At 37.4% G+C, this 57,671-nt stretch carries 52 protein-coding genes (1 of these 52 running past the window's edge); 42 read left to right on the forward strand and 10 right to left on the reverse strand.

Features of this window, described 5'->3' with window-relative positions; all coding sequences use genetic code 11:
* Positions 1 to 38: 38 nt before the first annotated feature.
* A complete protein-coding gene (locus tag IGL17_RS06045; protein ID WP_002385941.1) occupies positions 39 to 821 on the forward strand; it encodes a hypothetical protein in 783 nt (260 codons plus the stop codon).
* 72 nt (positions 822 to 893) lie between these two features.
* On the opposite strand, the gene IGL17_RS06050 is transcribed toward IGL17_RS06045, so the two are convergent.
* Positions 894 to 2,045 carry a hydroxymethylglutaryl-CoA synthase gene (locus IGL17_RS06050; RefSeq protein WP_002357756.1) on the reverse strand — a complete coding sequence of 384 codons (1,152 nt, stop codon included), beginning with the start codon at positions 2,043 to 2,045 and terminating at the stop codon, positions 894 to 896.
* Positions 2,046 to 2,230: 185 nt separating this feature from the next.
* On the opposite strand from IGL17_RS06050, the gene IGL17_RS06055 reads away from it, so the two are divergent.
* Positions 2,231 to 4,642 (forward strand): hydroxymethylglutaryl-CoA reductase, degradative, encoded by a 2,412-nt coding sequence (locus IGL17_RS06055; RefSeq protein WP_016617927.1) that lies wholly within the window; start codon positions 2,231 to 2,233, stop codon positions 4,640 to 4,642.
* Positions 4,643 to 4,661: 19 nt separating this feature from the next.
* Here IGL17_RS06055 and IGL17_RS06060 read toward each other — a convergent pair whose 3' ends face one another.
* The 5 genes from IGL17_RS06060 to IGL17_RS06080 form a co-directional block, all read right to left on the reverse strand.
* Complete coding sequence (locus IGL17_RS06060; RefSeq protein WP_002357754.1) at positions 4,662 to 5,714, reverse strand: AI-2E family transporter; 1,053 nt, start codon at positions 5,712 to 5,714, stop codon at positions 4,662 to 4,664.
* Between the two features lie 16 nt (positions 5,715 to 5,730).
* Positions 5,731 to 6,936 (reverse strand): YdcF family protein, encoded by a 1,206-nt coding sequence (locus IGL17_RS06065; protein ID WP_016615776.1) that lies wholly within the window; start codon positions 6,934 to 6,936, stop codon positions 5,731 to 5,733.
* A gap of 156 nt (positions 6,937 to 7,092) precedes the next feature.
* Positions 7,093 to 7,293 (reverse strand): cold-shock protein, encoded by a 201-nt coding sequence (locus tag IGL17_RS06070; protein WP_002357750.1) that lies wholly within the window; start codon positions 7,291 to 7,293, stop codon positions 7,093 to 7,095.
* A 297-nt stretch (positions 7,294 to 7,590) separates the two neighbouring features.
* Positions 7,591 to 8,712 carry a baeRF6 domain-containing protein gene (locus tag IGL17_RS06075; RefSeq protein ID WP_002357749.1) on the reverse strand — a complete coding sequence of 374 codons (1,122 nt, stop codon included), beginning with the start codon at positions 8,710 to 8,712 and terminating at the stop codon, positions 7,591 to 7,593.
* A 335-nt stretch (positions 8,713 to 9,047) separates the two neighbouring features.
* Positions 9,048 to 9,398: a helix-turn-helix domain-containing protein gene (locus tag IGL17_RS06080; RefSeq protein WP_002357747.1), complete on the reverse strand. Its 351-nt coding sequence runs from the start codon at positions 9,396 to 9,398 to the stop codon at positions 9,048 to 9,050.
* Between the two features lie 191 nt (positions 9,399 to 9,589).
* Between IGL17_RS06080 and IGL17_RS06085 the strand changes: the two genes are divergently transcribed.
* The 5 genes from IGL17_RS06085 to IGL17_RS06105 all read left to right on the forward strand — a co-directional run bounded on the left by IGL17_RS06085 (position 9,590) and on the right by IGL17_RS06105 (position 14,650).
* Positions 9,590 to 11,023 (forward strand): MFS transporter, encoded by a 1,434-nt coding sequence (locus tag IGL17_RS06085; protein ID WP_002357746.1) that lies wholly within the window; start codon positions 9,590 to 9,592, stop codon positions 11,021 to 11,023.
* 204 nt (positions 11,024 to 11,227) lie between these two features.
* Positions 11,228 to 11,902, forward strand: coding sequence for a metal-dependent hydrolase (locus IGL17_RS06090; protein WP_002366611.1), 675 nt, complete (start codon positions 11,228 to 11,230; stop codon positions 11,900 to 11,902).
* Positions 11,903 to 11,911: 9 nt separating this feature from the next.
* On the forward strand, positions 11,912 to 13,231 hold the full coding sequence (locus IGL17_RS06095) for a DRTGG domain-containing protein (protein ID WP_002357743.1): 1,320 nt from the start codon (positions 11,912 to 11,914) through the stop codon (positions 13,229 to 13,231).
* A 13-nt stretch (positions 13,232 to 13,244) separates the two neighbouring features.
* Positions 13,245 to 14,198, forward strand: coding sequence for a DHH family phosphoesterase (locus IGL17_RS06100; protein ID WP_002357742.1), 954 nt, complete (start codon positions 13,245 to 13,247; stop codon positions 14,196 to 14,198).
* Positions 14,199 to 14,311: 113 nt separating this feature from the next.
* Positions 14,312 to 14,650 carry a zinc ribbon domain-containing protein YjdM gene (locus tag IGL17_RS06105; protein ID WP_002357741.1) on the forward strand — a complete coding sequence of 113 codons (339 nt, stop codon included), beginning with the start codon at positions 14,312 to 14,314 and terminating at the stop codon, positions 14,648 to 14,650.
* A gap of 60 nt (positions 14,651 to 14,710) precedes the next feature.
* Here IGL17_RS06105 and IGL17_RS06110 read toward each other — a convergent pair whose 3' ends face one another.
* Positions 14,711 to 15,109, reverse strand: coding sequence for a hypothetical protein (locus IGL17_RS06110; RefSeq protein WP_002382283.1), 399 nt, complete (start codon positions 15,107 to 15,109; stop codon positions 14,711 to 14,713).
* Between the two features lie 55 nt (positions 15,110 to 15,164).
* Between IGL17_RS06110 and IGL17_RS06115 the strand changes: the two genes are divergently transcribed.
* From IGL17_RS06115 to IGL17_RS06275, 33 genes are all read left to right on the forward strand, one after another.
* Positions 15,165 to 16,346: a VanZ family protein gene (locus IGL17_RS06115; protein WP_002377637.1), complete on the forward strand. Its 1,182-nt coding sequence runs from the start codon at positions 15,165 to 15,167 to the stop codon at positions 16,344 to 16,346.
* 53 nt (positions 16,347 to 16,399) lie between these two features.
* Positions 16,400 to 17,758, forward strand: coding sequence for a DEAD/DEAH box helicase (locus tag IGL17_RS06120; protein WP_002385937.1), 1,359 nt, complete (start codon positions 16,400 to 16,402; stop codon positions 17,756 to 17,758).
* Positions 17,759 to 18,306: 548 nt separating this feature from the next.
* Positions 18,307 to 18,990, forward strand: a complete 684-nt coding sequence (locus IGL17_RS06125; protein ID WP_025193350.1) for a helix-turn-helix domain-containing protein — start codon at positions 18,307 to 18,309, stop codon at positions 18,988 to 18,990.
* Between the two features lie 345 nt (positions 18,991 to 19,335).
* Positions 19,336 to 21,978, forward strand: coding sequence for an alanine--tRNA ligase (gene alaS, locus IGL17_RS06130; RefSeq protein WP_002366615.1), 2,643 nt, complete (start codon positions 19,336 to 19,338; stop codon positions 21,976 to 21,978).
* A 202-nt stretch (positions 21,979 to 22,180) separates the two neighbouring features.
* The gene (locus IGL17_RS06135; protein ID WP_002357733.1) at positions 22,181 to 22,897 is read left to right on the forward strand and encodes a tRNA (adenine(22)-N(1))-methyltransferase; all 717 of its coding nucleotides are present in this window, start codon (positions 22,181 to 22,183) and stop codon (positions 22,895 to 22,897) included.
* Positions 22,881 to 23,999 carry a Nif3-like dinuclear metal center hexameric protein gene (locus IGL17_RS06140; protein WP_002357732.1) on the forward strand — a complete coding sequence of 373 codons (1,119 nt, stop codon included), beginning with the start codon at positions 22,881 to 22,883 and terminating at the stop codon, positions 23,997 to 23,999. The genes IGL17_RS06135 and IGL17_RS06140 overlap by 17 nt, the downstream gene beginning before the upstream one ends.
* A 29-nt stretch (positions 24,000 to 24,028) precedes the next feature.
* Positions 24,029 to 25,258 (forward strand): peptidase T, encoded by a 1,230-nt coding sequence (pepT, locus tag IGL17_RS06145; protein ID WP_002384579.1) that lies wholly within the window; start codon positions 24,029 to 24,031, stop codon positions 25,256 to 25,258.
* 145 nt (positions 25,259 to 25,403) lie between these two features.
* Positions 25,404 to 25,670 (forward strand): DUF1294 domain-containing protein, encoded by a 267-nt coding sequence (locus tag IGL17_RS06150; protein ID WP_016617931.1) that lies wholly within the window; start codon positions 25,404 to 25,406, stop codon positions 25,668 to 25,670.
* A 19-nt stretch (positions 25,671 to 25,689) separates the two neighbouring features.
* Entirely contained in the window at positions 25,690 to 26,718 is a 1,029-nt protein-coding gene (locus IGL17_RS06155) for a lysylphosphatidylglycerol synthase transmembrane domain-containing protein (protein ID WP_002360426.1), read from the forward strand.
* Between the two features lie 140 nt (positions 26,719 to 26,858).
* Entirely contained in the window at positions 26,859 to 27,434 is a 576-nt protein-coding gene (gene mobA / locus IGL17_RS06160; protein ID WP_002361748.1) for a molybdenum cofactor guanylyltransferase, read from the forward strand.
* A gap of 15 nt (positions 27,435 to 27,449) precedes the next feature.
* Complete coding sequence (locus IGL17_RS06165; RefSeq protein ID WP_002361749.1) at positions 27,450 to 28,274, forward strand: formate/nitrite transporter family protein; 825 nt, start codon at positions 27,450 to 27,452, stop codon at positions 28,272 to 28,274.
* Positions 28,264 to 28,845 (forward strand): hypothetical protein, encoded by a 582-nt coding sequence (locus IGL17_RS06170; RefSeq protein ID WP_438760061.1) that lies wholly within the window; start codon positions 28,264 to 28,266, stop codon positions 28,843 to 28,845. The genes IGL17_RS06165 and IGL17_RS06170 overlap by 11 nt, the downstream gene beginning before the upstream one ends.
* Positions 28,833 to 29,321, forward strand: coding sequence for an NADH-quinone oxidoreductase subunit NuoE family protein (locus IGL17_RS06175; protein WP_016617932.1), 489 nt, complete (start codon positions 28,833 to 28,835; stop codon positions 29,319 to 29,321). Before IGL17_RS06170 ends, IGL17_RS06175 begins: the two co-directional genes overlap by 13 nt.
* An 11-nt stretch (positions 29,322 to 29,332) precedes the next feature.
* A complete protein-coding gene (locus tag IGL17_RS06180; RefSeq protein WP_016617933.1) occupies positions 29,333 to 30,631 on the forward strand; it encodes a complex I 51 kDa subunit family protein in 1,299 nt (432 codons plus the stop codon).
* 2 nt (positions 30,632 to 30,633) lie between these two features.
* Positions 30,634 to 33,354, forward strand: coding sequence for a formate dehydrogenase subunit alpha (gene fdhF, locus IGL17_RS06185; protein ID WP_010775813.1), 2,721 nt, complete (start codon positions 30,634 to 30,636; stop codon positions 33,352 to 33,354).
* A 17-nt stretch (positions 33,355 to 33,371) separates the two neighbouring features.
* Positions 33,372 to 34,574: a molybdopterin molybdotransferase MoeA gene (locus IGL17_RS06190; RefSeq protein ID WP_002366622.1), complete on the forward strand. Its 1,203-nt coding sequence runs from the start codon at positions 33,372 to 33,374 to the stop codon at positions 34,572 to 34,574.
* A gap of 262 nt (positions 34,575 to 34,836) precedes the next feature.
* Positions 34,837 to 35,346 carry a cyclic pyranopterin monophosphate synthase MoaC gene (moaC, locus tag IGL17_RS06195; RefSeq protein WP_002366623.1) on the forward strand — a complete coding sequence of 170 codons (510 nt, stop codon included), beginning with the start codon at positions 34,837 to 34,839 and terminating at the stop codon, positions 35,344 to 35,346.
* Positions 35,343 to 36,317 carry a GTP 3',8-cyclase MoaA gene (moaA, locus tag IGL17_RS06200; RefSeq protein ID WP_002365606.1) on the forward strand — a complete coding sequence of 325 codons (975 nt, stop codon included), beginning with the start codon at positions 35,343 to 35,345 and terminating at the stop codon, positions 36,315 to 36,317. The genes moaC and moaA overlap by 4 nt, the downstream gene beginning before the upstream one ends.
* Positions 36,318 to 36,319: 2 nt before the next feature.
* A complete protein-coding gene (locus IGL17_RS06205; protein ID WP_002357714.1) occupies positions 36,320 to 36,754 on the forward strand; it encodes an MOSC domain-containing protein in 435 nt (144 codons plus the stop codon).
* Positions 36,747 to 37,229, forward strand: coding sequence for a MogA/MoaB family molybdenum cofactor biosynthesis protein (locus tag IGL17_RS06210; RefSeq protein WP_016617934.1), 483 nt, complete (start codon positions 36,747 to 36,749; stop codon positions 37,227 to 37,229). The genes IGL17_RS06205 and IGL17_RS06210 overlap by 8 nt, the downstream gene beginning before the upstream one ends.
* Positions 37,230 to 37,232: 3 nt before the next feature.
* Entirely contained in the window at positions 37,233 to 38,204 is a 972-nt protein-coding gene (locus IGL17_RS06215) for a molybdopterin-binding protein (protein ID WP_016617935.1), read from the forward strand.
* Between the two features lie 18 nt (positions 38,205 to 38,222).
* Positions 38,223 to 39,023 carry a molybdate ABC transporter substrate-binding protein gene (gene modA, locus IGL17_RS06220; protein WP_002357711.1) on the forward strand — a complete coding sequence of 267 codons (801 nt, stop codon included), beginning with the start codon at positions 38,223 to 38,225 and terminating at the stop codon, positions 39,021 to 39,023.
* 8 nt (positions 39,024 to 39,031) lie between these two features.
* Positions 39,032 to 39,703 (forward strand): molybdate ABC transporter permease subunit, encoded by a 672-nt coding sequence (gene modB / locus IGL17_RS06225; RefSeq protein WP_002360415.1) that lies wholly within the window; start codon positions 39,032 to 39,034, stop codon positions 39,701 to 39,703.
* Positions 39,700 to 40,704: an ATP-binding cassette domain-containing protein gene (locus tag IGL17_RS06230; RefSeq protein ID WP_010828773.1), complete on the forward strand. Its 1,005-nt coding sequence runs from the start codon at positions 39,700 to 39,702 to the stop codon at positions 40,702 to 40,704. Before modB ends, IGL17_RS06230 begins: the two co-directional genes overlap by 4 nt.
* A 121-nt stretch (positions 40,705 to 40,825) precedes the next feature.
* A complete protein-coding gene (locus tag IGL17_RS06235; RefSeq protein WP_016617936.1) occupies positions 40,826 to 42,928 on the forward strand; it encodes a heavy metal translocating P-type ATPase in 2,103 nt (700 codons plus the stop codon).
* Between the two features lie 268 nt (positions 42,929 to 43,196).
* Positions 43,197 to 43,640: a cell division protein ZapA gene (zapA, locus tag IGL17_RS06240; protein ID WP_002357706.1), complete on the forward strand. Its 444-nt coding sequence runs from the start codon at positions 43,197 to 43,199 to the stop codon at positions 43,638 to 43,640.
* Between the two features lie 19 nt (positions 43,641 to 43,659).
* Positions 43,660 to 44,208, forward strand: coding sequence for a CvpA family protein (locus IGL17_RS06245; protein ID WP_002357705.1), 549 nt, complete (start codon positions 43,660 to 43,662; stop codon positions 44,206 to 44,208).
* A gap of 110 nt (positions 44,209 to 44,318) precedes the next feature.
* Positions 44,319 to 46,685, forward strand: a complete 2,367-nt coding sequence (locus IGL17_RS06250) for an endonuclease MutS2 (RefSeq protein ID WP_016617937.1) — start codon at positions 44,319 to 44,321, stop codon at positions 46,683 to 46,685.
* Between the two features lie 97 nt (positions 46,686 to 46,782).
* The gene (gene trxA / locus IGL17_RS06255) at positions 46,783 to 47,097 is read left to right on the forward strand and encodes a thioredoxin (protein WP_002357703.1); all 315 of its coding nucleotides are present in this window, start codon (positions 46,783 to 46,785) and stop codon (positions 47,095 to 47,097) included.
* Between the two features lie 164 nt (positions 47,098 to 47,261).
* Positions 47,262 to 49,058, forward strand: coding sequence for an excinuclease ABC subunit UvrC (uvrC, locus tag IGL17_RS06260; protein WP_016617938.1), 1,797 nt, complete (start codon positions 47,262 to 47,264; stop codon positions 49,056 to 49,058).
* A gap of 151 nt (positions 49,059 to 49,209) precedes the next feature.
* Positions 49,210 to 49,467 carry a DUF3884 family protein gene (locus IGL17_RS06265; RefSeq protein ID WP_010713433.1) on the forward strand — a complete coding sequence of 86 codons (258 nt, stop codon included), beginning with the start codon at positions 49,210 to 49,212 and terminating at the stop codon, positions 49,465 to 49,467.
* Between the two features lie 104 nt (positions 49,468 to 49,571).
* Positions 49,572 to 50,471 (forward strand): ABC transporter ATP-binding protein, encoded by a 900-nt coding sequence (locus tag IGL17_RS06270; RefSeq protein WP_002357699.1) that lies wholly within the window; start codon positions 49,572 to 49,574, stop codon positions 50,469 to 50,471.
* Complete coding sequence (locus tag IGL17_RS06275; protein ID WP_002374927.1) at positions 50,464 to 51,726, forward strand: ABC transporter permease; 1,263 nt, start codon at positions 50,464 to 50,466, stop codon at positions 51,724 to 51,726. The genes IGL17_RS06270 and IGL17_RS06275 overlap by 8 nt, the downstream gene beginning before the upstream one ends.
* Before the next feature lie 35 nt (positions 51,727 to 51,761).
* Here IGL17_RS06275 and IGL17_RS06280 read toward each other — a convergent pair whose 3' ends face one another.
* A complete protein-coding gene (locus IGL17_RS06280) occupies positions 51,762 to 52,760 on the reverse strand; it encodes a LacI family DNA-binding transcriptional regulator (RefSeq protein ID WP_002360405.1) in 999 nt (332 codons plus the stop codon).
* 141 nt (positions 52,761 to 52,901) lie between these two features.
* On the opposite strand from IGL17_RS06280, the gene IGL17_RS06285 reads away from it, so the two are divergent.
* The gene (locus tag IGL17_RS06285; RefSeq protein ID WP_002357694.1) at positions 52,902 to 54,296 is read left to right on the forward strand and encodes a 6-phospho-beta-glucosidase; all 1,395 of its coding nucleotides are present in this window, start codon (positions 52,902 to 52,904) and stop codon (positions 54,294 to 54,296) included.
* 25 nt (positions 54,297 to 54,321) lie between these two features.
* Here the strand turns inward: IGL17_RS06285 and IGL17_RS06290 are convergent, their stop codons facing one another.
* Positions 54,322 to 54,828, reverse strand: coding sequence for a hypothetical protein (locus IGL17_RS06290; RefSeq protein WP_002357693.1), 507 nt, complete (start codon positions 54,826 to 54,828; stop codon positions 54,322 to 54,324).
* 245 nt (positions 54,829 to 55,073) lie between these two features.
* Between IGL17_RS06290 and abc-f the strand changes: the two genes are divergently transcribed.
* Entirely contained in the window at positions 55,074 to 56,540 is a 1,467-nt protein-coding gene (abc-f, locus tag IGL17_RS06295; protein ID WP_016617939.1) for a ribosomal protection-like ABC-F family protein, read from the forward strand.
* A gap of 40 nt (positions 56,541 to 56,580) precedes the next feature.
* On the opposite strand, the gene IGL17_RS06300 is transcribed toward abc-f, so the two are convergent.
* Positions 56,581 to 57,671, reverse strand: the 3' portion of a protein-coding gene (locus IGL17_RS06300; RefSeq protein ID WP_016617940.1) for an NAD(P)/FAD-dependent oxidoreductase. 196 nt of this gene lie beyond the right edge of the window; 1,091 of the gene's 1,287 nt are visible here — the last part of the coding sequence; the start codon falls outside the window, past its right edge — the gene reads right to left on this strand; the stop codon is at positions 56,581 to 56,583.

The raw sequence follows: 57,671 nt of genomic DNA on the forward strand, positions 1-57,671 counted from the left end.
GGATAATTTAAGTAACAAAAAATAACAAAGATAGACAAATGGGGGATTTAAAGATGAAAAAGCATGTGATTGTGGGATGTTTATTAATCGTTAGCTCAATGTTTGTAAGTGCTTGTGGAAATTCGTCAGACGTGACCACGGAAAAAACCAGTGTCACAAAACAAGTCGAAGCTACGGGACAAAGCACATCCTCTTCTGTAGACCAAACCAAGTATGATGCCATTATTACAGAAGCTAAAAAGTTAACGGCAGAGGGGCAATATAAAGAATCAGAAGAAAAATTAGCTACGATCCCTGTTAGCGATTTAGGGAAACCACACTATTCGATCGTTAAAGAAACGGTTGAGAAACTAAATAATCAAAATAATGAAGGCTTAAAAAGACAAGAAGAAGTCGCGGTTGAAAAGCAAACGAAGTCGAGTCCGGCACAAACAGAATCACTTAAACCGATTCCAGATGAGTTTGCTAAATGGGCAACCACGTATCTTTTTTATTATCCACGAGGAGATCAAAAGCAAGCGGGGTTAATCATTGAAGCGAATGGAGCGGTCACGCAGACGAATACGAATGGCGAAATTTACACAGGAAAAGCCGAAATAAGTGGAGCTTCGGGCACTATTTTAAGTTATGATACGACTAGTTATCGCCCGACGACCCAACCAGCTACAAAATCGATTACTCCAAATGTTAAAATCACTGTTACTTGGAACAATGGCGGCGGTGTTGATGTTTATTATGGCTACGTTTCTTATTCACAACGTTTAGCTTTGACAGATGGTATCGCCGTGACAGACGGGGTCAAAGAAGTTTGGCTTTCATAAAAAGAGCTAGACATTCAAGCAAAAACTTGAATGTCTAGCTCTTTTGTTGATTGAATCGGGGGATTTAAATACTTAGTTTCGATAAGAACGAACGGTATTATTAATAGCAGAAATACTATATTTTAATTCATCTTCTAACGTTTGATCAATGTCTGTGTCTAAAGTTTCTGCAAACATGGCTTCATATTCAGCGATAGAAAGTTCTGTCCGATTATCCAGCAGTGCTAAATGAGTTTCTTTTTGTAAATGATTTTGATAGCCAGCTACTAATTCACCAGTGAAAAATTCAGCGACAGCACCAGAACCATAACTGAATAAACCAATTTGATTGCCTGCGGTTAAAGTCGTTGCATTTTCTAAAAGGGAAATGAGTCCCAGATAAAGTGAACCCGTATACAAGTTTCCTACGCGACGACTATAGATGATACTTTCTTCATAACGAGCTAAAATTCGTTCCTGTTCTGCTTCAGTTTGGTCGGAGATTTTTGCTAATAAGGCTTTTTTGCCCATTTTTGTGTAAGGAATATGGAACGCTAAAGCATCATAATCTGCAAAATCAAGACCGGTTCTTTTTTTATGTTCATCCCAGACTTGGGCAAAAGATTGGATGTAGGTTTCGTTTGACAAAGGACCATCGACCATAGGATACGGGTGGCCTGTTGGACGCCAGAAGTCATAGATATCTTGCGTCAGCATCACATTATCCTCTTTTAAAGCCAAGATGCGCGGTTCACTAGCAACTAACATTGCAACCGCCCCAGCTCCTTGTGTAGGCTCACCGCCAGAATTTAAGCCATATTTTGCAATATCTGCCGCTACGACCAAGACTTTTTTATCTGGATGTAAGGCTACGTGATTCTTAGCTAACTGTAAGCCTGCTGTTGCTCCGTAACAAGCTTCCTTGATTTCGAAAGAGCGAGCGAAAGGTTGAATCCCCATTAAACGATGTAAGACAACTGCGGCCGCTTTTGACTCATCGATACTGGACTCAGTCCCGACAATCACCATATCAATGGCCTCTTTATCTTCTTTGGTCAAGATCGCTTCTGCGGCATTGGCTGCAAATGTCACAATATCTTGGCTGATTGGGTTCACCGCCATTTGGTCTTGCCCAATACCAATATGAAATTTTCCAGGGTCTACATTTCTGGCTTCAGCCAGTGCCGTCATATCAATATAATAAGGGGGCACAAAAAAACTAATTTTATCAATCCCAATTGTCATTTCTTTAACTCCTTTACGATAAATAGATTCATTATATAAAATAGCACGAAATGAACCAAAATGGGGAATTTTTGTATTAACTTCATAGATTATTAAAAAATATCTTATAAGTCTGTTAACATTCAGTAATTGGCACTTGTGATTCTGGGATTTTATGATATATTTCAAGATGGAGGTGCATTTAGTTGAAAACAGTAGTTATTATTGATGCATTACGAACACCAATTGGAAAATATAAAGGCAGCTTAAGTCAAGTAAGTGCCGTAGACTTAGGAACACATGTTACAACACAACTTTTAAAAAGAAATTCCACTATTTCTGAAGAAATTGATCAAGTAATCTTTGGAAATGTTTTACAAGCTGGAAATGGCCAAAATCCCGCACGACAAATAGCAATAAACAGCGGTTTGTCTCATGAAATTCCCGCAATGACGGTTAATGAGGTCTGCGGATCAGGAATGAAGGCCGTTATTTTGGCGAAACAATTGATTCAATTAGGGGAAGCGGAAGTTTTAATTGCTGGCGGGATTGAGAATATGTCCCAAGCACCTAAATTACAACGATTTAATTACGAAACAGAAAGCTACGATGCGCCTTTTTCTAGTATGATGTATGATGGGTTAACGGATGCCTTTAGTGGTCAGGCAATGGGCTTAACTGCTGAAAATGTGGCCGAAAAGTATCATGTAACTAGAGAAGAGCAAGATCAATTTTCTGTACATTCACAATTAAAAGCAGCTCAAGCACAAGCAGAAGGGATATTCGCTGACGAAATAGCCCCCTTAGAAGTATCAGGAACGCTTGTGGAGAAAGATGAAGGGATTCGCCCTAATTCGAGCGTTGAGAAGCTAGGAACGCTTAAAACAGTTTTTAAAGAAGACGGTACTGTAACAGCAGGGAATGCATCAACCATTAATGATGGGGCTTCTGCTTTGATTATTGCTTCACAAGAATATGCCGAAGCACACGGTCTTCCTTATTTAGCTATTATTCGAGACAGTGTGGAAGTCGGTATTGATCCAGCCTATATGGGAATTTCGCCGATTAAAGCCATTCAAAAACTGTTAGCGCGCAATCAACTTACTACGGAAGAAATTGATCTGTATGAAATCAACGAAGCATTTGCAGCAACTTCAATCGTGGTCCAAAGAGAACTGGCTTTACCAGAGGAAAAGGTCAACATTTATGGTGGCGGTATTTCATTAGGTCATGCGATTGGCGCCACAGGTGCTCGTTTATTAACGAGTTTAAGTTATCAATTAAATCAAAAAGAAAAGAAATATGGAGTGGCTTCTTTATGTATCGGCGGTGGCTTAGGACTCGCTATGCTACTAGAGAGACCTCAGCAAAAAAAAAACAGCCGATTTTATCAAATGAGTCCTGAGGAACGCCTGGCTTCTCTTCTTAATGAAGGCCAGATTTCTGCTGATACAAAAAAAGAATTTGAAAATACGGCTTTATCTTCGCAGATTGCCAATCATATGATTGAAAATCAAATCAGTGAAACAGAAGTGCCGATGGGCGTTGGCTTACATTTAACAGTGGACGAAACTGATTATTTGGTACCAATGGCGACAGAAGAGCCCTCAGTGATTGCTGCTTTGAGTAATGGTGCAAAAATAGCACAAGGATTTAAAACAGTGAGTCAACAACGCTTAATGCGTGGACAAATCGTTTTTTACAATGTTGCAGACCCCGAGTCATTGATTGATAAACTACAAGTAAGAGAAGCGGAAATTTTTCAACAAGCAGAGTTAAGTTATCCATCTATCGTTAAACGGGGCGGCGGCTTAAGAGATTTGCAGTATCGTGCTTTTGATGAATCATTTATATCTGTCGACTTTTTAGTAGATGTTAAGGATGCAATGGGGGCAAATATCGTTAACGCTATGTTGGAAGGTGTGGCCGAGTTGTTCCGTGAATGGTTTGCGGAGCAAAAGATTTTATTCAGTATTTTAAGTAATTATGCCACGGAGTCGGTTGTTACGATGAAAACGGCTATTCCAGTTTCACGTTTAAGTAAGGGGAGCAATGGCCGGGAAATTGCTGAAAAAATTGTTTTAGCTTCACGCTATGCTTCATTAGATCCTTATCGGGCAGTCACGCATAACAAAGGAATCATGAATGGCATTGAAGCTGTAGTTTTAGCTACAGGAAATGATACACGCGCTGTTAGCGCTTCTTGTCATGCTTTTGCGGTGAAGGAAGGTCGCTACCAAGGTTTGACTAGTTGGACGCTGGATGGCGAACAACTAATTGGTGAAATTTCAGTTCCGCTTGCTTTAGCCACGGTTGGCGGTGCCACAAAAGTCTTACCTAAATCTCAAGCAGCTGCTGATTTGTTAGCAGTGACGGATGCAAAAGAACTAAGTCGAGTAGTAGCGGCTGTTGGTTTGGCACAAAATTTAGCAGCGTTACGGGCCTTAGTCTCTGAAGGAATTCAAAAAGGACACATGGCTCTACAAGCACGTTCTTTGGCGATGACGGTCGGAGCTACTGGTAAAGAAGTTGAGGCAGTCGCTCAACAATTAAAACGTCAAAAAACGATGAACCAAGACCGAGCCATGGCTATTTTAAATGATTTAAGAAAACAATAAAAAAACAGTTCAGCAGAAATTATTCTGCTGAACTATTTTTTTTCACATTAGGTAGCCGTTTCAGGCCACGAATTGGTTTTACTTTTAAGACATCTAAGAAGAAAGTGAACACAGGGATTCCTACAATAAGTCCCCATACACCAAAGAGACGCTCACTAACTAATAAAATGACAAACGTATAAAAGATTGGTAACTCTGTTTTACTAGACATGAATTTAGGATTTAGCACGTAAGATTCAAATAAATGGACGATTGTAATTAAAGCTAAGATATAAATCACATCGTTCAAGCCACCTTGGGAATAAGCGATGAAACTTAGCGGAATGCAGGAAATAATCACACCAGCAACTGGGACTAAGCTCAAAATGAAGATCATAATGGCTAAACTAGGTAACTGAGTAAACCCGATTATCGCCAAGGCCAAGGTAGTAATGACTGTATTCACCACAGCAATGAAAAACTGAGCTTCCATTACGACACCAAATGTGTTGACGAACTTGTTGGCAAAATAATAGATATCCTGAAAAAACCAATCAAAATCACTTTTTAAAAATAACTTAGAAAAATCGGCCATTTGCTTCTTCTCAATCATAAAGAAGAAACTTAAAATAAAGGACATGACAAATGATAAACCGACAGCACCAATATCTTGAATGTAGCGTAAAATCATTGAAGCACCATTCTGGAGTTGAGAGAGTAAGTTAGATTTTTCCAAGTATTGATCAATAAATTGCAATACTTGATTTGTATCTGTATGTGGACTTTGATAAAAATCAACTACAGAATTAATCATTTGAGTCGTTTGGTTAACTAGAACGGGAACATATTTAGTAATCGCTAAATAGATTAGAAAAACAACCAATGCATAGGTTAAGAGAACGATGACAATCGTCGGGATTTTCATATAGCGTTGAACAAAATGGACCAAACGAACAGCTAAATAGGTAAAGATAAATGTTAAAAGAATTGTTGTAATCATACTTCTGGATAAATAAAGCACAAAAATAATCAAAGCAAGGACGCAAAAACGTCGCAAACGTTCATTTTGAATAAATTTTTGATACAAACTCATAGGGGAAACTCCTTCTTTACTGAATAATCAATCCTGTTAAGAATAACATAACCATACCGATGGCAGCTAGGCCGCAAACAATAATATGGCGGCGTTTGTACATCACTACAATGGCGATGAACTCTCGAATAAACGCGTTAGGTAAAAAATAAAAAGCGGTTTTTGCACCAATGCCATCAGCTTTTAAGCCAGCCATTCGAGCGAAAAGACCCGCTCGGAAAAGGTGATAATTGTTTGTAGTAAAAATGGCTTGGAAATTAGCATTTCCAAAATCCTCAATCATTGTTTCTTTGGAAAAACGCATATTTTCTAGTGTGTTTTTTGAATGAGCTTCTACTAAAATATCATCATCAGGAATACCTTGTGTCAAAGCATACATTTTCATCGCGACACTTTCAGGAAGTAATTCATCGGGACCTTGGCCACCAGACATGACGATTTTTGGTGGATTTAACGTTGCGCGATTTTGAGCCTTGTAAAATTGAATGGCTTTGTTGATGCGGGCTTGCAATAACGGCGGCACAACCTCACCATTGATTAACCCCGAACCTAACACAACAATATAATCCTGTGTATATTTTGGCTGATTAAATTGATACAACGTAGAAACAGTTAAAAAATTATAAAAAACAAACGCGAAATAAGTCAAAATAAATGGCGCAATAGTTAATGGTAAGGAGAGCCACGTTGGTAACAACGATTGAAAAAAGAAATTATAAATTAATAGTAATGTTAAGCCAATTGCCAGCAACAACGTCAACAAGTTCCCTAGAGACCGACCTTCTTTTCTCATAACAACGACCGCATTCCAATAGAGGAAAATAATTAAGGCATAGAGTCCTAAAGCCAAAGCGATAAAAATTGCCAGCAGGGCAATAATTGCTAAGGTGATTAGAAAGTAGTTGTTTGTACGAATCGCAGTAATCCCTAAATAAGTCGCTAGAACCACAAGAAAAATATTAAATAATGTTCCATTCAGTAAACGCCTTTTTTCTTTGAAGTAGAAGAGCGCAAACAAGCCAAAAAAAGCAATGGGAATTAAAAAGAAGGCTGTGCCACGAATGATTTCTAAATATAAAACATATGAGAAGAACATAAAGACAGTCCAGCCAAACATCCACGGCAACCAATCGTGTTCTTTTTTCTTTTTCCGCCACGAGGGAATGAAAAAGAGACCCAATAAATAAACACCTAAAAAGGTTAAATCACCATAAAATTGCATAAATAAACTCCTTTAAAACATTTTTCCTCTTCAGTATAACGAAAACTCTTCAAAAAAAATAGAGGAAGCACTTAGTTTCAGAAAGTTTTCTTGTTCTTTTTTTTATAAAAAAAAACCTGACGATTAACGTCAGGTTTTTGAGTCAGTATTGTTTAATTAAGCTTTAGTAACGTTAGTTGCTTGAGGGCCACGTTGACCTTCTTCGATTTCGAAAGTTACTGCTTGACCTTCTTCTAAAGTTTTGAAGCCGTCACCTTGGATAGCTGAGAAATGTACGAATACATCGTTTCCGTTTTCTGCAGTGATGAAGCCAAAGCCTTTGTCTGAGTTAAACCATTTTACTGTACCTGTTTCCATAATAAATATCCTCCTAGATGTGTGTTATAACACATTCATATTTTGCAATTACTTGAAAGGTGAAAAATGTGGAAGATGTTTATTTGAAACAGCTACCCATATTACCGAACAAAAACTACATCTATTACTATAGCATACTAACTGGTTTTTGTATAGCGATAACCTTATTTTCTTTTTTATCGGATGTTTTTTAAAAACTAGAAAGTGAAGATAAGGCTGTTATAGTGCTGTTTCAATAAGACTCAGAAAAAAAGCCCATTGTAAGGCGCTTTCTTACAATGGGCTTTTTGCCTGTTTTTAATAACGGAGGATAGCCGCTAAAGATTTTTCATCTGGTGCAGCTTTTTGGTCTAAAACAAAAACTTGACCGCCATTTTGAATAACTTGGTAAGCAATGGTGTTTAAAAGTTTGCGGCGATCGTACTCTTCAGATGACATTTCATTGTTTTCAGTAACAAAGAGTGACGTTGCAATAAAAAGATGGGAAATTTTGCCGTCAGCTGCCGCTGGCGAAATATCTGTAAATTGATCTAAGAATTTACGATCTAGTAATTTGTTATAAGAAGCTGTTTCTTTTTCTGTTAACTCTGCAGCTATTTTTTCACTAGCGCTGCGGATATCTTGAATGGTTGCTTGTGCAGGTGAAGCAGCAACTGAAATTGAGCAATCATAATAAGGGTTTTTAGCAATCTTTTTAAAGAGTGTTTGGTTTTCTGGTAAAGCATAAAGATAAAGCGGTAATTTTTCAGGATTATCCAGTTGATCTTTTAAGAAAGTATCGACTGCTTGATAGTAGTTCACCCAATCAATTTCAACTTCTTTATCTTTAGTATTGATGCTATGATAAGCGACACCTTCTTTAGAACCGTTAGAACTACCTTGAGTTGAAAAGTTTAAATTACCACCCGTTAATTCATCACCTAAAGCTGTGACCACGTCTGTTGGCGCGTCTTTAGGCAATTCAACAGGAGTCACAGTCGTATGATCAACCTTGTAAAGTTTCATTGAATCACGATTTAGAGCAAGTAGGTAATAATGGTAGTTAAATTGTTTGTCTTTGACTAGTCCAAGTAAATAAGGAATCGTGTCCACGTAATATTGATCGTCAACGGGCACATCTAATCGTTGAACAAAGGTGTTCTCTGGAGATAAGATGATTGAAACACTTGCTGTGCCGTTGCGCCAGAAGGAAGCATCAGCTAGAAGTGCGTCAATTTTTTCTTGGAAAACAGCCCATTTTTCCTCAGGAAATTTTTTTTCAAAGCGTGTTTTTGCCGCTTTTGCAAAATTTTTCAAAACAAGCGAATCTTTTTCTACGTTTTGATGAGCGACATGGGTGTTAAACAAGAAAGTAACAAACGGTCCATGAACTTCTTCAGAAAATAATGTTGATAAGCTATCTTTTTTTTGATTTGCCATAATAAAATCCCCCTTCTAAAAGTAAGTGTAGCACAGGAAATCGAATGTTTAAAACAATATGTTCAATAAAAGAAAACGCTTTAAAGAATCTAAATAAAGGACTGTTAATGGTGTTCTAATAAAAGTTTTATAAAAAATATAGCTGAAACTCATGATAAAAAAGGCACAAACCACTATACTTACGTTATGCCAATTATCCCGAATTGGTTTTTTCATACTTACTCCTACCAAGAGTAAATAACAACCTTCATTTCCACCACAGACGACGGTCGTGGTGGTTTTTTTATTTAGGTTCTAGTTTTTGCTATTAATTGACTAGGAGAAGTGAACGCTCTTTAAGAATTTGTCATTTCAAATTTACGGAACCGCAAGAAACGATTTGCTTCTTCCTCTAACTGAGTAATTTCTTCTTCTGTTAACTCTTCCGTAGTAATGTGAATATGTAACTCTTTTTGTGTGCTTGTCATAGGTGCCTGATGATTGATCTCTGTTTGTTGGGTGCGGCCCATTAAATAGTCCAAGGAAACAGAAAAATAGTCTGCTATTTTTAAAAGATTCTCTACTTTAGGCGAAGAGGTATCCCAACGACGAATTTGTCCATTGGAAATGCCGACGTTTCTTTCTAATTGGGCGAGGGTTAATTGCTTTGACTGAGCTAGTTGTTTAATGCGAGAAATTAAGGTCATTTCAAGTCCTCCTTGTGTTTTCCGTTTGCTAATTTTAAATTAGCGTAAAAGCGAATGGTTGTCAATTGCGAGCGTGTAATAAGAAGGTGAACATCTCATGAGTGATTTTTTAGAAAATTTCCGATGAAAAAAAGAAGAAATAGAGTTATTATTAGTAAGTAAACTGTTTTGGAGCGAGAGGGGATGAATCAATGGAGAAAATTAAAAGTTACCAAGAGGATTCTGAAGTGCAGAAAAATCGTTGGTGGATCTTAGTTTCTGTGGCTATGTTTACCTTCATGTCTACATTAGATTCCAGCATTGTAAATATTGCTTTACCGACTATTTCAAAAGAAATGTCCGTACCCATGAATCAAGCGGAATGGGTCGTATCTATTTATTTAATGGTTGTCTGTGCTTGTTTATTATTATTTGGAAAAATTGGCGACAGTTTTGGAAAAATAAAAGTTTATCGAATTGGCACGGTTATTTTTACGATTGGTTCGTTACTTTGTGGCTTTAATCAATCGCTGAGCTTTCTATTATTTGCGCGAGTCGTTCAAAGTATTGGTGCTAGCATGACCATGGCGACCAATTCAGGAATTATTACGGAAGTATTCCCTTTAAATGAAAGAGGGCGGGCGCTTGGTGCAGTAGGTGCCTTTGTCTCTTTAGGCGCGATTGCTGGTCCTGGGATTGGTGGATTGATCTTATCAAACTTTTCTTGGTCGTATATTTTTTGGATTAATGTTCCTGTGGGGCTAGTTACAATTTTAATTGGCGAAAAGTTTCTACCAAAAGATATTACAAAAACAAAAGAAAAAATCGATTTTTCAGGATTTGCTTGTATTGCCATTGCGATTATGACGTTCTTCGGTGGGATTTTCCTCGGACAAGAGAGCGGGTTTGGCTCGTTACAATCCTATTTATTGTTCATTATTGCAGTAATCGCATTAGGATTATTTATAATGGTTGAACGAAAAAGAAAAAGCCCACTTATTAAGTTCGCAATTTTTAAAAACAAAATTTTTACATTAAGTTTATTGTCCGCCGTTTTAATTTTTGCCTCAAACTTTTTTGTAAATGTTGTCATTCCATTTTATTTGCAGGATGCACGCAAACTAAGTGCTAGTTATGCTGGTCTATTAATGATGGTATTTCCGTTATTAATGGTGGTTGGGGCTCCTCTGAGTGGCTATTTGACGGATAAGATTGGCCCAGGTATTTTAACATTTGGCGGATTGTTGCTCTTGTGCTGTACGTCGTTAATGTATATGTTTTTAGATATGAATTCGCCTATCTGGTATTATGTGATTGCAACAGCCATTATGGGCTTGGGAAATGCACTTTTCCAGTCTCCAAACAATACAATGGTTATGAGCAGTGTTGAAAAGCAAGATTTAGGTGTAGCAGGAAGTATGAATTCTTTTGCTAGAAACTTAGGAATGGTCATTGGGATTGCGTTGTCAACGACCATTTTATATCGTGGCATGAGCGAAGCCTATGGTGAACGAGTAACCACGTATCTGGCTAATCGCCCAGATATATTTATTGTGGGAATGCGTGAAACCTTTTTTGTCGCCTTTCTATTATGTGTGGCGGCCTTTATATTAACGATTTTACGTTTTCGGAAAACAACCAAATAAGTAAAAAGAAGCAGACGAGAAAGATCCATGATTTTTCTCGTCTGTTTCTTTACTAGCTAAGAAAATAAGCAAATGCGATTGTATATTTCTAATTCTCTGTTACAATAAAGAAAGTAAACTGTACTAAACTGTACTACTTTTAAGAATGAATTTGACGATTAATTATCATAAGAGTGTGTAGAAAATACCGTAGGAGGAATACAAATGGAACTGATAGGACATGGACATTCATGTATTGAAATTCGTCTAAACGACGGCACGAACCTTTTATTTGATCCTTTTATTAATGGCAACCCTTTAGCGGACGTTTCACTTGAAGATTTACACCCTGATTACATCTTAATCACTCACGGACACAGCGATCATATTGGCGATATGCTAGCAATTGCTCAAGCCAACAAGGCAACAATTATTGCGATAGCTGAAGTGGCTACGTATGCACAGTCGCAAGGGGTAAAAGCGCATGGAATGAATCTAGGTGGGCGTTATGTCTTTCCTTTTGGTTCGGTTAAATTTGTGCCAGCTTTGCATAGTTCCGGTTATGAAATAGACGGCGTAATGACCTACATGGGCGAAGCAAGTGGGATTATTTTAGAAGCAGAAGATAAAAAAATTTATCACGCTGGTGATACGGCGTTGTTTTCAGATATGCGCCTTTTTGCAAAAGACAAATCCATTGATGTAGCGTTCTTACCAATTGGCGATAATTATACGATGGGACCAGAGGATGCGCTAGAAGCAGTCTCTTACTTAAATCCCAAAATAACAATTCCAATTCATTACAATACCTTTCCTGTTATCCAACAAAATCCAGCAATATTCGCAGAGCAAGTAGTTGGCGGGAAAGTATTAAACCCAGGAGAGACGATCCTAGTTTAGGAGGAAATTATGGCGACGAAACATGATCAAATTTTAAAACATATTGAAGAATTACCAATTGGCGATCGAATCTCTGTTCGAAGCATTGCCAAAAGTTTAAGTGTTAGTGAAGGAACAGCGTATCGGGCCATCAAAGATGCAGAAAATATTGGGCTTGTTTCCACCATTCAACGTGTTGGTACGATACGAATTGAGCGGAAGTTAAAAAAACATATTGAAAAATTAACATTTGGTGAAGTGGTCCGGATTATTGAAGGGGATGTGTTAGGCGGTAGCTCTGGTCTAGACAAAGTCCTTAATAAATTTGTAATTGGTGCGATGACAGAAACCGCGATGACGCGATATATTACTCCAGGCTCCTTAATGATTGTTGGTAACCGCCAAGGTGTGCAAAAGCTTGCTTTAGAAAATGGGGCAGCCGTTTTAATTACAGGTGGATTTGAAACATCTGAAGAGATTGCGCAGTTAGCAGATCGTCTGGGTATGCCTGTCTTGAGAACCACATATGATACATTTACTGTGGCTACTATGATTAACCGTGCTTTAAGTGATCAGCTGATTAAAAAAGACATTTTACTCGTCAGTGATATTTATACAGCGCTTGAAAAAACCAATTATTTGTTGACAACTCAAACGATTGCAGATTATCAGGCATTATCTGAAAGTACCCATCATTCTCGTTTCCCAGTAGTAAATAAGAAATTACGTTTAGTGGGGATTGTCACAGCCAAAGATGTCATTGGTAAAAGTGAACATTTAACCGTGGATAAAGTCATGACAAAGGATCCCAATGTTGTGAAAAAGATGATGAGTGTAGCGAGTGTCAGTCATCAAATGATTTGGGATGGTCTAGAAGTCATGCCGGTGGTGGAAGATGATTTAGCGCTTGTTGGAATTGTTTCTCGCCAAGATGTGATGAAAGCCATGCAATTGGTGCAACGACAACCACAAATTGCAGATACAATTTCAGATCAAATTTCCGGGGAAGTGATGCCTGTTGAAGAAAATGGCAAAGAAACAACCCGTTTTCGTTTTTCGGTTGCGCCCCAAATGGTTAACAGTGTTGGTACCATCTCGTTCGGTGTCCTAAGTGAAATTATTTCTAACGTGACACAACGAACAATGTTGATGAATCAAAAAAGAAATGTATTAATTGAACAAGTGAATCTACATTATTTGCGGCTAATCCAGTTGGAAAGTGAATTGGACATTCGTCCACGGATTTTAGAAATTGGTCGTCGCTCTGCAAAATTAGATATTGAAGTTTATTTAGAAAATGTCATTGTGGCAAAAGCAATTGTTGTTTGCCAAGTGATGGAGAGAACGTAGGAGGCTACAAAGAATGGACGTAGTAAAAGAAATTATGGCAGCAATTAAACAATATGAAACAATTATTATTCATAGACATCAAAGGCCCGACCCAGATGCAATTGGCTCACAGGTTGGGTTAGCAGAACTCTTAAGAGCGAGCTTTCCTGAAAAAAATATTTATCAAGTAGGCGGACCAGTGGAAGGCTTAGAGTTTTTAGCTGAAATGGACGTTATTACTGACGATGTCTATCGAGGTGCATTAGTCATTGTAACAGATACTGCAAATGCTCCACGAATTAGTGATGCGCGTTTTTCTTTAGGCGATCAATTAATTAAAATCGATCATCATCCGAATGATGAACCTTATGGAGATTTAGTTTGGGTGAATACAAATGCAAGTAGTTGTAGTGAAATTATTGTTGATTTTTGGCAACAGCATTTAGCAGAATTAACGATGACAGATAATGCAGCTCGTTTATTGTATGCTGGGATTGTGGGGGATACAGGACGTTTTCTTTATCCTTCCACTTCGGCGCATACACTCGCTGTCGCTGCGCAATTGCGTACGTTTAACTTTAATGCCGCAGACTTAAATCGTGAGTTAGACCAAATGCCTTTAAAGGTTGCTAAATTAGCGGGTTATATTTATCAAAATTTAGAAATCGACGCAAATGGCGCTGCTCGTGTCGTTTTACCACAAAGTATTTTAAACAGTTATGATATTGTCGATTCTGAAACGGCAGCCATTGTTTCAATGCCAGGAAAAATTGAAGATGTTCTCTCATGGGCAATCTTTGTTGAACAGCCGGAAGGTTATTATCGCGTTCGGTTACGTTCCAAAGGACCAATCATTAATACAATTGCTAAAAAACATCATGGCGGCGGCCATCCTTTGGCAAGTGGCGCTAATGCACGTGATGCGGCTGAAATTGAAGTGATTTACCAAGAAATCCAAGCAGCTTGCCAAGAGTGGGCTCAAAAATAAATAAGTAATTAGAAAGTAGTTATCGGACGTTGATAAATCATTAGGACTACTTTTCATTCACTAGAAAATAAGGTAAAATGAAAAAGAATTATTTTTTACAAAGGAGAACGTTAATGACAGAGCAATTACCAAACTGCCCTGAATGTGGGTCGGCATATGCCTATGAAGATCGCGGATTATTTATTTGTCCAGAATGCGGTCATGAATGGTCACCAACAGAAGAAGTTGCAGAAGAAGGCTTAGTAGTCAAGGACTCAAATGGCAATCTTTTAGCGGATGGTGACAGTGTTACTGTAATCAAAGATTTGAAAGTTAAAGGTGCCAGTGGCGCAATTAAACAAGGCACAAAAGTGAAAAACATTCGTTTAGTGGAAGGTGATCATAACATCGATTGTAAGGTAGATGGCTTTGGTCCAATGAAGTTAAAATCAGAGTTTGTTAAGAAAAATTAAATTTCATTTGAATGATGAGACAGTAAGAGTCTAGGACACAACCATCGTCCTAGACTCTTACTAATGTTTATCGGTCTTGTATTTTATCATTGTACGAAGGCCGTGCCAAGCGTTGTAAAGTGTGAGGATTAACCCGATACCTAAAGGAATCCATAACCATTGCGGAGAATAAGCGGCATCTTTTAACGTTTCAGGGTTGATGGTCCATGATTCTTGCAATACTTGGAAACTAAAAACCATGAGAAATGTTGAAATAAGTAACAAAATAAACCGTAAATAATGAATCGTTGTTTGACGGTGAATCAGTGCAAAGAGTAAGTAGAGCACAAGTAAAAATAGCGGCACTCCAAACGCAAAATATGGCTGTAACATGAGAACGTCCTCCTTTTTCTTAATGATACTGCAAAGGAGAGGATTTGCAAAATAAAATTTATTGTTGGTACATTTTTTTAGAAACAAGTATAGTGTTATTGAGGCATTCATACTTGAAATTGTTTATCTTGGAGGAATTTTTATGGCAGTATATAGCGAACCAATTAAATGGGCAATCATTATTTTCCCGTTTCTAGCATTTTTTATTTCTGGGGCATTATTAATCTATGAATACCGCAAATATGGTTCCTTTGTTTGGACACGAGCAATGATTTTGTATTCATTTGTTTTTTATTTATTATGTGCCTATTTCTTGGTGATTTTACCTTTGCCATCTCGGGCAGAAGTGGCTCAATACACAGGACCAACAATGGAACTGCGGCCTTTTCATTTTATTTCAGGGATTTTAAACGAAACTGTTTTTTCGCTCAAAGATCCAAGTACGTATTTGCCAGCATTAAAACAGCATGCCGTTTTAGAACCACTGTTTAATGTTTTATTAGTTTTACCTTTTGGTGTGTATTTACGGTATTATTTCAAATGTTCATTTTTAAAAACAGTTCTTGCGAGTTTTTTATTGTCATTATTTTTTGAATTAACACAGTTATCTGGCCTTTATTTTATTTATCCACGTTCGTATCGCTTGGCGGATGTCAATGATTTAATTAATAATACCGTCGGAGGCATGGTCGGTTATTGGTTGACGCCACTCTTTACCTTTTTATTGCCAACACGAGAAGAAATTGATGCCACCTCTTATGAAAAAGGGCAGACAGTTAGCCTGTTAAGACGTTTCTTTGCATGGGGAATTGATTGGTTGGTGATTGGCTTTGTGCAAGGCCTGCTCGTTTTTGGACTAAATTTCATTCCAGCTTATAAAAATTGGGCAACCAATTATCCGATTTTTTCAGATCGGATGTGGTTCTTTATCATGGTGTTTGCGGTCTTTATCGTCATGATGAAACTGACAAATGGTCAAACGTTAGGGAAAAAAGTTGTTCGCATTCGGGTGGTTGAAACAGGACATGAAAAAATTCGTTTAAAAGCCTTGTTTGTTCGCTACGGTTATTTGTATTTTGTGTATGGTTTAATTAGTATTTATCTAGCTAATGCCACTGATTTATTGAATTCTTCTAATCGGATGTTGCAAATGGTGTCACTGCTTCTGTATTTGTTCTGTTTAATTTTATATTTACTATTTTTGATCAACGTTTTGTTAACCTTGATTCGTAAAAAACGGCGTTTGTTTTATGAAAAAGCCAGCCACACTTATACAGTCAGTACATTAGAAGTTGCGAAAACAAAGGAATCAGCAGGTGAGTAAAAGTTGTTTTTGTGTTATAATGCCAAAGTGCATAAAGAATTTAACGAGAAGAGGTGAGGCAAGTGCCTTCATTTAAACAATTTCAATTTCAACCTTTTATCAACGAAGCACTCGCAGAAAAAGGGTTTGAAGAACCAACAGAAGTCCAAGAAAAATTAATCCCAATCATTAAGAAAGGGAAAAGTGTCATTGGACAATCGCAAACAGGAAGTGGAAAGACGCATACTTTTTTACTTCCATTAATGGATAAAGTTAAGCCAACTATCGACGAAGTACAAATTGTGATTACTGCGCCTAGTCGTGAATTAGCCAATCAAATTTATCAAGAAGCGCAGCAACTGGCTCGTTTCAGTCAACCAGAAATTCGCGTGTCAAATTTTGTTGGCGGAACAGATAAACAACGTCAATTAAATAAATTAAAGCATCAGCAACCTCATGTGGTGATTGGTACACCAGGGCGTATTTTAGATATGATGAATGAACAAGCCTTGAAAGTGCATACGGCTTTTGCCTTTGTTGTCGATGAAGCAGACATGACATTAGATATGGGCTTTTTAGCAGAAGTCGATCAAATTGCTGGCCGTTTGCCAGAAAAATTACAAATGCTCGTTTTTTCTGCAACCATTCCAGAAAAATTACGACCATTCTTAAAAAAATATTTAGAAAATCCAGTGATTGAACATATCAAACCAAAAGCAGTTATTTCAGAAACAATTGACAATTGGTTGATTTCCACCAAAGGAAAAAACAGCAATCAAATAATTTATCAATTATTGACTATCGGGCATCCTTATTTAGCGATTGTTTTTGCAAATACTAAACAAAGAGTTGATGAAATCACCGATTACTTAAAAGATCAGGGCCTAAAAGTTGCCAAAATTCATGGAGACATCACACCACGCGAAAGAAAACGTGTGATGCGTCAAGTTCAAAATCTTGACTACCAATATGTGGTAGCTACTGATTTAGCCGCACGTGGGATTGATATTGAAGGGGTTTCACATGTCATCAATGCAGAAGTTCCACATGAATTGGACTTCTTTATCCATCGGGTTGGCCGCACAGGACGTAATGGATTGAATGGGACTGCCATAACATTATATTCACCAGCAGATGATGAAGCGATTACTCAGATTGAGCAGTTAGGTGTTTCTTTCAAACCAAAAGAAATTAAAAATGGTGAGATTGTAGAGACGTATGATCGCAACCGTCGAACAAAACGAGAAAAATCTCGAGAAGAATTAGACCCAACGTTAATTGGTTTAGTGAAAAAGAAAAAGAAAAAAATTAAACCAGGATACAAGAAAAAAATTAATTGGGCAATTGAAGACAGCAATAAGAAAAAACGTAAAATTGAACGTCGTCAAAAAGATCGTTCTGCTAGAAAAGCAAAAAAGAATTCTTCTAACTAACATTGTTGTGGATTATTTAAAGTAAGGGACGAGAATCGTAAAGATTCTCGTCCCTTACTTTTTTATATGATAAATATTTAAGTCACTTTTAAAATAACTCTTTTTTTAAAGTGACTATTGCTAAAAGTAGAGAAATTTACCAATTAATTGTAAAGATTTTTGTCGAAAACATCAAAATGTTAGTGTTAAAGATCAACATTTTGATGTTTTCTCAAGAAAAAAATAATAAAATTACAGAATTTTTGGCGTGTTTTAGCAAAAAGTAGGAAGTTTCGGCTCTTTTTTTGTTAAAAAATCGGCTTTATTAGCTGATATTAAAGGAAATTCATTTTTTTTTACGGAGGATAAAAAAATTTTACACACAAAAAAATTCATTTTCTAATATAATATAAATAACCACCAAAATAAAGAATAAAGGAGCGAAGAGAGATGAAGATAAAAAGGTGTTTATTAATCAATCGCTGGAGGAAACACGCAATTTGGTAACGTAGTTTGGTTGGTGCGTTTAGTTATTGGTAGCAGAGAGAATTTTTAGGAGGAAAGAAGAAATGAGAAGGATTTTGGTATTAACAAAGAACATTTTAGTTGAGCAAACATTTCAGCAGCAATTACAACATTTAAATTATGAAGTCTTTTGTACGAACTGCTTTGAAGAAACTATAGAACATGAGTTAACTTTTTTTAATTATTTTGATGCAATTGTATTAAGCGAAACACTTTCTCAGAACGATTGCTTGAGATTATTAGGAAGTCTTTCATCGTTAGAGAAGCCGATTTATCGACGTTCACAATCGATGTGTAATAAACGTGAAGCAGAGATTTGGCAGGAAAGAGGTATTATCCGGTGGTTAGGCCTCAAAGATTCATTGGAAGATATTCGTGAAAAAATTGACACTGTCGATCAAAGTTTTGCCGAAGTAACAGCCGAGCTAATTGATGACCAAGTAAAAAAGATTCGCTTTACAAAAAACGAACAACGCTTTTTAAAAATCTTGTATCAGCATGCCCATGAAGGGTTGGATCGTGATCAAATTTGTCGCTTGCTTTGGCAGAAAGAACCAGATGCTTCTACAAAATCGCAGCTGTCTTTCGTATGTAAACGAGTGAAACAAAAATTTAGTGATGCAGGTATGAACGAAGAGATTATTACAACCTCTTGGGGAAAAGGGTATCAAATAAATGAACAAATTTTGCCTTATTTAGAGCAAACGTTATTTGAAACAGCTCAGTAAGGAAAGATTCCTACGAAAACAATTGACTTTTTAGCAGATCTTTCTTATACTTTTGACTATAAGCTAAAGGATATGAGGAATCTTATTTTGATCACAGAAAGCCGTTCATTGCTGAGAGAAGGGCATCAGATAAATTTACTTGCTCCCTTTAGATGGACTTGATAGAAATATCAACGCGACTCTGCGTTATAGAGCTTAAGAGGTAATGATCCAACATCATTGCAATCAAGGTGGTACCGCGAGCAATCGTCCTTGACTGCAATGGTGTTTTTTGTGTTCACAGTCTGCCGCTTAAGAGGGTACAAAACATAAATAGTTAATTATTAATAGAAAGTAGGAAAATCAATGAAAGAATTAACAAGTAGTCAAGTTCGTCAAATGTATTTAGACTTCTTTAAGTCTAAAGGACATTCAGTAGAACCAAGTGCTTCTTTAGTACCAGTAAACGATCCAACATTATTATGGATTAACTCTGGTGTTGCAACCTTGAAAAAATATTTTGATGGCTCTGTTGTGCCAGAAAATCCAAGAATTACGAATGCTCAAAAATCTATTCGTACAAATGATATTGAGAATGTTGGGAAAACGGCTCGTCATCATACAATGTTTGAAATGTTAGGGAACTTCTCAATTGGAGATTATTTTAAAAATGAAGCGATTCACTGGGCTTGGGAATTCTTAACTGGTGCTGAATGGCTTGCTTTTGACCCAGAAAAATTATATGTGACTGTTTATCCGAAAGATACAGAAGCAAAACGCATTTGGCGTGATGAAGTTGGTTTATCTGAAGACCATATTATTGATGTAGAAGATAACTTCTGGGATATCGGTGCTGGTCCAAGTGGTCCGGATACGGAAATCTTTTATGATCGCGGCGAAGAATTTTTAGATATTCCAGAAGATGATCCAGAAAATTATCCTGGTGGCGAAAATGAACGCTATTTAGAAATTTGGAACTTAGTGTTCTCTGAATTTAACCATACACCAGAAGATACGTACGAACCATTACCACATAAAAATATTGATACGGGCATGGGCTTGGAACGTGTTGTATCTATCATTCAAGATGCACCAACAAATTTTGAAACTGATTTATTTATGCCAATCATTCATGCGGTAGAAGCTTTAGGAACTAACGTGAAATATGGAGATGCACCACAAACGGATGTTTCCTTTAAAGTGATTGCTGACCATATTCGCGCCTTGTCCTTTGCAATTGGTGATGGTGCGCTTCCTTCAAATGAAGGTCGTGGCTATGTGTTACGTCGTTTATTACGTCGTGCGGTAATGCACGGGAAAAAATTAGGCATTAATGAAGCCTTTTTATACAAATTAGTGCCTGTTGTTGGCGAAATCATGGTAAGCTACTATCCAGAAGTATTACAACAAAAAGACTTCATCGAAAAAGTGGTTCGAACAGAGGAAGAACGTTTCCATGAAACCATCAATGAAGGTTTAAGCATGTTAAATGAGGTTATTAAAGAAGTTAAAGATGCAAAAGGCGATACATTAGATGGAAAAATTATCTTCAAACTTTATGATACTTTTGGCTTCCCAGTAGAATTAACGGAAGAAGTTGCAGAAGATGAAGGCTTGAAAGTCGACCATGCTGGGTTTGAAACAGAAATGGAAGCACAGCGTGAACGTGCTCGTTCTGCCCGCAGTAAAGAAACTTCAATGGGTGTTCAATCTGCTTTATTAACAGATATTAAAGTAGAAAGTAAATTTGTTGGCTATACAGAATTAACACATGATAGTGAATTATTTGTTATTATTCAAGGTGACGCACTAGTAAATGAAGCATCTGCAGGAACAGCCGAATTAATTTTTGCTGAAACACCATTTTATGCTGAAATGGGTGGACAAATTGCTGACCGCGGCTATGTAAAAAATACCGCAGGGGAAGTCGTTGCCAACGTGGTGGATGTGAAAAAAGCACCAAACGGTCAATTTTTACACAAAGTAGAAGTTTTGGCGCCATTAGCAGAAGGTCAAATTTATCAATTGCAAGTGGACGAACGGATGCGGACACGTATTTTGAAAAACCATACGGCAACCCATTTATTGCATCGTGCTTTAAAAGATGTGTTAGGGGAGCATGCCAACCAAGCAGGCTCATTAGTTGCACCAGGACATCTACGTTTTGACTTTACTCATTTTGGGCAAGTTACATCAGAAGAACTAGCGCGGATGGAAGCCATCGTTAACGAAAAAATCTGGGAAGCTATTCCTGTTGTCACAATTGAAACAGATATTGATACAGCGAAAAACATGGGCGCAATGGCGTTATTTGGTGAAAAATATGGCAAAGAAGTCCGTGTAGTTAATATTGGGGATTACTCTATCGAATTATGTGGTGGAACACACGTTGCTAATACAGAAGATATCGGGATTTTCAAAATTGTTTCTGAATCTGGAATTGGTGCAGGAGTACGCCGTATTGAAGCAGTGACGAGTAAAGAAGCGTATCAACTTTTACAAGAAGAAGAACGTCAATTGAAAGAGATTGCTACATTAGTTAAATCACCTCAATTAAAAGAAGTGGTTACGAAAACAGAGCAATTGCAACAACAATTACGTGATCTACAAAAAGAAAACGAACAATTGGCAGGCAAATTAGCGAACCAACAAGCTGGTGACATTTTTAAAGATGTCAAAGACGTCAACGGTGTTCGTTATATTGCCGCTCAAGTCAATGTTAAAGACATGAATCAATTACGCCAATTGGCTGACCAATGGAAACAAAAAGAATTGTCTGATGTACTAGTTCTAGCAACTGCACAAGATGAAAAAGTAAGCTTGTTAGCGGCTATGACAAAAGACATGAACGGAAAAGGCTTAAAAGCCGGTGACTTAATCAAAGCAATTGCGCCAAAAGTTGGCGGTGGCGGCGGTGGTCGTCCTGATATGGCTCAAGCTGGTGGGAAAAATCCAGCAGGGATTGCGGATGCCTTAGCAGAAGTTGAAAACTGGTTGGCAAATGCCTAATTAAAAATGTTTTCCCTATTATTAATATAAGGAGAATGCTCTTTATAGCAATAATGACAGCCCTCTTCAAAGTTATGAAATTGATTTTGAAGGGGGTTCTTTTTTATAAGTGATTAAGGAGAGAAAACAGTAGATTGCACGAATGTGTAAGTTTTCATCTTCAATTGACAATGGTATAATAAGCAACGGAGGAATCAAAAATATGAATGAAAATCAATTATCAAAACGTCTCGCAACGGTTGGTGATTTAATCCCTAGAGGAAGTCGCTTAGCAGACATTGGTTCAGACCATGCTTATTTACCAGTTGCTTTAATGTTAGAAAATAAACTGTCTTTTGCTGTGGCTGGGGAAGTGGTAGAAGGACCTTATCAATCTGCCAAAACCCAAGTCAGTAAATCCAATTTGACGGATAAAATTATCGTACGTTTAGCGAACGGGCTAGATGCAATTGAACCTGAAGATCAAATAGACGTCATTAGTATTTGTGGAATGGGCGGCACATTAATCCGAGATATTTTAGAAGCTGGACGCAAAAAAAATCGTTTAACAGGGAAGGAACGCCTTGTTTTACAACCGAATATTGGTGAACCAACTTTACGCCGCTGGTTAATGGCAAACGACTACAGTATTATTGATGAAACAATCGTGGAAGAAAACCGTAAGTTGTATGAAATTATCGTAGCCGAAAAAACAGAGCAATCCGTTTCTTATACGGACCAAGAATTACTATTTGGGCCAGTTTTAATTAAAAAACAAGGACCGGTTTTTACTAAAAAATGGCAACGAGAATTAAAACAGCGCAAAACTGTTCTTGCACAACTAGCAAAAGCAAGTGGAGAACATATTGAAAAACAAGCGAAACTACAGCAAGACCAACAATTAATTGAGGAGGTGCTGGCCAATGGCTGTGAACGGTAAGACATTGATTCGACGTTTCAATGACTATTGTCCCGAGTGGCTAGCTGAAACGGGAGATCCTGTGGGCTTGCACATTGGTACGTTAGATAAACCAATTGAAAATGTGATGGTTACCTTAGATGTTCGTCCTGAGGTCGTTGCAGAAGCAATTGAGAAGCAGGTTGATTTAATTATTGCGAAACACCCACCTATTTTCCGCCCAGTTAAGCGATTAACCACAGATAATTTTCAAGAAAAAATGTACGCTGATTTATTAAAACACGATATTGCTGTTTACGCAGCGCATACTAATATGGATATTATTGACAATGGGCTAAATGATTGGTTTTGTGAATTATTGGGAATTAAACAGACCACCTTTTTAACTAAAACACATACTGTTCCTTATAAAAAATTAGCCGTTTTTGTGCCAATTGATGAAGCTCCGCAAATGAGAGAAGCTTTAGGTCTAGCTGGCGCTGGAGCTCAAGGTGATTATTCTAAAACAAGTTACTCTTTAATTGGAACAGGACGTTTTACACCAACACAAGGAGCAAATCCCACGATTGGCGAAATTGGTCAAGAAAGTGTCGTCCAAGAAGCAAAAATCGAAGTGATTTTCCCTGAAACTAAACAAGAACAAGTTCTTGCAGCTATGTTACAGGCGCATCCTTATGAAGAACCGGCGTATGATGTTTATACCATTGAAAATCAATCAAAAGAATTTGGTTTAGGTCGGGTTGGAGTATTAGACAAGCCTGTGAGACTCTCTGATTTTGTACAGCAAGTCAAGGAAGCTTTCCAATTGGATGGCTTGCGGGTCATTGCAAAAGATGATACTAAAATGATTCAACGGGTAGCCATTTGTGGTGGAAGTGGTGAAAAGTTCTATCATGATGCATTACGTAAACAAGCCGATGTCTATATTACTGGTGATGTGTATTATCATACGGCACATGACATGATTGCTGAAGATTTACCAGTTATCGATCCTGGTCATTACATTGAAGCGCTTTGTAAGCCAAAACTTGTGGAATTAATGAATCAATGGAAACAAGAAAATGAGTGGGCTGTATCCATTTTTGAATCAGAAGCGAATACCAACCCATTTCGTTTTAAATAAAAAAATGAAGATTAAAGGAGTGTTCTTTTATGTATGAAAATTTATTACCTCGTTTTTTACGCTATGTGAAAACAGAAACACGCTCAGATGCAACTAGCACAACGACACCATCAACACAAACACAAGTAGCCTTTGCACAAACCTTAAAAAAAGAATTAGAAGAATTAGGGATGAGCGATGTTATTTATAACGAAACAAATGGTTTTGTGATTGCTACGTTACCTAGTAACGTGGAGAAAGACGTTCGTTCAATCGGCTTTATTGCCCATATGGATACGGCTGATTTTAATGCAGTGAATGTTTCTCCGCAAATTGTTGAGAACTATGACGGAGAATCAACGATTCCTTTAGATAAAGAAGGCAAATTCACTTTAAACACGAAAGACTTTCCTAACTTAAAAAATTATCGTGGTGAAACACTTATCACAACCGATGGTACCACTTTATTAGGAGCTGATGATAAATCAGGTATTGCGGAAATAATGACAGCCATGGAATATTTAATTAATCACCCAGAAATTAAACATGGCACCATTCGTGTGGCTTTCGGTCCCGACGAAGAAATTGGTGTAGGTGCCGACAAATTTGATGTCGCTCAATTTAACGTGGATTTTGCTTATACAATGGATGGCGGACCAGTAGGTGAATTACAATTTGAAACGTTTAATGCGGCGCAAGCAGAAATTACAATTCAAGGGAAAAACGTTCATCCAGGAACAGCAAAAAATACAATGATTAATGCGTTACAATTAGGAATTGATTTCCATAATGCCTTACCTGCTGACGAAGTTCCAGAAAAAACAGAAGGTGAAGAAGGCTTTTATCATTTAGCAGCGTTTGCTGGAACGCCAGAAGAAGCTACAATGACGTATATTATTCGCGATCACAATCGCGAGATTTTTGAAGCACGTAAAGCTAAAATTAAAGAAATTCAGCAAACATTGAATGCACCATTTGATGAAGAACGAATCAAAGTTGATTTATTTGATCAATACTATAATATGCGAGAAGTGATTGAAAAAGATATGTCCATTGTCGAAATTGCTAAACAAGCAATGGAAGAATTGTCAATTCAACCAATTATTGAACCTGTTCGCGGTGGAACGGATGGCTCAAAAATTTCTTATTTAGGGATTCCAACACCAAATATCTTTGCTGGTGGCGAAAATATGCATGGCCGTTTTGAATTTGTTTCATTACAAGCCATGGAAAAAGCGACCAATGTGATTATTAAAATTGCTGAATTAAATGCAAAATAAATGAGGCACTCAATAGGAAAGTAAGAAAACGGGCAACCGAGAGCTTACTTTCCTGTTGTAGTTTCATGAGTCATTGAAAATTTTTTTGCAATTAGAATCAGAACAAGGTATCCTAGTACAGTAACTAGTTAGGAGGCCAGAAAGAATGCTTCAGTGGATAGTAATCATTTATTTCCTCGTCATTAATTTAGTATTGTTTAGTATGATGGGTTATGATAAAAAACAAGCAAAACATGGGAACTGGCGTATTCCAGAACGCCGCTTATTGACGATAGGACTTGTCGGTGGCGGTCTAGGTGGGCTAATGGGACAAAAGAAATTTCATCATAAAACCCAAAAACCAGTTTTTGCATTGTGTTATTCAATTGGCGTAATCGCGATGATTAGTTGCATCTATCTAACGTTTAAGTAAGAACAAAAAAGGAGAAGCGATGAAAGGAAAAGTAAAAATTGGCTTAAATATGTTGTTAATGATTATCGTTTTAGGCGTAATCTTTTATGTCATGGATAATTCATTAAGTGATATTTTTGCTCAACTGATGGAAACGAGTTGGCTGGTGCTGATTGCTGTTATTTTTTTTGGTGTAGTTTATCAATTTGCAGAAGGGCGCTCAATCAAGGAAATAGCTCGTTATTTTAACAAAGACTTTACGACAGTGGATGGTTTTTTTACTTCTTGTTATGTAGCATTTTATCGGATTATTTCATTTGGCACGGGAACCTTGCTTTCAGAAATTTATTTTTATAAGAAAAAGGGAATTCCTGTTTCTAAAAGTGTGGGGATAACGGCATTACATATGATTATGTACAAAGCAGCCGTGATTTTTTTAGCAATTATTGGTTTGATTATTCAATTTTCCCTGTTTTATGAAAATGCGCCTAAGATGATTCCATTCATTTTAGCAGGTGTTATTTTAACATTAGTAATAATTGCAGCATTACTTATTTTATCTAGTAGCTTAAAGTTGCAAGTTTTATTGGTTAAGTTTGCCAATCGTTGGTTTAAACGACCAAAACTAAGAGATTGGGTGGATAATTGTAATTTACAAATCTATTCCTTGCGTGCGGCTGTCCAAACAATTACACAAGATCGCTCAGCGTTGCTTCGAATCTTTTCATGGAATGTATTTAAATTATTATTTTGGTACATTATTCCTTACATTGTTTTAGTAGAAAATCACCCGAATATTGATTTATTATTAGTGATGTCCTTTACTAGTTTTGCTGTTATTCTTTCAGGAGTTATTCCAACACCTGCTGGCATTGGTCCATTTGAATTTGTTTACTTATTGTTGTTTAAACCATTGGTCGGCAATGTTGATGCTGTAGCATCTGTTTTACTGTATCGATTTGGTAGCTTTGTGTTACCCTTTTTGATTGGCTTGGTTTATGTCGCCATTGAGAAACGAAAATCATTACGCATTGAGATTGAAGAAATAAAACGTCAAACAGATGAATAAGTTAGAACGAGAAAAAGAGCGACTCTTTTTCTCGTTCTTTTTTTTTAAAAGGAATTGACTTGTACGAGGGATGTCTTATAATAGACTTAATACATGACTAAAAAATATTTTTTTGAACTAATAAAAATTATGGTAAAGGGGTGGCGAAAATTATTGCTGATTGTACAGCAGTGCTGTTATGCGGCGGGAAAAGTTCACGGATGGGATTTGATAAAGCATTATTGAAAATTCAAGGCCAATACGTGATCTTGCAAACAGCTGAAAAGTTAATGGAACTGTTCGAAGAGGTTATTTTAGTAACGAATGATAGTCAAAAATTTCCTAAGGCGTTTAGAAAATGCACAATCATTCAAGATATGTATCTTGGAAAGGGGCCATTAGGTGGGATTGTGACAGCAATGAACTATACTCAGAAAGCTGAAGTGTTTGTAATTGCCTGTGATATACCAACTTTTTCTCCTAAACTTGTGTATCAGTTAGCCTCTAAGCGTGGACAAAATCAAGTAACAATCTTTGACTTTGAAGGTCGTCAAGAACCATTATTTGGCTTTTATCGATGTTCTTGTTTACCAACATTTCAAAAACAGCTTGCGCAAAATAACTATCAGATTCGCCAAGAATTTGAGCATCTATCTGTAAAAACGGTGCAACTATCAAAAGAGAATCAACTTAAAAATGTCAATCGAAAAGAAGAATTGTCTCAGTGGTATCGATAAAAAGGAGGAATCGTAATGGATTTTTTCAGTAGTGAAGAAATAGTTGCAAGCTTAGGTGATAAGGCAGAAATGAAAGGGAAATTATCGTTTGTTCGACTCTGTATTTTAGGCATCATGGCTGGTTTTTGTATTGCACTGGGTTACTTGGCGTTTATTCGTATCACTGGAACCGCCCCCACAGAATGGGGAAGTTTTAACAACTTTCTGGGTGGAGCATTATTTCCAGTTGGATTGATAGCGCTTACTTTTGTTGGTGGTGAGTTAGCAACAGGCAATATGATGGTAATGACATTAGGCGTATTACAGAAAAAGGTTCGAGTGGGCGCTCTTTGTTATAACTGGCTAGTTGTTTTATTGACCAATTGTCTAGGCGGATTTCTCGTAGCGTATTTATTTGGCCATATTGTTGGGTTAACTGAAGGTGCGTTTCTGGATAAAACAGTCGCAGTTGCTCAGGCGAAAATTGCTGATCCACCGCTAGTTGCTTTTGTTTCAGGGATTGGCTGTAATATTTTTGTTTGTTTAGCGGTTTATCTCGGAGCGTTGGCAAAATCATATTTAGGTAAAATGTTTGGCTTGTGGTTTCCTGTCATGGTTTTCGTTGTTTGTGGGTTTCAACACGTGGTCGCCAATGCGTTTATTATTCCAGCGGCAATTTTTTCACAAAGCACCACAATCAGTTGGTGGGATTATTTGCAAAATACACTATGGGTATTTTTAGGCAATGCAGTAGGTGGCAGTCTTTTTATGGCCGTACCATTGATCTTTATGACAAAACCAGCAACTGTCAAACCAAGAGTTGAGAAAACGATTCAGACGGAGGAGCTCTATGGCAATTGAGATACCAAACATGATTCAAATTGGTTCTACTGGTCGGAATAGTGGCAAAACGACATTAGCCGAAGTCCTTATTAAACAGTACCAAGAAGTCTATCCAATTTATGGCTTGAAGATTATTACGATTAGTGGTCAACGAGGGGTGTGTCAACGAGGCACAAAAGGATGCGGAATTTGTACCAGTATTACAGCTGGTTATGAATTAGTAGAAGAGCAAGAGACGATTGGCAATAAAGATACCATGAAATTATTAGCTGCAGGTTGTCAAAAAGTTTTTCTATTGAAAGTTTTTCAAGAAAATTTGGCGGAAGCCATTCAGCAATTTCTGAAAGCTGTGCCGGCCCAAGCATTAATCATTTGTGAATCAAATTCATTACGTAATGTTGTACAGCCAGGACTATTTCTTATGATGAATAACCAGAATCGCCAAAAAGAATCAGCAAAAAATGTTATAGATAAAGCCGATTTTTGTTTACTATCTGCTGAAATACCAAAAGAATTGCGTATCTATTATCAAGGAGAACAACTTCAAGTTTCACTAAAAAGGGGGAATAAAAAGGAATGTGTGCATTAAGCTTAATTGAAAAAGAAGCGATTATTCTAGCAAACGATGCTGATCCACAACGAATTTTAAATATTTTAATTGAATTACAATTTGCTTCAGAGGAAGGGTATATCGATCAGGAAACAGCTCAATTAGTTGCAGAGCATCTACATTTAACGGAAGCGCGAGTCTATGAAATCGTCAGTTTTTATGCCATTTTAAAGACGGAACCGCAAGCGAAGTATGTCTTGAAGATTTGTAACAGCACACCGTGTCATTATACTGGTGGGGCGATGGTTGCAGAGGTATTAGAAACCATTTTAGAAGTGCCAGAGAATCAGCCGACCCCAGATGGCTTATTTATGTATCACAGTATTCCTTGTATCGGGGCTTGTGATTTAGGTCCAGTAATTAAAATTAAGGACACCGTTTTTAGTCAACTAACAGAAGAGAAAATTTATCAATTAATTCAACATTTACAAAATGATTGCTATGAAGGACTGTAGGAGGTGAGTCAATGCTTAAGAGAAACCAACCAATGTTATTAGAGAGAATGGGGAAAATGCAATCTGCGACCGATGTTTCTGAATATTGTAAATACGATGGATTTGATGGTTTAAAAAGAGCAATTTCACTATCGGATGAAGAAATTTTAAACGAACTGGATATTGCGCACTTAAGAGGTCGCGGTGGAGCAGCCTATCCTTTAGGAAAAAAATGGCGCCATCTTTATCATGCAAAAGGAACCACAAAGTACATTGTTTGTAATGCTGATGAAGGCGAACCAGGGACCTTTAAGGATAAAGTACTTTTATCTGAAGATCCATTGAGTGTGATTGAAGGAATGATCATTGCTGGCTATTTATTTTCAGCAAAAGCAGGTTATATTTATATGCGAGGAGAATATCGCAGAATCCAAAAAACATTTCAAGAAGCACTGGATAATGCACGACAAGCTGGCTTTTTAGGGGAAAACATTTTAGGAATTGAAGGATTTAATTATGATATTACGATTATTTCTGGTGCTGGCGCCTATATTTGTGGGGAAAATTCAGCACTTTTAAATTCAATTGAAGGAAAAACGGGGCGGCCGCGTGTCAAACCACCACACTTAGCAGATGTTGGTTTATATTTGCAACCAACATTAGTAAATAATGTTGAATCATTTGCAAGTGTTCCTGTAATTTTACGAGAAGGTGGACAAGCCTTTTTAGAGATGGGTACTGCCGATGGTGGCGGAACAAAGCTAATTTGTTTGTCTGGACATATTAAAAATCGGGGCTTATACGAGGTCAACCTTGGAACACCATTAGAAGAAATAATTTATGGCGAGCAATACGGCGGAGGCTCTGCAACTGGTCGAGCATTAAAATTTATTCATTTCGGTGGACAATCCGGTCCAATTGGTGCTGTCGCAACGTTAACGGATTGTTTGTATTCTTACGAAGATTTATGGGCCCATGACTTATCTGTCGGCTCTGGTGCAATTGTAGTAATGGATGATTCAGTCAATGTTGTGGACTATTTAGTACACGTAGCGGCCTTTTTTGCTCATGAGTCCTGTGGTAAATGCACCCCTTGTCGATTGGGAACAACTAGGATTTTGGAATTATTGAGTAAATTCAATCGGAAAGAGGCAACAGCTAGTGATTTGCCACGATTGGAAAAGATGCTCACGCATGTCACGCGATTATCAGCTTGTGGTTTGGGCCAATCCGTCGCAACTTCAATGAAGAGTGCATTGGCTTTGTTTCCAGAAGAATTTGAAACGACTGCTGAAACAGAAATCTATGCCACCAGCAAAGGAGGTTGGTAAAAATGAAAACAAAGTTGCATACGCAAACAGTTACGTTGTCTATTGATAACCAAGAAGTAACTGTGCCTAAAGGGACTACTATTCTCGAAGCAGCGAAAACGCTAGGTGTTGAAATTCCAACGCTCTGTCATTTAAAGGAATTAGCACCTGATGGTTCTTGTCGGATGTGCGTGGTTGAGGTGGAAGGCGGCCGACGTGGTGGCTTAACAACTGCTTGTACGGCACATTGTCAAGAGGACATGGTTGTGTCAACACATTCTGAAAAAGTTGTTGATTCCAGACGTTTTATTCTTGATTTATTATTGAGTAATCATAAATTAGAATGTTTTTCTTGTGGAAAAAACGGGGATTGTCAATTACAACAGTATGCGCTAGATTATGGGATTGATGCCACTAGCTTTACCGAGGGAAAAAGAATGCCTTGCCATCAAGAAGATACCAGTAATCCATTTTTCTCTTATGATCCAGAAAAGTGTATCATGTGTCGTCGTTGTGCTCGTGTCTGTCAATTGCGGCAGGGAAGAGATGTACTTAGTATTGCTAATCGTGGCTTTGAAACAAAAATGATGCCAAGTTATGGGCAGGCGTTTGATCAATCTATCTGTGAATCATGTGGCAATTGTGTCTCTTCCTGTCCTACAGGAGCGTTAACAGCAAAAGATACGAAAGAGTACCGCAAATGGGAAACCCAGAAAATTCCTACAACTTGTCCACATTGTGGGACAGGCTGTCAGATGAATTTACTCGTTAAAAATAATCGTTTGGTGGGTGTTGAACCCCTGGATGGACCAGCTAATAAAAATTTACTTTGTGTGAAAGGAAAATTTGCTTCATATAAATTTGTTGGGTCAGGAGATCGCTTAACGGAGCCATTAATTAAACGGAATGGGATTTTTGAACCTGCTTCTTGGGAAGAAGCCTTAACGCTTGTTTCGTCAAAATTTAACGAAATTAAAGCAGAAAACGGTCCGGATGCTCTTGCTGGTTTTTCGTGCTCTAGAGCGACAAATGAAGATAATTATGTCTTTCAAAAAATGGTGCGTGCTGCTTTTGGTACCAATAATGTTGATAACTGTGCCCGTGTTTGTCATTCGGCTTCGGTCCATGGTTTAGCCCAAACCTTAGGCTCTGGTGCGATGACTAATCCTATTGCTGATATCACTGAAGATGTCGACATGATTTTATTAGTAGGTTCCAATCCAGAAGAAGCTCATCCAGTTATTGGTGCGCAAATTCGCCAAGCCATCCAAAGAGGAACGCAAGTTGTTGTTGTTGATCCGCGGAAAATTAACTTAGTGAAGGATAGTGCGCTGCATTTACAAGTTCAGGCGGGAACGAATGTCGCATTTGCTAATGGCATGATGCATGTGATTTTGAAAGAAGGTTTAGCAGATCACCATTTTATTGAAGAACGGACAGAAGGATTTTTAGATTTAGAAAAAATGGTGGCTGATTATACGCCGGAAAAAGTCGCAGAAATTTGTCATATTCATCCAGAAGATTTAATTCAAGCAGCACGCATGTATGCAAAAGCAGAGAAAGCACCAATCATTTATTGTTTAGGCGTAACGGAACATTCGACAGGAACTGAGGGTGTTATGAGTATGTCTAATTTGGCAATGTTGGTTGGTAAAGTTGGAAAACCAGGCTGTGGTGTCAATCCTTTGCGAGGTCAAAATAATGTTCAAGGTGCTTGCGATATGGGCTGTATGCCTTATGATTTCCCAGGCTATCAAAAAGTCAATAATCCAGAAGTAATCGACAAATTTGAAAAAGCTTGGCATGTGCCGTTAAATCGAAACACAGGTTTAACTTCTACTAAAGTCTTGCCAGCAGCAACGGCAGGAAACGTCAAAGGCCTTTATATTTTTGGAGAAGATCCAATTGTTACGGATCCAGACACAGGACATGTTCGTCAAGCTTTAGAAAGTTTAGACTTTTTAGTTGTTCAAGAATTATTTATGACCGAAACGGCTGCTTATGCAGATGTCGTTTTACCAGGCATCAGTTATGCAGAAAAAGACGGGACATTTACAAATACAGAACGGCGCGTGCAAAGAGTCCGTAAAGCTGTTGAACCAAGAGGACAAGCGCGAGAAGACTATGAAATTTTTTGTGAAGTCATGACACGAATGGGCTATCCTTGTGCGTATGAATCTGCAAAAGAAATTATGAAAGAAATTTCAGCTGTGACGCCTTCGTTTGGTGGAATTAATTATGAACGATTAGAGAAGGAGAGCTTACAATGGCCTTGTCGTAGCTTGACAGATCCAGGTACGCCGATTATGCATGTGGGCAGTTTTGCTCGTGGGAAAGGTTTATTTAAAGCAATTCCGTATAAGCAAGCACAAGAATTACCAGATGAAGAGTACCCGTATTTAATGTCGACAGGCCGAATGCTTTACCATTACAATACCCGAGCGATGACAGGACGAACGGAAGGGATTAACCAAATAGCGAATCACTCTTATATTGAGATAAATGCAGTCGATGCACAAGCTCTGGGAATCCAAGAAGGTGACAAAGTTGAAGTTCATTCTCGACGTGGCAAAATTGAAACCTATGCGGCTGTCGGAAATCGAGTATTTCCGCAAGAAGTCTTTATGACATTCCATTTTCCAGATGGGAATGTTAACGAAATCACCAATGCTGTATTTGATGATATCGCCACAATTCCTGAATATAAAGTTTGTGCCGTTGCGATTAAACCAGTGAATAAATAAAAAAGGATGGTTAAAACATGATCGAGTTGGAAGAAGCACGAGAGAAAATGACCCAACATATGAAGAGTCAATGTGAAACAGAAGAAGTGGCGCTGCTTGATTCCTTGGGGCGGATTAGCGGAGAAACCATTTTTGCAGAGACAGCGATTCCTCATTTTCCTCGTGCCGGGATGGATGGGTATGCCGTTCGTGCAGTAGAAACACGAGGTGCGACTGCTGAAAGCCCAAGTTGTTTAAAAGTCGTCGGTTCTTTAGTGGCAGGGGATTCCATGTTTTATTGTAATCAGACGAATAACTGTGCGATTAAAATAACAACAGGTGCTTTTATTCCAACCGATTTTGATGCTGTAGTGCCACAAGAATGGACGGATTTTGGGCAAGACCATGTTAAAATTTTTCGCTCTGTCACTGCGGGCCAAAACTATGCGGAAATTGGAGAAGATATTGCTTTTCAGCAAAAAATTTTAGCAAAACATCAACAGATTAATAGTCGCATGATTGGTTTGTTGGCAATGCAAGGGATTGATAAAGTTGTTGTTTTGAAGCGCATGAAGGTGGGGATTTTAGCGACCGGTAGTGAGTTAGTTTCTTTGGAAGAACCACTGTCAGTTGGGAAAATTTATAATAGTAATCTCTACATGTTAGCAGCTTTTGTCAAAGCGAGTGGTAATGAAGTAATCCACCTAGACCATTGTTCAGATGACCCTGAAGAATTAGCGAAGAGGCTGATTGAGATTTCACCAAAACTTGATGTATTAATTACTTGTGGTGGTGTTTCGGTAGGTGAAAAGGATAATTTACCTTTAGCAATTAAACGTATCGGAGGAACAGAGTTGTTTCATTTTGTAAATATGAAACCTGGAACCCCAGTTATGGGAAGTAAATTTCAAGAAACACTCATTTTAAGCGTTTCAGGCAATCCGTTTGCGGCAATGGTTAATTTACATCTTTTTTACTGGACATTATTAGCTACTTTTTTTAATTGTGTCGAGTTAAATCTCAAGGAACGAACAGTAATTTTAGCGCATGAATTAGCCCCCAGTAGACTACGTCGATTTTACCGAGCGAAAGAAATAGATGGCAAAGTAAATTTAGTGACAAAAAGTCATCTTTCATCCAATTTATCAAATACTTTAGAAACAAATTGCCTGCTAGAACAACCAGCTGGTGTGTTACTCAAAAAAGGCGCGCTTGTAAAAGTCTATTATTGGCAAACTTGATGACAACCTGACCTAAGATTAGTATGAAAGTAAGCCATCAGTCGAGTCGACTGGTGGCTTATTGCTTATCAAGTTTTAAGACTAAGACAAAAGTCTGGTCAGGCTAAGCAAAGCACGTAATTTTTGTCGCTTAACTTTTTTAACTTCGATTTCTCGCTAAAAAAAATTATGGATGCCAGATTGTTTTTTTGATGCAAGAGTGATACACTTGAAAAAGAAGTATTGTGTAAACGTTAACAAATGTCAAATGTGAGGTGGAGAAATGGTTCAAAGTAAGGAATTTACGCACTTGAATACACAAGGAGAAGTGCATATGGTTGATATTTCGGAAAAAAATGACACTGAAAGAACAGCCCTCGCTTATGGAGAAATTCACATGTTGGAAGCGACAGCAGAAGCGATCCAGACCCAAATGATTAAAAAAGGTGAAGTATTACAGGTAGCAAGAGTAGCTGGGATTACCGCCGCAAAACGAACGTTTGAATGGATTCCTTTGTGTCATTTGGTTGCTTTGACAAAGTGTGAAATTCAGTTTGATTGGCGCAATCAAACTTGTTTAGAAGTACGTTGCTTTACAAAAACAGTGGGTTCAACTGGCGTTGAAATGGAAGCGCTAACAGGTGTGCAGGCAGCACTCTTAACAATTTATGACATGTGTAAAGCAATTGATCGAGGAATGACAATGACAAACATTGGTTTATTAGAGAAAAATGGTGGACGTAGTGGTCATTTCATTCGTTCTTCAATTAAATCAAAGGAAAGTGATGAGTGAACAGCATGAAAGATGCATTTAACCGTGAAATTGATTATGTTCGTTTGTCTTTAACAGATCGTTGTGACTTACGTTGCACGTATTGCATGCCAGCAACAGGTCTTTGCTTTTTAAAAAAAGAGCAGCTTCTAACAGATGATGAGATTATTTTTTTACTGAGGATATTAGCGAAAGAAGGCATCAAAAAAGTTAAATTAACAGGTGGTGAACCGCTTGTTAGACCAAATTTACTCTCTTTAATTAAAAGGATAAAGCAAATCTCAGGCATCGAAAAAGTAACCTTAACGACTAATGGCATGAAGTTAGCTCGTGAGGCTCAAGGATTAAAAGAGGCGGGCTTGGACGGCATTAATATTAGCTTAGACACTTTGGATCCAGAAGAATTTCGTGAAATAACAAGAGTTGGTCAGTTAAGGAATGTTCTGGCGGGCTTAGAACAAGCGATTGATGTGGGATTACCTAATATCAAAATTAATACTGTAGCTAGGAAAGAGCTAAGTGAAGCAACAATTGTAGAACTGGCTGAAATCGCTAAGAAAGAGACTGTGCATCTTCGTTTCATTGAAATGATGCCAATTGGATTAGGGAAGGAGCATCCAGGTAAGCAACAAGAAGAAGTAGAAGCCATTTTAACCAAATATTATGGAACGTTGCAACCATACAAAAAACCATTGGGCAATGGCCCTGCTAGTTATTACGCCTTAAAAGATTTTAAAGGAAAAATAGGTTTTATTAGTGCATTAGGGCATTGTTTTTGCGAGACGTGTAATCGAATTCGAATTACTGCAGACGGCCATTTAAAAACGTGCCTGCATTCTGCAGACGGCTACTCGTTAAAGGAAGCTTTAGCTATGGAACAAACAGCAGAATTGTTAGGGATTATCAAGAGTGGCATTGCCTGTAAGCCTGAAAAACATCTTTTCTTGGAACAACAAGGAGAACAACGATTTATGTCACAAATAGGAGGGTAAGTATGAAAACAGGAGAAATTATTGCAATAAATATTAGCCCGCGAAGAGGCACACAGAAAAAGGAAATTCCTGAAGTCAACTTAATTAAAGGTTTCGGATTAGAAAATGATGCGCACGGCGGTAATTGGCATCGACAAGTCAGTTTGTTATCTTTTGAAGAAATAACGGCTTTCAATGAAAAAGGAGCTCGGGTTGGCAATGGTGCTTTCGGGGAAAACATAATCGTCTCAGGGATTGATTTACGTCAATTACCTGTTGGAACGAAAATGAAAATAGGCGATTCCGAATTGGTGGTTACTCAAATTGGGAAAGAGTGCCATAAACACTGTCAGATTTATGCGCGAGTGGGCGATTGCATCATGCCTAGAGAAGGAATCTTTGCAGTTGTTGTGACAGAAGGTCATATTAAAAAAGGAGACCAGTTAGACGTTGTTTAAAGTGGGCATTGTAACATTAAGTGATCGTTGCTTTCAAGGACTTGCTGTCGACCAATCGGGTTCCTTGATTCGTGAACAGTTACCTGCGCTCTACCAGGTAACCAAACAAACCATTTTACCAGATGAAGAAAATCAATTAGTAGAGCTATTGCAAGAGTGGTCTAAGACCTGTGATTTGATTTTAACGACAGGCGGCACAGGGTTGAGTGAACGGGATCGGACCCCAGAAGCTACCTTACGTGTAGCAGAGCGAATCATTCCTGGGATCAGTGAGGGCTTGCGTCAACTTAGCTTGGAAAAAACACCATTTGCTATGTTAAGTCGAGGCGTTTCTGTTCAAAGAGGACGCACGCTCATTGTTAATTTGCCTGGTAGTCCAAAAAGTGTAACAGAACATTTGCATTTTTTGTTGCCTGTTTTGCCCCACGCTTTGGATTTAATCACAAATAAAAAAATCATACATGATGAGGAATAAACCATGAAAACAATTCGAACAGAAGAGGCAGTTGGCCTTCCGTTGAGTCATGATATTACGCGAATTGACTATGGAAAGACCAAGGAAGTGTGTTTTAAAAAAGGACATATAGTTGTTCAAGAAGATATTCCAATTCTTTTATCATTAGGGAAAAAACATCTGTTTGTTTCCTTGGATCCAGCAGAAATACATGAAGAAGAGGCAGCGACATTTTTGTATAACCTGTTAACAGATGACTCATGTCAGCCGAGTGAAGTCCATGAAGGAAAAATTGTTGCTAAAGCTAGCACGAGAGGTCTTTTAAAAGTCAATCGAGAAAAATTAATTGCTTTAAATGAAATTGAAGGTCTTGCCTTGTCAACTAAAATTACCAATATAGAAGTTCAGAAAGATGAAAAAGTTGCAGCCTTTCGAGTGATTCCACTAACAATTTCTAAAAGCCAATTAGAAAAGGCATGCCAGTTCAGCACGTCTGAGCCACTAATCTCTGTGAAACCTTTCAAAAAAATACGGGTCGGGATTGTAACTACTGGCAGTGAAGTTTACACAGGATTGGTTGAGGATGCTTTTTACCCTGTGTTAAAAGCCAAGTTCTCCGCGTATCCTTTAGTTACGATTGTCAAGCAAGAAATTGTCGATGATCAGCCGCAAAAAATTACTGTTGCGATCAAAAAGATGTTAGCACAAGGGCTTGATCTGATTGTTTGTACAGGTGGTATGAGTGTAGATCCTGATGATTTGACACCGTTAGCAATTAAGCAGACAGGTGCTGAAATCATAACCCATGGGACACCAGTCTTACCAGGCTCAATGTTTTTGCTGGCTTATAAAGGAGAGCAAACGATCATTGGCTTACCAGGTGGTGTTTTATTTTCAGAAAAAACTGTTTTTGATTTGTTGTTACCAAGATTAATGGCCAAAGAAGTGATTAAAAAATCTGAAATTATTGACTTGAGTTATGGCGGGTATTTATAAAAGAAAAGAGGCGTTCAAATGTCTAAACAAAAAAAGACTGTGTTCTTGCTTAGTTTATTCAGTTTAGTTGCCCTAATTGCTGCATGTACAAATCAGCCGCAAAAAGAAACAGTTTCAACAAAAAAAGAAGAAATAACCCTTGCGGCAGCAGCTAGCTTAGAATCAGTCATGGAGAAGAAAATTATTCCAGCCTTTGAAAAAGAGCATCCAGATATTCAGGTAACTGGAACCTATGATAGTTCTGGAAAATTACAGATGCAAATTGAAAAAGGCCTAAAAGCCGATGTATTTTTCTCGGCTTCGACAAAACAAATGAATGCATTGGTTGCAGAAAAACTAATTAATAAGAAAAGTGTCGTTCCTTTATTGGAAAACCAGCTTGTTCTTATTGTGCCTAACCAAGATCAAGCAAAGTGGCATGATTTTTCTGATTTAAAAAAAGCCCAAATGATAGCAATTGGTGATCCTGCAAGTGTTCCAGCTGGTCAATATGCCGAAGAAGGCTTAAAAGCTTTAGGCGCTTGGTCTTATGTAGAAAAACACGCAAGCTTTGGCACGAATGTAACAGAAGTCCTTGAATGGGTAGCTAATGCAAGTGCAGAAGCTGGCTTAGTTTATGCGACAGATGCAGCAACCAATTCAAAAGTAGCGATTGTTGCGGCCATGCCTGAAGCTGCTTTGAAGAAGCCAATCATCTATCCAGTTGGTAAAGTTGCCGCCTCTAAGAAACAAAAATCAGCGGATGCTTTTTTAAATTTTTTACAGAGTCAACAATGCAGAAAATATTTTGAAAATATTGGCTTTAAGTTAACAAAGTAGGTGGGAAAATGGATGTTCGACCAATTCTTTTATCTTTTCAGACAGCAATAATCGCCATTTTATTTACTTTTATTTTAGGAACAGGCGTTGCATATATTGTTTTTCGTTTGAAAAATCGTAAATTAAAAATTCTTTTGAATAGTTTATTTACGTTGCCATTAGTTTTACCGCCGACTGTTTTTGGTTTTTTTCTCTTAACTATTTTTGGTGTTCAGCAACCAGTGGGCCAGTTTTTACTTGATTTTTTTGCCATTCAAGTTGTTTTTTCGTGGCCAGCTACGGTTATTGCTGCCGTTGCTGTTTCATTTCCTTTAATGTATCGTTCAGCCTTAACGGCGTTTGAACAAATGGATAGTGAATTGTTGGCGGTAGCCCAGACACTCGGATTTTCGGAAAGTCGATATTTTAGAAAAATTGCGTTACCTTTGTCGATGAACGGTCTCTTGGCCGGTGGCGTGTTAGCCTTTGCCCGTGGGTTAGGCGAATTTGGAGCGACGACAATGTTAGCAGGGAATATTGCTGGCAAAACAAGAACGCTTCCTTTAGCTATCTACTCTGCTGTAGCAAGTGGGGATTGGCGCTTAGCCAATCAATATGTTGTGATTATGTTATTACTTTGCCTGATTATTTTATTTTTTACGGAATTTTTTAGTCAGCGCGCTTGGAGAAGATCGGAATGAGATTAATTGTTGATATTCAAAAAGAATTGAAAAGTCATACTTTGCAAATTCAGTTTGAAACAAAGACGCAAACAACAGGAATTTTAGGTGCTTCTGGTTGTGGCAAGAGTATGTTATTAAAATGTATTGCGGGTGTTGAGACTGCGGATAAAGGTCAGATTGTTTTAAATGATCAAGTCTTATTCGATGCTGAAAAAAAGATCAATTTGTCACCGCAACAACGAAAAATTGGTCTTTTGTTTCAGCAGTATGCGTTGTTTCCTCATTTATCGGTAGTAGAAAATCTCACGTGCGTGACAAAAGATTTACAATTGGTCACTCAATTGCTTGCGTCTTTTCACTTAACTAAAGTCCAACAACAATATCCTAGTCAACTTTCTGGAGGACAAAGACAACGAGTGGCTTTTGCGCGAATGCTAGCGGCTCAGCCGGCTTACCTATTATTAGATGAGCCATTTTCCGCATTAGATGCACCCTTAAAGGAAGAGCTGCAAATTGAACTTCAACAGCGATTAAGTAATTTAAATCAACATGCCTTAATTGTGAGTCATAGTTTAGATGAACTGTATAAGTTATGTCAGAGTTTAGTGATAATCACAAAAAACCAAACACTTTTTGGTGCAACAAATCAATTATTTAACCAACCTCAAACGATTGAAGCAGCTAAACTCACTGGTTGTAAAAATATTTGGCCTGTCAAACGCATAGATGCGCACAGAGTCCAAGTGATTGGCTGGCAACAAACACTAACGGTTACACAAGAAGTTCCTATTTCTTGTCATTCTATTGGTATTCGGGCCCATGATTTCACAACAGAACCGCAGGCAACCAATCAAATCGAAGTGCATCACTTACAAACATTGTCAGCACCTTTTGAACAAAGTGCTTGGTTTCAACACCAACAAACCAAAATTTGGTGGAAAGGGAGCAATAGACTCAATCCGAAAGTTATTACTCAGTTATCCATTCCACCTACAGCAATTATGCCATTATGTCTATAAAATAGAAAAAGATTACGTGAAGCGGTTGACATATGATTGCATCTTCATTTATAATAGATTTATGAAAGGTTATTCATGTAAACGGAATAATCGCTATTATATAGGGAGTGAAGGTGTTTAAATGCAAAAGAGTTATAAACTAGAAGGACTTGATTGTGCAAGTTGTGCAGACAAAATTGAAAAATCTGTCCAAAAAATTCACGGAGTAGAAAAAGTGCGTGTGGACTTCATGGCTGAAAAGATGACACTGGAAGTTGAATCAGGACATGATTTAGAAGTCGAAAATGAAGCGCGTGCAGTGATTGGTAAGTTAGAACCAGATGTCAAAGTTATTTCTTTAAAAGATGTCAAAGAAGAAGAGGGACGTAATCCAAATAAGAATCGCTTAATTCGTATCATTATTGCATTTGTTTTATTTTTAGCACTTATTATCATTAAGCCAAGTAATAATTGGGTTGCTTTGGCATCTTATTTAGTCGTTTATGTCTTAATTGGTGGCGACATTGTCAAACGAGCGGTAACGAATATTTTTCGTGGGGAAGTGTTTGATGAAAATTTCTTAATGTCTGTGGCAACGATTGGGGCATTTTTTATTGGGGAATATCCCGAAGCTGTGGCAGTAATGTTGTTCTACCAAGTCGGCGAATGGTTTCAAAGTGCTGCGGTTGATCAATCCAGAAAATCAATTGCCAAATTAATGGATATTCGTCCAGATTCAGCAAATCTTTTAGTAAATGGACAAATAAAAGCGGTCGCTCCAGATACAATTGAAATTGGGCAACAAATATTAGTGAAACCAGGTGAAAAAGTTCCATTAGATGGTCAAATTATTGATGGATCAAGTATGGTAGATACCTCTGCGTTGACTGGTGAATCCGTTCCAAGAACGGTCAAAGTCGGCGATGAAATCTTAGGTGGTTTTATCAATAAAAATGGGGCCTTGACCATTAATGTTACGAAAAAATTTGGGGATTCAACAGTTAGCAAAATTTTAGATTTAGTTGAAAATGCTAGCAGTAAAAAAGCCCCTGCAGAAAACTTTATTTCTAAATTTGCTCGTTACTATACACCAGTTGTCGTTGTTTTAGCTGTCTTATTGGCAGTGATTCCACCATTTATTTTCCCTGATACTTCTATTAATGAATGGGTTTATCGGGCATTAACGTTCTTGGTTATTTCTTGTCCATGTGCCTTAGTCATTTCTGTTCCTTTAAGTTTCTTCGGTGGAATTGGCGGAGCCAGCAAGCTAGGTGTTTTAATTAAAGGAAGTAACTATTTAGAAATTTTAGCGAATACGGAAACAATTGTTTTTGATAAAACTGGTACGCTAACAAAAGGAAATTTTGTGGTTCAAAACATAACTAGTGTTGTCTTACCCGAAGAAGAGTTGTTGCGTTTAACAGCAACAGCAGAACAGTTATCCACTCATCCAATTGCTATTTCTATTAAAGAAAGCTATGGCAAAGAAACTGTTCCAGCAACAGCAATTGAAGAGGTTGCCGGACACGGTATCAAAGCCACAATTGAAGGTAAAACAGTTTTAGTCGGTAATGCGAAGTTAATGAAACAATTTGGTATCGAAGCACCAGAAGTGAAGGAAGCGGGAACTTTAATTTTTGTCGCTATTGATAATCAATTTGCAGGCTACTTAGTGATTGCGGATCAATTGAAACCAGATGCCATTTCAGCCATAAAAGAATTAAAAGCTGAAGGGGTCAAACAAACTGTTATGCTGACTGGAGACAATCAACAAGTTGCAGAAGCTATTGCAAAAGAAGTTGGTGTTGACAAAGTTTATGCAGAACTTTTACCAGATGGCAAAGTGGATCGTTTAGAAGAGTTGTTAAAAGCATCTTCACCTAAAAACAAAGTTGCCTTTGTTGGTGATGGTATGAATGATGCACCTGTTTTAGCCCGGGCTGATGTTGGGATTGCCATGGGTGGTTTAGGAAGTGACGCGGCAATTGAAGCTGCTGATGTGGTGATTATGAATGATGAACCAAGTCGTATCGCCTCTGCGATTAAATTATCAAGAAAAACATTGAGAATTGTTAAACAAAACATTATCTTTGCGATTGCTGTTAAAATCATTGTTTTGGTACTAGGTGCATTAGGCTTGGCTTCAATGCAAGCAGCAGTCTTTGCTGATGTTGGTGTAACTATTATCGCTGTTTTAAATGCTATGCGTTGTTTACGTGTAGAAAAGATGAAAGATAATAACTAAGCCTTAAAAAGTACAGCTGAAACAAACATTTTTAGCTGATTATCAGAGTTTGAGCGTGGGACAAAAATCACTTTGACTTTTTGTTCCACGCTTTTTCTCCTACACAATTTCTATTCGTTCTTAAATTGCCAGAGTTCTTGTAAAGAAATCTTTAAATTTTTCGCTTTGTGGCATATAATAAGAGAGAATTTGTACGAAAATTGCGCTTCGCTTTTTTTTCATGGTACAATAAGCAAGAATGGATTGATTTACAGGAGGGAACCTCAGCATGGCATCAAATGAAAAAACACGATATAAAGCAATCATTGCAGACCATACGTATACAATTATTGGCCAAGAGTCAAAACAACATATGGATTTAGTCACAAAAATTGTCAACGAACAACTGGCGGAAATTAAACATCTTTCTCCGCAAACTGATACGGAACAAGCTTCTGTTTTATTAGCAATTAATGCAATTTCAGATCAACTAAAAAAACAAGAATATGCTTTAAAATTGGAAAAACAAGTAGCAGATTTAAAACAGAAAACCATTCGTTTGGCTGAATTAGAGAATCGTGTGCGCCGAATGGAAATTATCGAAGAAGAAGCACGGGATGTTTTGAAAAAGAATGGACAAGAAGATGTAGAAATTCATAATCATGTGGAAGCCCAACAAATTTTGAATGAAAATCGAAAACAGCAGATTCAAAATAAAGGTGTTTCGGAGTAGTTCCTGAAAGGATGACAAGATGTTAACAATACTTATTTTATTACTTTTAGCCTTTGGATTTTATACAGGAGCTAAACGAGGCTTGATTTTACAAGTGCTCTATTCGGTAGGTTACTTAATTTCATATTTTGTTGCTCGAACCTATTACAAAGAGGTCGCTTCTCATTTAGAATTGTATATTCCATATCCATCGGTTACGCCAACGTCAAAGCTTGTCTTTTTTAATCAAGAGATTTCTTTAGACTTGGACAAAGCCTTTTATTCAGCGGTTGCGTTTTTATTATTGCTGTTTGCAGGCTGGTTGGTCGTTCGTTTTTTAGCTATCTTTTTACATGGATTAACATTTATTCCAGTTTTGAAACAGGTAAATGGACTATTAGGTGGCGTATTAAGTGTTCTTGTGTTATACGTGGGTCTTTTTCTAGTGTTAGCTACGGCGTCAATGATTCCGTCAGATATTGTCCAAAATCAGTTTCGGTCAAGTGGCTTGGCACGAGGCATTGTAAAAAATACCCCAATTCTAACAAAACAAGCATATGAATTATGGGTTGAACCAATTACGAAATAAAGCTGAATGGGACTGAGATAGAGATAAGAAGTAAGTGAGCAAAGCGAAACTTCTTATGTTATGTCTCAGTCTTTTCAACAAATGAAAAAGTTAGAAAAGTAGGTGGAAAAATGAATCAGCGTATTCTATCAACATTAGGGTTTGATAAAGTAAAACAACAGTTGTTGCAATTTATTGTGACAGCTCAGGGGACAAACGAAGTTTCGGAATTATTACCGATTGCTGATGAAAATAAAATTCAATCATGGCTAAATGAAACACAGGATGGTTTAAAAGTTCAACGATTACGTGGTGGAATCCCCATTCCTAAATTAGAAAATATCCAACCACACATGAAACGGATTGAAATTGGTGCGGATTTAAATGGCATAGAATTAGCACAAGTAGGCCGTGTCTTGTCGACTACTTCAGAACTGACTCGTTTTTTTGATGAGTTAAGTGAAAATGAAGTGGATTTTGAACGTTTATATATGTGGCGAGAGCAACTAGAAGTTTTGCCTGAATTAAATCGCCAACTCAAACAAGCCATTGATGATGATGGCTACGTCACAGATGAAGCTTCGCCAGCCTTAAAGGCAATTCGGCAAAATATTCGACGTAGTGAGCAGACCATTCGAGAAGAACTAGATAGTATTATTCGTGGGAAAAACGCACGTTACCTTAGTGATGCTCTTGTTACTATGCGAAATGAACGCTACGTGATTCCAGTCAAACAAGAATATAAAAATATTTTTGGTGGCGTGGTTCACGACCAAAGTGCTTCAGGACAAACCTTATTTATTGAACCTAAACAAATTTTAGAAATGAATAATCGTTTGCGACAACAACAAATTGCCGAAAGAAATGAGATTACTCGCATCTTGGCAGAACTGTCGGCTGAGTTGGTTCCTTATCGCCGAGAAATTACGCATAATGCTTATGTCATCGGTAAACTTGATTTTATTAATGCTAAGGCGCGACTAGGAAAAGAACTAAAAGCAGTTGTTCCAGAAGTTAGTCAAGCAAATCATGTAGTTTTTAAACAAGCCCGGCACCCACTATTAAATCCAGAAAAAGCTGTAGCCAATGACATTTTGATTGGAGAAGAATATCAAGCAATTGTGATTACAGGGCCTAATACCGGCGGGAAAACCATTACTCTGAAAACGTTAGGTCTTTTACAATTAATGGGTCAAGCTGGATTACCTATTCCAGTTGAAGAAGAAAGTAAAATGGGTATTTTTACAGAAGTATTTGCGGATATCGGGGATGAACAATCGATTGAACAAAGTTTAAGTACTTTCTCTTCACATATGACGAATATCGTGTCTGTCTTAAAGAAAGTCGATCATCAAAGTTTAGTACTATTTGATGAATTAGGTGCTGGGACAGATCCGCAAGAAGGGGCCGCTTTAGCGATTGCCATTTTAGATTCATTGGGTGCTAAAGGAGCCTATGTGATGGCAACAACCCATTATCCTGAATTAAAAGTGTATGGCTATAATCGAGCTGGAACAATCAATGCCAGTATGGAATTTGATGTAGATACCTTGAGTCCAACCTATCGTTTATTAATTGGCGTGCCTGGCCGAAGTAATGCTTTTGAAATTTCGAAACGTCTTGGATTAGACAATAGTATTATTGAGGCTGCAAAACAAATAATGGACGGTGAAAGTCAAGATTTAAACGAAATGATTGAAGACTTGGAAAACCGTCGCAAGATGGCCGAAACTGAATACTTAGAAGCTCGCCACTATGTCGATGAATCGGCAGCTTTGCATAAGGAACTAAAAGAAGCCTATCAAGTATTTTTTGAAGAACGAGAAAAAGAATTACAAAAAGCGCGGAAAGAAGCAAATAAAATTATTGCAGAAGCGGAAGAAAATGCGGAAACCATTATTTCTGATATTCGCAAAATGCAATTGGAAAGTGGCCAACAAGGTGGTGTCAAAGAACATCAGTTAATTGATGCGAAAACACAACTTTCTCGATTACACCATGAAGAAACCAAGCTTGCTAAAAACAAAGTGCTGAAGAAGGCGAAAGAACAGAAAAAATTAAAAGCTGGCGATGAAGTAATTGTCAATACTTACGGCCAACGAGGGACCTTATTAAAAGACAACGGCAAAGGACAATGGCAAGTCCAATTAGGCATTTTAAAAATGAACGTATCTGAAGAGGATATGACGCCTGTCGCTCCACAAAAAGAAGCAAAACCAAGAGTTACAACGGTTCGTTCTGCAGAAAGCAGTCATGTTGGCACACAACTAGACTTACGTGGCAAACGCTACGAAGAAGCATTGGCAGAAGTTGACCAATACATTGATGCTGCGATTCTAGCGGGCTATCCACAAGTAACTATTGTTCACGGCAAAGGAACAGGTGCATTAAGAACCGGAATAACGGAATTTTTAAAAAATCACCGCAGTGTGAAAAGCTATGAATTTGCGCCACAAAACCAAGGTGGTAATGGTGCGACTGTCGTAAAATTCCAATAAACAAGGACTTACAATAAGTAAGCAGAACACTCGCTATCTTAGAGATGAAGTGTTATACTAAGCATGTAATAAGAGTAAAGAGTAGGAGGTTTGTGAAATGACACAAGCAATTACCGATAAAGATTTTGCAACAGAAACAGATGAAGGATTAGTCTTAATCGACTTTTGGGCAACTTGGTGTGGCCCTTGTCGTATGCAAGCACCCATCTTAGAACAATTATCTGAAGAATATGATGAAGACGAAGTGAAAATCGTCAAAATGGATGTGGATGAAAATCCTGCAACACCAGCAAGTTTTGGAATCATGAGCATCCCAACATTGCTATTGAAAAAAGATGGCGAAGTTGTTGAAAAAGCAGTCGGTGTTCATACAAAAGACCAATTGCAAGCAATGATTGCCAAACACTTATAAACGTTGATTAGTCATTACGAATAGTCTGATTCAGTCTGAAGAGAAATCATTAGCGATTGTCTTTTCAGGCTGTTTCTTTCGTACATAAAGTAGCGGCTTTTTTTGTTTAATTACAAAAAGAGGTGTATAATAGATGAAGCATTTTGTTAGAAAGGAAGTATCGTATGAACGAACGAATAAAAAATAAATTAGCACTGCTTCCTGATCAACCTGGTTGTTATTTAATGAAAGATAAAAACGGCACGATTATCTATGTTGGGAAAGCCAAAATTTTGAAAAACCGTGTCCGGTCTTATTTTCGTGGTAGCCATGATACTAAGACAGAACGATTAGTCAGTGAAATCGATGATTTTGAATATATTGTGACAGAATCAAATATTGAAGCACTTTTATTAGAAATTAATTTAATCCATAAAAATAATCCCAAATATAACATCATGTTAAAAGACGATAAAACCTATCCTTTTATCAAAATCACAAACGAAAAATATCCTCGTTTAATGATTACTCGAAAGGTTTTAAAAGACAAAGCGTTATATTTTGGACCATATCCAGATGTAAATGCAGCGAATGAAACAAAGAAACTGTTAGATCGGCTTTTTCCTTTGCGAAAATGTAATCCGTCGCAAAAAACACCTTGTTTGTATTACCATTTAGGGCAATGTCTGTGTCCCTATGCTTTTGATGTGGATCCGCAAGTCTACAAAGATATGGTGGAAGAGATTAAAGGGTTTCTCTCTGGTGGACATACAGAAATTCAGGACCGCTTACAAGAAAAAATGGCTTATGCAGCAGCACATATGGAATTTGAAAAAGCTGCAGAATTTCGCGATCAAATTAAAGCGATTGAAACAGTTATGACCCGCCAAAAAATGACGAATGTGGATTTAATTGATCGTGATGTGTTTGGTTATGCTGTTGATAAAGGCTGGATGTGTGTCCAAGTATTCTTTGTCAGACAAGGAAAATTAATCGAACGTGATGTATCGATTTTTCCATTTTATGATGATGCCAGTGAAGCATTTTTAACTTTTATTGGACAATTTTATCAAGAGAATGAGCATTTTGTGCCAAAAGAAGTCTTGATTCCTGATGACATTGATAAAGAAAGCGTCGAAGCTTTATTAGCTACGAAAGTCTTGCAGCCGCAACGGGGAGAAAAGAAAAAACTGGTTAAATTAGCCAGTAAAAATGCTGCAGTTGCTTTAAATGAAAAATTCGATTTGATTGTACGGAAACAAGAACGAACAATTGGCGCAGTTGAAAAATTAGGCAATGCGATGAACATACCTGCGCCCATTCGAATTGAAGCATTTGATAATTCAAATATTATGGGAACAAACCCTGTTTCTGCGATGGTTGTGTTTATTGACGGACGGCCAGCTAAAAATGAGTATCGAAAATATAAAATAAAAACCGTCCAAGGTCCTGATGATTACGCTTCCATGAGAGAAGTCATTTATCGCAGATATTCACGAGTTTTAAAAGAAGGCTTGCCTTTTCCTGATTTAATTTTAATCGATGGTGGTAAAGGTCAAGTCGATGTTGCTAAAGATGTGTTAGCCAATAAACTAGGAGTCGATATTCCTGTAGCTGGATTAGCCAAGAACGACAAGCACAAAACGAGTGAACTTTTATTTGGTCCAAACTTAGAAGTTGTACCATTGGAAAGAAACTCACAAGAATTTTTCTTGTTGCAACGAATCCAAGATGAAGTCCATCGTTTCGCCATCACATTCCATCGTCAATTACGTAGTAAAAATAGTTTTGCTTCCAAATTAGATAACATTGAAGGCTTGGGACCGAAACGCAAAAAAAATCTTTTAAAAGAATTTAAATCGCTTAAAAATATTACGGCAGCCAGTGTTGAAGAATTAAGAAAAGCTGGGTTACCTGAAACTGTCGCAAAGAATGTGTATCGTCATTTGCACCAAGAAACAACCTCTGAGATAGAAAAATAAAGGAAAATGAAACAGACAAATTAGGTGCTTTTCCTAATTTGTCTGTTTTTTTTATTCAATTTTTTCATGAAAAGTTGAACTTTCAAGAAAATATGATAACGATTTCTTTCGTGATATACTAAAACTAACTTAAAAGAGAGGACGTCTGATCATGAAAATACTAACACCCGTTTATCAAATAAAATTTAAAAAAGTACCAAATCAATTACTGATTGATGAGCGTTTAATAAATGAATTGGGTACGTGGCTGAATCGTACAGGTCGAATTTGGGCCTGCCAATCATCAAAATCGGCAAAGGAATTTAAAAATACATTTTATGAAAGTACAGGCTTGTCCGCAAATGAAGTGCATATTTCTGCCGAGACGGATGGTCTTTTTCGTTTAGCAGAAAATAAAGCGTCTGATTAAAGTGCAGCATCTTTCCATAACAATTGTCATTGACAAGCCAACACAGTAAAGATACGATATGAGTAACTAAACAGCGGTTTAGAAAAAGTGAAGGGGGCGTTTATGTGTTAGAGGTAAAAGAGTTAGTCAAAACCTTTGGGGATTTTAAAGCAGTTGATCATGTATCCTTTACGATACCGGACGGGAAAATTTTAGGATTAATTGGCCAAAATGGTGCCGGGAAAACAACTACGTTTCGCTTGATTTTAAATTTTTTAACACAAGATAGCGGGTCGGTTTTATGGAATGGTCAACCATTAAACGAAAAAGAATACAATATTATTGGTTATTTACCAGAAGAACGGGGTTTATATCCTAAAATTACGATTGAAGACCAACTAATTTATTTCGCTTCATTGCGGGGGAAAACTAAAAAAGAAATTGAACCTAAAATTGACTTTTGGATGGAAAAATTTCAAGTTAAAGGCAAAAAAACGGATAAAGTTAAATCTTTATCAAAAGGCAATCAACAAAAAGTTCAATTGATTGCGACACTTATTCATGAACCGAAGTTAATTATTTTAGACGAACCATTCAGTGGCTTGGATCCAGTTAATGCAGAATTATTAAAAGACGGCATTATTGAATTGAAAAATCAAGGTTCTTGTGTCATTTTTTCCAGTCATAATATGGACAATGTGGAGAAAATCTGTGACCATTTAGTCATGTTAAAAAATGGACGCATGGTTTTAGATGGTCAGGTTCATGAAATTCGACAACAATTTGGTCGAACAAAATTATTTTTAGAATCACCGTTATCTGTTGAGGAAGTTGCTGCTACTGCAGGTGTGAAAGAAGCACACTTGCGACAAGATGGCGTCTTAGAAGCGACATTAGAAAACGCTGAAGTGGGCAAAGTGTTGTTTGATAAAGCGACAGCCAACGGCTACATTCCAATGTTTAATCAACAACCACCAACATTGGAAGAAATTTTCAAAATGAAAGTAGGTGGGCAAGATGAGTAAATTTTGGATTATTGCGACTGATGTCTATAAGAAAAATGTGAAGTCGCTGTCTTTCTTAATCATGATTTTAGCGCCATTTCTTCTTGTAGGAATTGTTTACTTAGCGGGCTCTCTAGCTAGCGGTTTTTCAGGAGATACTACCATTGGTCTGGTTTCGGAAAACCAAGCGCTGGTTAAAGAGTTGACAAAGAATAAAACAGAGGACTTTTCTTTCAAAGCTGTTTCTTCTGAGAAAAAGGCCCAAGAACAATTAAAAGACGAGAAAATTGATGCCTATTTACTTTTGGACACTACAGATAATCAGATTTCTGGTCAGCTTTACTCTGAACGCTCTTTAGGAAATGCAACCGAGATGCTAATCCCTCAAATGTTAAACCAATTACAAACAATGGCGAATGCCAATCGTTTAAATTTAACAGCTGAGCAAGTTGCCATGTTGAATCAACAAGCAACATTTAAAAAATCAAAAATTAGTTTTGATGAAAATGGCAAAATAAAAACAGGAGAAGATAACACAGGGATTCAAATGGCGTTAGCAATGGGGATAACAATTTTGTTATTTGTCTTCATCAGCAGTTATTCTTCAATTATTGCCCAAGAGATTGCTTCTGAAAAAGGCACTAGAATCATGGAAGTTATTCTCTCTAGTACAAAAGCGCAAACCCATTTTTATGGCAAATTAACTGGGGTTATTCTAGTAGCTTTAACACAAATTTTTATTTACGGAGTGGCGTTTGTTCTCGGCTATTCTCAATTGAAAAATCTTGATTTTATGAAAAGTCTATTAAGTGGTATTTCACCACAAAGTATTTTTTCATCAACCTTTATTTTTACATTAGGCTTTTTCATTATTGGTATTCTCGTTTTTGCTGTTTTGGCAGCACTTTGTGGTTCTCTTGTTTCCAAACCAGAGGATACAGCAAAAGCAGTTCAGCCCATCATGTATATTGGTTTAATTGGTTATATGATTGGCATTACGTTTGGGACGAATGATCCACAAAATATCGTGGTGAAAGTGACTTCCTTTATTCCGCTGATTTCGTCATACATTATGCCAGTACGCTTGGCGACCGAAACGGCATCAACAATGGAAGCAATTGTCTCATTAGTGATTTTGGCAGTTTTTGGAATTATTTTAACAATCTTCTCTGCTCGTTTATACAAATCAAACGTTCTTGTATACAGCGAAGGCGGTATGATTCAATCCTTAAAACAGTCAATTTCTATTTTAAAAAATGAACAAAAGCATAAATAATTTTTGTTTAACTCTAAAAGGACCCGGTAAATCAGTCAAAGTGACTGATCTGCCGGGTCTTTTTTAGGCACCGTTCGTCGTTCAACTAGACGAACGGTTAATTTTTTTTCAGGAATGTTCGTCTGATTTAATTGGTTGTATAGGTAAATAAATGAGTTTTCGGCTTGATACTGAATGGCATAATCAACAGTCGTAATATGCATCAATTCACTGACATAACTATTATCAAAGCCAATGACAGCGACATCGCGAGGAACGGCATAATTTAGATTTTCAAGTTCTGAAATAAACTCAGCTGCTACGTGATCATTATAAAAGGCCAAAGCTTCTGGCTTTTCGGTTAATTGTTGCCAGTAATGGGCAATTTTGCGACCAGAATGGTTAGTATACTGATCATTAATCAGCCACTCAGCTTGCCAAGGTGCCTGAGTGTTTTCATAAAAATCTTTCATTGCACGTTTTCGTGCGTGCGTGTTTAAATTTTCGGGATTACCGAGGACATGACCGATTTTTTGGTATCCTTGTTGTTGTAAATATTCTAAGGAACGATAGTAACCAGAGTAATGATCAATGTAGGAAGAGTATATATTAGGTGAATCGATACGATGCCAGGTTGCTAAAGGACCATACGCGCTGTATGGCTCAATCACCGACCATTCATTTGTTCGTGTCAATAAAAACAAGCCATCTAATTGTTTGTATTTTAATTGGTTCAAGGCATCAATTTCTTTCTGCTGATCGCCATCTGTAAAAAATAAGGTTACGGAATAATTGTATTTTTTGGCAATTGAAATAAAGCGATTCAAGAAAATGCCTAAGGAACCTAAATAGCTAGGGGCTAAAAAGCCAATGGTTTTTGTGGCACCTGCTCGTAAATTCCGCGCCACATAATTCGGGGTATAATTTAATTCTTTCATTGCTTTGAGAATTTTTTCTTGACTATCGGCACTCACATATCCTTTTCCAGAAATTAAGCGAGAAACAGTCGATTTCGAGACACCGGCAACTTTTGCTACATCAATGATAGACGTCATTTTTTACCTCCAAAGTGGAATGTATTCTTATAAGAAGTATAGCATACATTTTTTTGAAAATAGTGCTTGACATGGGAACATTCCCATAATTTATCCTAAAGATGTAAACGATAACAATTTAATCAAGGAGGAAGAAGACGGATGACAAGAGGAGCATTAAAAATTGCAACAATTGGTGGCGGTTCTAGTTATACACCTGAATTAATTGAAGGATACATCAAAAGAAAAGATGAACTGCCAATTAAGGAAATTTGGTTAGTTGATATTGAAGCTGGTAAAGAAAAATTGGAAATCGTTGGGGCAATGGCGAAGCGCATGATTAAAGCTGCTGGTTTAGATTGGGAAGTTCATTTAACATTGGACCGTGAAGCAGCCTTAAAAGGGGCGGATTTTGTTTCAACACAGTTTCGTGTAGGATTATTAGATGCTCGCATTAAAGATGAACGGATTCCTTTGTCACATGGGGTATTAGGCCAAGAAACAAATGGCGCGGGAGGAATGTTTAAAGCATTTCGAACAATTCCTGTCATTTTAGCTATTATTGACGATATGAAACGTCTTTGCCCAGATGCTTGGTTAGTGAATTTTACTAATCCAGCTGGAATGGTTACGGAAGCTGCAATTAAACATGGCGGTTGGAAAAAAACAGTTGGCTTATGTAATGTGCCGATTGGTCATAGAAAACAAGCGGCCGAAATGCTGGGAATTCCAGAAGAAGACTTATTCTTTAAATTTGCTGGAATTAATCATTTCCATTGGCACCGCGTTTGGGACAAAGAAGGACAAGAGCGAACACAAGAACTCATTGATTTAATTTACGGACCTAAGCAAGAGCAAGAAAGTCATTTGAAAAATATTTTTGATGCGCCGTTCCATTATGAACAGTTAAAAGATTTAGGAATGTTACCATGTGGTTATCATCGCTATTATTATATTGAAGATGAGATGTTGAAGCATTCCATCGAAGAGTATGAACGGGGCGAAACAAGAGCACAAGTGGTTAAAGAAACGGAAGGTCGTCTGTTTGAATTGTATAAAGATCCCAAACTAGATTACAAACCAAAAGAATTAGAAGAACGGGGCGGCACACACTATAGCGATGCAGCTTGTGAAATGATCGCATCAATCTATAATGATAAACGAACGGATATGGTTGTTTCTACTGAAAATAATGGGACAATTACTGATTTACCGTATGATTGTGTTGTAGAAGTATCTGGACCTGTGACAGCACATGGCCATGAACCTTACAACTGGGGGGCCTTTCCGCCAGCAGCACGAGGAATTATTCAAAATATGAAAGCTATGGAAGAAACGGTTATTCGAGCAGCCATCAATGGTGATTACGGCGCAGCATTGCATGCTTTCACTATTAATCCATTAGTTCCTGGCGGCGTCATGGCGAAGACCTTGTTGGACGAATTATTAATTGCCCACAAAGCACATTTACCGAATTTTGCAGATGCGATTAATAAAATTGAAGAAACACAACCAGAAACAGTCACATATGTGGCCGAATTAATGAAAAGTAATTAAAAAATATCGCACGCTAAAGATTCGTTTAGTGTGCGATACTTTTTTTAGAATAGGAAGCAAAGGATTCCGTTTTTTTCTTGACAGTAAAATGATAGGTTTGTTGCCGGAACAGCCACTGAATACCAGAGTAAATTAAAATTTCAGCAATAATAAATGTCGAAAGTTTCTGTGCGGAAAGGAATAATAGCGTTAAAATTAAAAATAAGACGACACAGGTATAGAAAACGTGTTGCAATTTTTTAGAATTGATAATCGTGATTTCTTTGGTATCTTCAGTAACTTCAATGCGCCGATAAAATTGGAACCAGCCTTCATAGAACGTTAAAACATCCCCAGGATCAGCTTCAATTTCAATAGGTACATTAGTAAAAAGTTTCCCTTGATGCACACCATTTTTATAAAATGTAAAATAGCGTAACGCGCCCCAAGCTGATGTTTTTCGTGTCAATGTAATCTTCATGGTTTTCACCTCCGTCTTTATTTTGCCATAGTTTCGGTAAAATTGTATCCTACTAAAGTCCGATTCTCTGATATTAGGGTCAGAATTGACAAAAGAAAGCAGAGGTGTTAATGTGGGAGTAATTAAACGAGGAGGTATAATTGTATGTTGGCATCTATCAGAATTTGGATTGACTTTTTGACAAAATAAATTGAATAAATCTTATCAAAAAGTCTGAAATTAAAATTCATGGGTGACGTGTGTACTTTTATACGAAACTACAAGGATAGCGATTAGGCTGTCCTTTTTTGCGTACCCAAGATTCTTTCGTTTCAGAAATGAAAGAAGAGGGCGAAATGAAAAAATTAAGTATTCATCTGAAAGAAGTAAGTATTCACTTTTCGGGAAAAACAATTCTAGAAATTGATGAATTATTTGTATATGAAAATGAAAAAATTGGGATTATTGGTAAAAATGGCGCAGGAAAATCAACACTGCTCAATTTAATTATGGGTAAGATTCAATCAGACAAAGGAAAAGTTCAAAGATTGAACGACTTTCATTACTTGGTACAAGTAGCTGAAGAAATAACGAATGAACCAGAGAAAACTGACAAAAACTGTTTGCTAAATCAGAAAAATCAAAAACTAAGTGGTGGCGAAAAAGTCCAAAAACGCTTAGCAACATTATTTTCAGAGTATCCAACCGGGGTTATTTTAGATGAACCAACCACACATTTAGATAAAGAACATCGTCAGTTGTTAGTGGCAGATTTAACGTATTATTATGGGACCGTTTTGTTTGTTAGTCATGATCGCTTTTTCTTGAATCAATTAGCAGAGAAAATTTGGGAAGTTTCGGATGGACATGTCAAAGAATATTTAGGAAACTACGATGCCTATTGTCGTCAAAAAGAATTGGAACAGCAAACACGATATAATGTCTATCATCAGTATCAAAAGGAAAAGAAAAAATTACAGGAATCTTACGCAAAGAAACAAGCACAAGCGCAAAAATCTAGTCATGTTTCAAAAAAACAAAAACAAAAGCAAATTAAACCTAGTCGTTTAGCTGGTTCTAAACAAAAAGATACCGTACAAAAAGCACTCCAAAAACAAGCGAAAGCGATTAATGCCAGAATTGACAGATTACCCAATGTTGCGCAAGCAAAACAAGAGCGAAAAATTATTTTTCCTACTAATAATCAGTTCTCTTTATACAATCCATATCCAATTAGAATTGAAAATTTAACTTTCGCTTATGAGAATCGAGCAATTCTTAACCAAGTGAACGTTCAAATTCCTTTAAACGAAAAAATAGCACTTTGTGGAAAAAATGGTGCTGGGAAGAGTACTTTTCTTCAACAAATTGAAGCCCGTCACCCGGCCATTTACTTTTCTCCCAAAGTCCGGTTAGGAACGTATCATCAATTAGATTATCGATTAAAAAATGATGAACCACTGTTGACTTATTTATTGAAGCGGACAAATTATTCTGAAAAGATTGTGCGTTCACTTTTATATCGGCTAGGTTTTCAACAAGAAAATTTACAGACAAAGATATCTTCTCTAAGTGGTGGCGAAGCCATAAAAATTACTTTGGCGCAATTGTTTATAGAACCAAATAATATCATCTTATTGGATGAACCCACCAATTTTCTTGATTTAGAGACAATCCAAGCACTTGAAGAATTTATAAGTGCCTATCAAGGAACAGTAATTTTCACCTCGCATGATGAAACGTTTGTGGAAAAAGTAGCCACCCGCACTATTTATTTAGAAAACGGGAAAATTATTGATAAATAAAAAAAGCAAACAAAAAGTCGCTATTTTAGCGACTTTTTGTTTAGACTTCTTCAATTGGTAAATAGGTGTATTCTGCAATTTCTGCGGCATGGGAGCCAGCAACATGTCCAGTGACAAATGCAGCTGTAACATTGTAGCCTCCAGTATAGCCATTAATATCTAAAAGTTCACCAGCAAAAAATAAACCATTGACTAATTTGCTCTCCATTGTTTTAGGGGTCACTTCTTTGAGGGAAATCCCACCGCCTGTGACAAAAGATTTTTCCAAAGGCAATGTTTTCGTAACAGTGAACTGAAAGTCTTTCAGTAGTTCCACAAAGGAAAGACGTTGCTTTTCTGTTAGTTGTTTGGCAGGCACTTCTTCAATTGCTAGTTTCTCTAGATAAAAAGTGAGCAGACGTTCTGGTATTAAAGAATGAAAGGCATTTTTTGCCACTTTATTTGGCTGTTCCGCAATCATGCAATCAACATTTTTCAGCACTTCTTCAAAAGATTTTGTCGGAAACACATCCAAGGCTAACGTGACAGGTTGATTGCCGTTGCGAGTTAATTCTTGGTTAATAAAACTAGAGCAGCGGAGCGCGGCAGGTCCTGAAATGCCAAAATGTGTAAACAGCATATCCATTTGATGATTAACTAAAGGTTTTCCTTTTTGGTTCAAAACAGTTAAATTAACATCTTGTAAAGAGAGACCTTGCAACGTTTTATCAAGGATAAAAGGTTCTTCAGAAATAATAGGCGATTCGGTAGGGTAGAGTGGGCTGATGGTATGCCCCATTTTTTTGGCTAGTTTATAGCCATCACCAGTTGCTCCTGTGGAAGGATAAGTGCGGCCGCCAGTTGTTAATACAACACACGGTGCATAAATTTTTTCCAGTTCGGTTTCAACGCCAATTATTTGATCGTCTTTTCGTAGTAATTTTGTGACCTGTGTTTTTGTAAAAACAGTAACTCCTAATTCGTTAATACGGTTAAATAGCGCATCAACAATTGACTTCGATTTATCTGTGACAGGGAACATGCGTCCGTGATCTTCTTCTTTTAAGTGAATACCATTGGATTCAAAAAAGTTCATGATATCATAGTTATCAAATTGTGAAAATGCGCTGTATAAAAATTTTCCATTCCCAG

The sequence above is a fragment of the Enterococcus sp. AZ088 genome (assembly GCF_051714845.1).
In the GTDB taxonomy this organism is placed as follows: Bacteria; Bacillota; Bacilli; order Lactobacillales; family Enterococcaceae; genus Enterococcus; species Enterococcus faecalis.

Bases quoted from the DNA above. Each gene is read 5' to 3' on its own strand.
- IGL17_RS06285 (WP_002357694.1), top strand. From the start codon at position 52,902: ATGACAAGAGGAGCATTAAAAATTGCAACAATTGGTGGCGGTTCTAGT.
- IGL17_RS06245 (WP_002357705.1), top strand. From the start codon at position 43,660: ATGTTAACAATACTTATTTTATTACTTTTAGCCTTTGGATTTTATACA.
- IGL17_RS06060 (WP_002357754.1), bottom strand. From the start codon at position 5,714: ATGAGTTTGTATCAAAAATTTATTCAAAATGAACGTTTGCGACGTTTT.
- IGL17_RS06115 (WP_002377637.1), top strand. From the start codon at position 15,165: ATGGCAGTATATAGCGAACCAATTAAATGGGCAATCATTATTTTCCCG.
- pepT (WP_002384579.1), top strand. From the start codon at position 24,029: ATGTATGAAAATTTATTACCTCGTTTTTTACGCTATGTGAAAACAGAA.
- IGL17_RS06250 (WP_016617937.1), top strand. From the start codon at position 44,319: ATGAATCAGCGTATTCTATCAACATTAGGGTTTGATAAAGTAAAACAA.
- IGL17_RS06190 (WP_002366622.1), top strand. From the start codon at position 33,372: ATGATCGAGTTGGAAGAAGCACGAGAGAAAATGACCCAACATATGAAG.
- IGL17_RS06180 (WP_016617933.1), top strand. From the start codon at position 29,333: ATGCTTAAGAGAAACCAACCAATGTTATTAGAGAGAATGGGGAAAATG.
- uvrC (WP_016617938.1), top strand. From the start codon at position 47,262: ATGAACGAACGAATAAAAAATAAATTAGCACTGCTTCCTGATCAACCT.
- IGL17_RS06175 (WP_016617932.1), top strand. From the start codon at position 28,833: ATGTGTGCATTAAGCTTAATTGAAAAAGAAGCGATTATTCTAGCAAAC.
- IGL17_RS06085 (WP_002357746.1), top strand. From the start codon at position 9,590: ATGGAGAAAATTAAAAGTTACCAAGAGGATTCTGAAGTGCAGAAAAAT.
- IGL17_RS06105 (WP_002357741.1), top strand. From the start codon at position 14,312: ATGACAGAGCAATTACCAAACTGCCCTGAATGTGGGTCGGCATATGCC.
- IGL17_RS06095 (WP_002357743.1), top strand. From the start codon at position 11,912: ATGGCGACGAAACATGATCAAATTTTAAAACATATTGAAGAATTACCA.
- moaC (WP_002366623.1), top strand. From the start codon at position 34,837: ATGGTTCAAAGTAAGGAATTTACGCACTTGAATACACAAGGAGAAGTG.
- IGL17_RS06205 (WP_002357714.1), top strand. From the start codon at position 36,320: ATGAAAACAGGAGAAATTATTGCAATAAATATTAGCCCGCGAAGAGGC.
- IGL17_RS06155 (WP_002360426.1), top strand. From the start codon at position 25,690: ATGAAAGGAAAAGTAAAAATTGGCTTAAATATGTTGTTAATGATTATC.
- zapA (WP_002357706.1), top strand. From the start codon at position 43,197: ATGGCATCAAATGAAAAAACACGATATAAAGCAATCATTGCAGACCAT.
- IGL17_RS06080 (WP_002357747.1), bottom strand. From the start codon at position 9,398: ATGACCTTAATTTCTCGCATTAAACAACTAGCTCAGTCAAAGCAATTA.
- IGL17_RS06070 (WP_002357750.1), bottom strand. From the start codon at position 7,293: ATGGAAACAGGTACAGTAAAATGGTTTAACTCAGACAAAGGCTTTGGC.
- IGL17_RS06050 (WP_002357756.1), bottom strand. From the start codon at position 2,045: ATGACAATTGGGATTGATAAAATTAGTTTTTTTGTGCCCCCTTATTAT.
- IGL17_RS06100 (WP_002357742.1), top strand. From the start codon at position 13,245: ATGGACGTAGTAAAAGAAATTATGGCAGCAATTAAACAATATGAAACA.
- IGL17_RS06265 (WP_010713433.1), top strand. From the start codon at position 49,210: ATGAAAATACTAACACCCGTTTATCAAATAAAATTTAAAAAAGTACCA.
- IGL17_RS06090 (WP_002366611.1), top strand. From the start codon at position 11,228: ATGGAACTGATAGGACATGGACATTCATGTATTGAAATTCGTCTAAAC.
- IGL17_RS06045 (WP_002385941.1), top strand. From the start codon at position 39: ATGGGGGATTTAAAGATGAAAAAGCATGTGATTGTGGGATGTTTATTA.
- IGL17_RS06125 (WP_025193350.1), top strand. From the start codon at position 18,307: ATGAGAAGGATTTTGGTATTAACAAAGAACATTTTAGTTGAGCAAACA.
- IGL17_RS06170 (WP_438760061.1), top strand. From the start codon at position 28,264: ATGGCAATTGAGATACCAAACATGATTCAAATTGGTTCTACTGGTCGG.
- IGL17_RS06075 (WP_002357749.1), bottom strand. From the start codon at position 8,712: ATGGCAAATCAAAAAAAAGATAGCTTATCAACATTATTTTCTGAAGAA.
- IGL17_RS06215 (WP_016617935.1), top strand. From the start codon at position 37,233: ATGAAAACAATTCGAACAGAAGAGGCAGTTGGCCTTCCGTTGAGTCAT.
- abc-f (WP_016617939.1), top strand. From the start codon at position 55,074: ATGAAAGAAGAGGGCGAAATGAAAAAATTAAGTATTCATCTGAAAGAA.
- IGL17_RS06135 (WP_002357733.1), top strand. From the start codon at position 22,181: ATGAATGAAAATCAATTATCAAAACGTCTCGCAACGGTTGGTGATTTA.
- IGL17_RS06230 (WP_010828773.1), top strand. From the start codon at position 39,700: ATGAGATTAATTGTTGATATTCAAAAAGAATTGAAAAGTCATACTTTG.
- alaS (WP_002366615.1), top strand. From the start codon at position 19,336: ATGAAAGAATTAACAAGTAGTCAAGTTCGTCAAATGTATTTAGACTTC.
- IGL17_RS06235 (WP_016617936.1), top strand. From the start codon at position 40,826: ATGCAAAAGAGTTATAAACTAGAAGGACTTGATTGTGCAAGTTGTGCA.
- modA (WP_002357711.1), top strand. From the start codon at position 38,223: ATGTCTAAACAAAAAAAGACTGTGTTCTTGCTTAGTTTATTCAGTTTA.
- IGL17_RS06275 (WP_002374927.1), top strand. From the start codon at position 50,464: ATGAGTAAATTTTGGATTATTGCGACTGATGTCTATAAGAAAAATGTG.
- IGL17_RS06065 (WP_016615776.1), bottom strand. From the start codon at position 6,936: ATGCAATTTTATGGTGATTTAACCTTTTTAGGTGTTTATTTATTGGGT.
- IGL17_RS06280 (WP_002360405.1), bottom strand. From the start codon at position 52,760: ATGACGTCTATCATTGATGTAGCAAAAGTTGCCGGTGTCTCGAAATCG.
- IGL17_RS06140 (WP_002357732.1), top strand. From the start codon at position 22,881: ATGGCTGTGAACGGTAAGACATTGATTCGACGTTTCAATGACTATTGT.
- IGL17_RS06150 (WP_016617931.1), top strand. From the start codon at position 25,404: ATGCTTCAGTGGATAGTAATCATTTATTTCCTCGTCATTAATTTAGTA.
- trxA (WP_002357703.1), top strand. From the start codon at position 46,783: ATGACACAAGCAATTACCGATAAAGATTTTGCAACAGAAACAGATGAA.
- fdhF (WP_010775813.1), top strand. From the start codon at position 30,634: ATGAAAACAAAGTTGCATACGCAAACAGTTACGTTGTCTATTGATAAC.
- IGL17_RS06165 (WP_002361749.1), top strand. From the start codon at position 27,450: ATGGATTTTTTCAGTAGTGAAGAAATAGTTGCAAGCTTAGGTGATAAG.
- modB (WP_002360415.1), top strand. From the start codon at position 39,032: ATGGATGTTCGACCAATTCTTTTATCTTTTCAGACAGCAATAATCGCC.